Raw genomic sequence first — 57,671 nt, 5'->3', positions numbered from 1 at the left:
TACAAACGCAGTGATAATGACAACGGCTTAACGACTTCATCAATGATTCTAAAGGCGATATTTAATGGAAAAGCCCATATGCCAAATGGTGCACTTAAAATTTCTTTTAGCAAACCAAAGCCACCTTTAGCTTTAAGGTTGTAACCGATAATCAAAATAAAGACGCTCAATGATAATGCAAAGGTCAAGTTAGGATCTGCCGTTGGCACGATTTTAAAATACGCTTCAGACGAACCACCAAAAAGTACGATCAGGCGCCCTGCAAGATCTACTGGAATCAAATCCATAAAGTTCATCAACAATACCCATACGAAAATTGTAATCGCTAAAGGTGTGACAAAGTCACGCTTATGATGATAAGTATCAGCCACCGCACCATCGATCCATTCACATATGAGCTCGACCCCATTTTGGAACTTACCTGGTGTGTCTGAACTTGCTTTTCTTGCTGCTAAATACATTAAGCTTAAGAAAAACACGCCCAATACAATACTGACTAAAAGTGTGTCTAAGTTTAGCGTCCAGAATGAAGAATCACCCAAGCTCACCTGCCAATGGTGAAGATGGTGCCTTACATATTCTGAAGAAGTTAAGCTTTCTCCTGCCATATCACTCTTCTCTTATTTTTTTAGGGTTTATTTTAAATGGGTTAACTTCATAAAAAGCGGCATAAACCACATTGCCAGTTGTAGCACCAAAAGACCCGCAATATATGGTAGAAATTTTGGTTGCACATAAATTGCAATAAGCACGGTCCCCATAGCAACCATGACTAACTTTGCAAACTCACAGGCATATAAAATGCACACTTCTTTGAAAGGATGATATTGCGCTTTGCGCAAAAAAAGACGTAATAGAAAAATAATATTGGCTACAAACATCAAACACGAGCCTAACAGGAAACCAACGGCATAGCTTTTACCCCATAAAAGACATACCAAGCTCCCCAAGATTACAAGAATCATTTGGAAAGCAAAAAAGTGCCTTTTATATAGTTTACGGTTTGCTAGCATCGTTAGACTTTATCCCTTAATTTTACGCCAAGCAGTATATAGAGCGTAAGCTATCGGTGCAAGCGAAAAGTGTTCTTTATTATGTAAAGGCTATTAACACAAGCATCAGTCTGTTTTTCAAGCAGACAACCTTGATTTTATAACAAATGTCTCCCAAGTTTGGCACTTGGTTATTAAAAACTCTTCATGCAATAAATATTATACAGATACTTTGTATCTAATGATTTGAACTTTGAAAGAGTGATAACAGCAAACAAGCGATAAACACAAGCCATGGAATTACTAGAGTTACCTCACCAACCAAAATCGCAAGATGTGATTGCTTCACGACGGGGACATAATAGGTCAATATCATTGCAAAAACGATAGAAACAATGCCAACAAAAAGTGTATAAAGAGTGATTTTATTTAACCTCTCAGCTAGCATGTCATTTATTTTCTCCAACCACGTTTGAGCACTTAGTATGCCGAGCCGTATTGGATGTGTCCAGTGTGTCATATACACTATCTTTTATGACCTTTGCTGATTAATAAAATCAATAGCTTTTTGTAACCGTAAAATCACGCGCTCTTTACCAAGCCACTTCAGAGTTAACCCAATATCAGGCGACTGCCCAGAGCCGGTAACAGCGACACGCACTGGCATGCCAACTTTACCCATACCAAGATTTAACTCCCTTGCAGTTTCCTTCAGTAAATGATGCAATTCAACTTCATCTTGCCAACTTTCATCATCTAATTCCTTTGCCTTGTTTTTGACATACTGAAGCACAGTTGACGCATCGTTAACTAAGTGCTTAGCAGCAGACTTCTCATCAAATCTATCAAACTCACGGTAAAAATAAGCAGACTGTTCTGCAAATTCTTTCAAAGTTTTTACTTTTTCTGCCATCACCGGAATCAGCACATCAAACGCAGGACCTTTACTAGCATCTAAACCTTGAGCTTGGAAATGATAAGTTAGCTCTTTTGCCACTTCTTCTGTTGGCAAATGACGCATATAGTGCTGATTAAGCCAGTTTAATTTTTCTGTATTAAACGCTGAGGCAGAGGCATTGATATCATCTAGTTCAAAGTATTCTAAAATCTCATCCATGCTAAAGACCTCTTGATCACCATGCGACCAACCCAAGCGAATAAGGTAATTAATCAATGCCTGAGGTAAATAACCCTCTTCTTTATATTGCATGACACTAACCGCACCATGGCGTTTAGAGAGTTTCTTGCCATCATCTCCTAAAATCATCGGGACATGTGCAAATATGGGCACGTTGGCATTCAAAGCATGATATAAATTAATCTGTCTTGGCGTGTTATTAACATGGTCATCACCACGCACCACATGGGTAATTTGCATATCCATATCATCAACAACTACACAAAAATTATATGTTGGCGCACCATCTGAGCGCTTAATAATCAAATCATCCAACTCACTATTGGCAATCGTGATTTCGCCTTTAACCGCATCGATCCAGCTCACCACACCGTCCTCTGGATTCTTAAAACGAATAACATAAGGTTTCGAAATATCTTCTTTATTGGCATCAAGATGACGACAATGTCCATCATAGCGCGGCTTTTGTTTATTTGCCATTTGTGTTTCTCTTAATTGATCCAGACGCTCGCGCGAGCAATAGCAGCGATATGCTTTTCCTTCTGCTAAAAGCTGATCAATAACCGCGTGGTAGCGCTCAAAATGCTCAGTTTGATAGTATGGCGCACTATCTGCATATAGCCCCAACCAATCCATTCCATCTAAAATTGCCTGTACAGCCTCTGGTGTTGAACGCTCAAGATCAGTATCTTCAATACGTAATACAAACTCGCCATTATTTTTACGTGCATAAACCCACGAAAAAAGTGCTGTTCTTGCACCACCAACATGCAAATACCCCGTAGGACTTGGAGCAAAACGCGTTTTTACTTTTTTAGTCACGTTATTTACCTTAATTATTTATTTTGTCTTTAATCAAAAAATAGTACTTATTGAGAAACGCTAACAGTGTACTGGAAAACACTGTATGAATAAACCATGATGTTATCGTCAAGACTTGCATTCTATCTTTCATCTTTTAGCAAAGAGCTGCTACAATAAACCACTTTTAAGCAATTTTCGGCATAACACTACGCCACTTTTATATGTCTTTCATCTACAGTTGCCATATCAACAATAGTTATTCATCCTCACATATTATTTATTTACTCAAAAATCCTTAGCGTTTTTTTGCTGTAACTCGCAGCTTTGACGTCTATACCCATCGTAAATATAAAACCAATACCATCACGCTTAAGGTAGAATCATGAGCACTCAAACTTCACAAATAATTGAGGCTAAAACCCTCAAAGTTAATTTTATTCTTTCTATTGTTTACGTGCTATTTAGCCTAGTCATTGTCTATTTCGCACAGTCCTTAACTGTACTACTAGACGTCGGCTATTCAGTCATTACGCTATTGATCTATGCCGCTCCACTCTATGTCATCAAAAAAATTAATCAACCTGCTAACAAACGTTACCCTTATGGTTATCATCGCTTAGAGCCTGTGTTTGTTCTTTTACAAGCTGGATTTATTTTAATCGTTGCCGCAAGCGTTATCATTATGGCGATTGTTAATCTTATGACTCATGCCGTCACACCTAATTATTTATTTGCCTTTATCGCTTCTATCACTGGCACGCTTACTTGCAGCATAATGTATTTTTATGTGCGTAATGCTGCTCGTAAAACGGGCTCAAAAATATTGCATGCTGATGCTGAGTTATGGAAAGCTGACGCCTTACTCAGTGCCTCTGTTGATATCTCTCTTGCTATTGCTTTGATATTGGTGTTTTTTGGCTTGCCAAATATTGCCATCTATATCGACCCGATTGTTGCTATTATCATGGGGCTAGTGATCACAATCAAACCATTAAAACTGATAAAGGAAGCGGGGCTTAACTTATTAGATGCATCCGTCTCTTCTGAGTTACGTGAGAAAATCACCAACGCTGCTAATTTGATTTGCTCTAACCAAGGGCTAAGCATTCAAAACAGTATCGTTACCCAATCTGGGCGGTTTTTATTTGTCGATCTGCATCTAAAACTTCCTCAAACTTTGCCAACTCAAGAACTACGTCATTTAAAAGCAACCCTACTAAAGCATTATAAGGATCAGCATAAAGAAAATGTCGTTTATGTTTACCTAAGTATCTAATCTCATACCTTCCGTGCAACAAAGCTGGTTGACTGAACCTCTAAAATCTCAACTGAATCACCAACCTTGGCATCCTCGACCAAGACGCGCCATTCAGTATCACCAATTTTTGCCTTGGCAACACCTGAGTGACTCTCTTGTGTGATCTTAACAACCTTACCAATATAGCGCCCCAAACGATCATTGATATCAAGGTGAGCATTGTTTTGTTGCTTACGCTTTTTCAAAACATAGTACCCCAATAGCATCGAGCCTAATGCAAAGATACCCGCAAATAGCAATTGCCAATTGATCGGCAAGCCTGGATAGAACCACATGATCACCCCCATAAAAAGGGCTGATATGGCAAAAAACAAGAAAAACATCGTCAAGGTGAAAATCTCAATAATCAACAAAACACCCATCAAAATCCACCAATGCCAATACAACATATTCTACCCATCCTATTTTGTTATGCTTTAACCTGCATCGACTTTAATAACTCACTGATTCCTCCGACAGAGCCAATGATATTTGACGCCTCTAATGGCATCATAATCGTTTTACTATTATCCGATGAGGCAATCGCACCAACCGCTTCAATGTATTTTAATGCCACAAAATACTGAATTGCTTGAATATCTCCCTTGGCAATGGCATTTGAAACAGTCTCAGTAGCCACTGCTTCGGCTTGAGCTGTTCGTTCACGCGCTTCAGCCTCACGAAATTGTGCTTCTTTATAACCTTCAGCTTCTAAGGCCTGTTTTGCTTTTTGTGCTTCTGCGGCAAGAATTTCGGATTGTTTTTCACCTTCAGCTTTTAAAATAGCAGCTTGGCGCACCCCTTCAGCACGCAAGATCTCAGCGCGTTTTTCACGTTCTGCTTTCATCTGCTGCGCCATTGCATCTAATAGGTCGCGTGGAGGTGTAATATCTTTTATCTCAACACGGACGATTTTAACCCCCCACGGATCAGTTGCCTCATCTAAAACCGACAATAGTTTGGCATTCATAAAATCGCGATTTGACAACATTTCATCTAGATCAATTCCGCCTAAAACCGTACGGATATTGGTCATAATCAAGTTTTCTAATGCCAAAGGCAAATCATTAATCACATACGTAACTTTTTTAGCATCAAGCACTTGGAAAAACGCAACACCATCGACTTGTACACTGGCGTTATCTCGACTAATGACCTCCTGCTGTCTGACATTTAACACGGTTTCCTTTAAACTCACGCGACTACGTACACGATCAATCAATGGGAAAATGATATTTAAACCTGGGTGCAATGTTTTATAATATCGTCCAAAACGTTCAACCACAAATTCAGAAGCCTGTGGCACCACTTTAACTGAAGTAAAAACAAAGACGATAGCTAAAACAATAATCACAATAGGAATCAATGAATGAAGTGCCATTTTAAATTACTCCTGTATATCAATCTTTCATCGATAAAGTGTAAGTTAATTTCACCTTATTTTCCAAGCATTTGTAGTAAATCCCCCTGATTTGTTTTACAACTTAAAAAAAACATCTACACTGAAACGCACAGTCATCTACGATATATATGTTTGCTATGGATACTATTGCTATTATTGATGATGAATTAGATATTCGTGAAGGACTTGCTAGTTACCTTCAGCAAAACCATTTTGATACCGCTGTATTTGAGGATGGTTTAAGTTTTTTAGAGGATTTTCATAAACGCGATTTCTCATTAGTAATTCTTGATGTGATGATGCCAAAAATCGATGGTCTTGAAGTCTGTCGTGAACTGAGGAAAAAATCCAGCGTACCTGTGATCTTCTTATCAGCAGCTGGAGAAGCATTTGATCGCATTTTAGGACTTGAGGTTGGTGCTGATGATTATATCAGTAAACCCTTTAACCCGAGAGAGGTACTTGTTCGCGTCAAAACAGTCTTACGTCGCCGAGGTAGCACAATCAACAATACTCATGGTGCAATTGAGACAGACGACTGGGTCATTTCTCCTAATAAACGCACCCTGACTTACCCTAATGGAGAAGAAGTCAAATTCACTCCTGCTGTTTATGAACTTTTTGAGTATTTATATCAACACAAAGGCGAAACCGTCTCACGCGAGCAAACCTTTGAAGCACTTTTGAAACGTCCATTTGAAGAGTTTGATCGTACGATTGACATCCGTATTAGTCGCTTGCGCAAAATGCTTGATAATAACCATAAAGATGGATCAAGCTACATCCAGACAATAAAAGGCTCTGGCTACTTATTTGATCTAAAAAACTAAACTACTAGCAGATTAAAGCACCATGAATATTAATCTTCGTAAAGTCATTCGCAGTCAGAAAAAAGCCTTTCATATTGGGATAAGTTGTGCGTTTCTCCTGATTCTGTTGCAATTTATCACCTCTTGTTACTATGTTTATTCTGGAACTCATTTTCAACGATCGGCTGAGATCAAAAATTATGACGCAACAAAACAAAATGATATTTCAACCCTAAGTTTATTTGATTTTGCCAATATTGAAATGAATGAGGATAACTATATTCATGATCGCTTTGCTTTTTATTCCACTTTTCCATCCTGTACCGAGCTAGGCATCTCACAACTCTTAAACAAAGTTGAAAAACCCATTCATAAATGTGAGAGTTTTTTAAATAGCAATGGTACCTGGCTTAATGTGATTTATTACTCAAAATTTCAGCTTAATACACCTGTAAGTATTGTTTTTGGCCTCGCTGTTGGTGTGTTGCTAATATTTATTGTGTTATTTTTAATCCAAATCAAATGGAGTATTCCTTTTTTTGAATTTCAACGCTTTGCACAAGATATGGGGCTGCGCCTTGAAGCAACGCCTTTACAAATGCGTCATGGTATTTTTGCCAAGGAAACCGCTGATACGTTCAACTTTATGCAAAATCGAATCAATCATGTATTAACTTATCAGAACAAACTTCTTGCAATGACCTGCCATGATATCAGAACTCCTTTAGCACGCATTCAAGGACGCCGCCTACAAGATCAAAGTGCCCTGTCACTCAAAGATCAACGTGATATTCAAGAGATCAATCATATGCTAGACGATTTAGTCCTTTTCTCCAAAGAGAGCTGGTTAAACGGCATTCAATTTGAGCAAACCAATGTCTGTGATTTCTTTGATGAAATCATTGCCGAGTACATCGAACATAATAAAAATGTACGCCTTATTAACCAAATGGATGATGATTTAGAGCTAGACCTTAAAAGACCTGCATTCAAACGTGCTATTAATAATATTATCAATAACGGACTTAAGCATGCCACGGAGGTTTTAGTTACTTTACAAACAAGACCACAAGAGGCAACCAAACCATCGCTTATTATCGATATTCTTGATAATGGTCCAGGTATTCCAAATAGTGAAATCAACAATATATTTACACCTTTTTATACAGGATCGTCAGAAAAAAAAGGTAATGGCTTAGGTCTTGCAATTACCAAAGAAATTATTGATATTCACCAAGGAAAACTGAAAGTTAACAACGCTAAAAATGGGGGGCTTAATGTTCAGATTATCATCTAGGGCATGGCAGCTCAATGTACTATTACTACTTTGCTGTTTAATATCTTCAGGTATTGCCTTTACCTTGTATTCTGCTTTTATCATTCAAAAGGTCGCCTTACATGATGTTTACTACAACAGTCGGTTATACACATCTACCTATCATTTCTTACTGGTAAGCTTGTTTTCACTGGGCTTTTTTTTGTTACCTTTTTTAAATATTTTCTCGCGAAGCTTTAACCACAAGCGCCTATTATCTATTTGTCTTGCGTTACAATTCATATCAACACTTATACTTTATTATCACTTTAACTTTATTAGTCTTTTATTTTCTGTGGTGTCAATGTCATTAACAAATATTATCTTTGTGCTGATTATCTTGAATTTATGGGCGGCAGCGCCTGCTAAGTACCGTTTTTTTGTGATCTCTATCACTTATGCAATTAAAACCGCCATTTTGACTGCTTTTTTTAATGCCACTTATGGCTATCGCCACTTGATTGATAATCCCTATTTTCTATTGTTTTGTGCTGTTTTTATTATTATCAGTGCTGCTACTTTGCTTTTTTGCAGAGTAAATATGGAACGAAAAGCAGCATATCATAGCTATACTGATCATTTGTTTATTAATATCTTTTATCTTATGCGTCACTCTCGCGTATTTTTCAAAACCGCTGCAATTGCCACTCTTATCACGGTAGTATCTATTTATTTAGATAAAATCAAGTTCCAAGCACTTGCAAGTTACAGCGATTACTTAACACCCAGTCTATTTTTAAAAACCGCTCCCATTAATCTCTTGCTGGCGGCGATTATTTGCTACGTTGCTAGCATCAAAAAGCTCAAAACGCAACTGGCTATTTTGCTTATCGTAATCTTTTGTGTTAGCTCCTCCATATTGTTGAGCCTACTGTATTTAAGCAGCGAGATGAACATTAACTTATTCTTTAGCTCACTGTTTATAATCGATCAAACCATTGCCTTTCTCACTTACGCTTTTATTATTGGCATTTGTATCGATAAATTATTGAATGAGTTTAAACGCAGTCAAGTGTTTGCTTTTAGCGTATTCTATGTATTAACAGGAGTTATGGTATGGACAATTTTACAGATTTTAAACGTGATATTTTGATTATTATTTCAACTTATGAAGCTGCCCCTTCGCTTTTTCAGCCACATCTGCATGCGGATATTTCTCAACAACACGTTCTAAATAGATTTTGGCTGTCTTTGTATTACCTTTGCTTAATTCCAATAATGCTAAAGCATAAGTAGCATCAGCAATTTTAATGCTTTTAGGGTAACGTGTCACAATCGTTTTAAACTGTTTATAAGCATCATCAATATTGCCATCAATGAGATATACTTGTCCTAATAGGTACAATGACTCTGAATAATGCTCACCGTTGTAATACGCTTTAAGATATTGTTTGAAAAGAACCTTTGCATCTTTATAGTTTTTGGCAAGTAGTGCCCTATTTGCTTTATCAAAGGCCGCATTATCTTGCTGTAGTTTAAGCTCTTTTGGTGATGGTTTATTGACTTCAGCCTTAAGACTTTCAATCTCTTTTTCAAAAGCAGTTAACTTTGTTGAAACAACATCATTTAGCTGACTTATTTTATAACTATTGACTTCAATCTTACCACGCAAATCATCTAGTTTTTGATTAAAGTTCTGATTAGTTGCATTTGCTTGTTGATTAATAAGATATTGTACTTGGTTATTAAGTTTGCTTATTTGCAATTGTAATGCTTGAACGTCTGCTGACGCAACACTAGCAAAGCTCATACACGGCAGTATAGCCATTGCCATCATGCCAATGCTAATAATTTTTGTTTTCTTGAACATCATACACATATGCACTAACCACAAGTTTGTCCAAAGTCAAGCTCGGCACGTCGATCTAAATAATAGGCATGCTGTTGTGCCTGAGCTTTTGTCATCTCACCATAAAACTGTGAAGGGGCGGCCACGGGTTGTGATTTGCCATAGCTTACGGTACACAACTGGCTACCATTAACTCCTTGTTGTAATAAATATTGCCGCACACTATCGGCACGACGCTGCCCAAGGTTTAAGTTATATTTCTCACTGCCACGTGGATCAGTATGTCCTGCCAAACGCAATGGCTGGTTGTATTTCAATAAGTAACTGGCTACTTGATTTAGGCATGTTTTTGCATCATTGGTCAATGCTGTGCTATCAAAGGCAAAGTAAACTGTTTTGCATGAACTCATACTATTTAATGCCGTTATCATTGCCTGCTGCTCGGCTGGTGTATATTGACCAATATTAGCAATCTGACTTTGCAGATCAGCAATACTCTGACTATCCAAACTGCCTGCTTGACCTAGTGCATTGGTTTCGACACCACTGCCATGAGCTGATACCCCAGCCCCACCTTCAGGACCAATGCCCTCAATAGGCGCTTGACGCTGTGAAGCACAGCCTGCAATCAATAATACAGACAAAATGCCTGCCACCGCAAGTGAAGAGGTTTTTTTAATTCTTAATTTCATCGTGTTCCTTAAGTCTCTAGTTCTTCTTTATTTGGTTGATCTTTTTTTTACGAGTCACACCTTTAAACAGCTGGTGACCATGCCGGCGATTGAATTGTGCCTTGTGTGTTAGATGGTAAGCTAATTTGAACCTTGCCGTCAATCGACACCATCGCTAAATTTGCCCCTCCTGAAGGCTGACCTTGCGCGTAGATAATCATATTGCCATCTGGTGAGACACTGGGAGATGAATCCATTGAACCATGCGTTAGCACAGTAACATTCTTATCCCTTAAATCCACTTTAGCAATTTGCGTACCTGAACTACTATCTTTCTGATACATAAAAACAATACTTTGGCCATTTGGTGTGTATTGCGGGTCAAATGCTTGTTTTGCGCCATAAGTTAAGCGTTCTGAGGCCGGATATTTGCTATCAATGTCGGTTGTGTAAACTTGTGGATTACCGCCTCGATTTGAAACAAATGCAATCTCCCTCCCTGATGGTGAAAACGTTGGCGCCGTGTTAATACCATTTAAAGTAAGCTTCTTATATAACTTATCATTATTTAAGTTCATTAAGTAAATATTAGTATTCTCAGAATAGCCTTGAGATAGGGCCATTGCCAAGGTTTGACCATTTGGTGAGAATGCCGGTGAGCTATTAATCCCTTCATAATTAGCAATTCTTTTACGCACACCGGTATACACTCCAATCGTATAAATTGCCATACTGCCTTTGTGATAACTGACATAGGCAAGATATTTGCCATCTTTCGACCAAGTGGGAGACATAATCGGCTCTTTAGTTTGACGCAACAGCACATGCGGGTTAAATCCATCATAATCAGATACAACCAACTGATAAACAGCCTTTTTCACATTATAAGGATTCTCCACATCAACATAGGCCAGTTTTGACGTAAAATAGCCTTTACTACCAGTAATCGCCTCATAAATATAATTACTAATCGTATGCGCTAATAGTCGCAGCTGACTCTCCTGAAGATCAGTAAATTTACGTGCGCTTAGTACGCTACCACTAAGCTTACTAGCCAATTCATAAGTGATATTATAGCGACCATTGTTTTTATCAATTTTCCCAACTAATACATAATCTGCTGACCACTTTGACCAGTTAATTTGTTTTACATTATCAATATCAATGTATTGCGGAAAATTTGTTGTTTGCGATTCAATCCGCCCAGAATTGCGTAGATCATCGGCAATAACTGCCGCAATCCCATTGGGCAACTGGCTATTTTTAATCATCTGACCATTAAATGGTGTCACCGCTACCGGGATTTGTTGTGATACTCCTTGGGTAATGTTAATGCTTAAACGCGCCTGTGCTAAGCAGACCGCGATGAATGTTAAAAAAATCATCCAATATATTTGTATCATTTTGCGCATATTTATCACCCTTGTTGTCCAAATTTAAAATCAATACCCTGTGCAATAAGCTCTCTGGCACGTGCATCTTGCGGTAAGTTTGGTGCTTGTGCATTCCTAAATGCCAGTAGTAACGAACGATCGCACTGTGCATTGCCACTAGAGATTGAGATCACGGGATTACTCCCTGGAACCACCATCACGGTTGGCAAATGCTCCGCACTTATTTTGCGACAATCATCCATTATCCATACCGCTTCAATCCGCGCTTTATAGGAACTAGCATAAACTTGTAGGGCTTTTTCCGTTGCATTTTGCGCAGTAGCTTCAGCACTTTGCGCATTTAAATCATTTAGCGCAGACTGCCTTAAAGCATCTAATGCCGCTTTACGTGCTGCCATGGCTTTCGCCTCTCTTTCTTTCTCTGCTTGCGCTTTACGCACTGCTTCTTTTTCTTGTGCTAAGGCTTTTTGTTTTTGCTCTTCTTTAGCACGAGCTTCAGCCTCTGCTTTTAACTTAGCTTCTGCTAATGCCTTTTGCTTGGCAACTTCCGCTGCTTTCAATTCTTCTTGACGCTTTATCTCAGCAGCGCGTGCTCTTGCAATCTTTTGCTCAATAGCTTTAATTTTCTGTTGACGCTGTTGCTCTTTGGCAAGTCGCTCTTTATGTAATTGCTGCTGTTTTTGGTTAAATGCTGCCACCTGTTGATCCACACTGTTGCTTGAAATCGCTGTTGCTTGTACAATCTCATGCGCATTTAACGTAACAACCTTGCGTGCCCCAGAGAGATTAAGCGTATTCTTTTTTGTTTGCAAAATACCCGCAATAACAATTAAGCCAACCAACAATGCCAAATGCAATAATACCGAATAGCAAAAGCTTAAACGCTCAGGGGTTGCCGTTGCTGCCAGATAAAACCGTTTAATAAGTGCTTGCAACTTCTTTAATTTATGTGATTGCTTTGACTTATCTATCATCAATAAACTACTTACTCTTTGGTATCATCAGTCACCAACCCAACACTGGCAACACCTGCTTTTTGCAACAACACCATGGCCTTAACCACCTGACCATAGCTTGCATTCTTATCACCACGGACATAGACCTGTTTATTTTTGTCTTGTGCTAAAGTTGTGGCAACAAACTGGCTTAATTGACTTGCCGTTAATGCATTTTGTTCATCGTTGCGATTAATAAAATAGTGACCTTGTTGATTCACCGTTACGATCAAAGGCTTTTGATCAGAAGGTGGAATTTTTTTTGCTTGCGCCTGTGGTAAATCAACTTTCACCCCTTGTGTTAACATCGGTGCAGTAATCATAAAGATAATCAACAAAACCAACATCACGTCAATATAAGGTACGACATTGATCTCAACCATGGCTTTACGTTTGGTGCGACGCGAAGTTCTTCGACGCATTATACTTCCTCGCTTATCTCAGATTTATAAGCTTCACGATAAAGCAAAGTACATAACTCATCTTGAAAGTTTTCATACTCCAGTAATACCCCATCTACCAAACGCGAATAACGGTTATAACCGACCACCGCAGGAATTGCTACAAACAACCCCAAAGCAGTAGCAATAAGCGCTTCGGCAATATGTGGTGCAACCATCGACAAAGTAGCCTGCTCAACACCACCTAGTGCAGTAAAGGATGCCATAATACCCCATACTGTTCCTAATAAACCAACATAAGGAGCAATAGAACCAATCGTTCCTAATAGCGAAATTTGGTGCTCAAGCTTCTCACTCTCTTGCATCATTGCTACACGCATCGAGCGCTCAACACCCTCCAAAACAACATCACCATGCAGTGTCCCTTGCTTACGTAGGCGCATAAACTCACGAAAGCCACAGCTAAAAAGATAAGATAACCCGTGATTTTTATGTTTATTATGTTGCAGCTCTTGGTAAACTTTATTGATATTGCCACTCGACCAAAAGCGTTTCGCAAAGGATCTTGCTTCAACTTTGGCAGATTTCAGCACCTGATAACGCTGAATCATAATTGCCCACGACCAGATAGATCCGACAATTAAAATCAACATAATTAACTGCACGACAACGTCAGCATTTAATATCAAATGCCAGAAAGACATATTATTGGACACACATGATCCTTTTAAACTTAAGTAAAACAGGTGCTTTATTGTATTATGATTACATAAATTACCAAAGGAAATTACGGCGGATTTCTTTCGATGAATGGCGTCAAATTTAAATTTACTAAAACACAAGTTAAATTAGGTTATTGTTCACTCAAATTGTTTCTGCAACGTCCACAACCTATTCAACTCATCAGCGTCCACATCAAGCATACTGCGATTTTGTTCCTTTAGTGCGGACTCTACACCGCGGAACCGTCTGGCAAACTTTTGATTCGCTTGACGCATTAATGCTTCAGGATCTGCTTTTAAATGTCTTGCGAGATTGACACAACTAAAAAATAGATCACCTAACTCCTCTTGCGCTTTTTCTTGATCAAATAACACCTCCTTGAGCTCTTGCACCTCACTTTCAAGCTGAGCAAAGACATCTTCTGTTTTATGCCAGTCAAAGCCTACACCTGAAGCTCTTGTCTGTATTTTCTTGGCAATGGTTAATGCTGGTAAGTTTAAGGCAATATCATCAAGCTCGCTTTTTAGTTTACCGCGCTCATATCGCTTCATATCTAGCCACTGCCGTTCTAAAGCTTCAACATCTTTGATATTACCTTTAGCAAAAACATCTGGATGACGTTCAATCAACTTTTTGGTTAATGAATCAACAATATCTCCAAAATCAAATAGCGCTTGCTCCTTAGCAATTTGCGCATAAAAAACAATCTGATTTAACAGGTCGGCCAACTCATATTTCACTGCATCTACTGAATGATTCTCTATTGCATCAACCAATTCGTAGGCTTCTTCAATTGTGTATTGTGTTAAGCTTTGCCAGCTTTGTTCAAGGCTCCACGCACAACCTGTGTCTTTATCACGCAATGCAGACATCACATCAAGCAAATCTGTTATCTGGTATTTATCTAAGACCTTAAAAGACATCTTTACGCGCTCTTAATTCACAAAATGCAGTTTTAGCATCGACAACATTTACATTTGCTTGACGTAACATCTCTTGAAGTTTAACTTCATTGACTCTAAAGAAAATATTCATTTGGTTTTCATCGGCGAGCGTTGTAATCGGCTTATCTTCAGGCGCTACATTCATCACTTTGTTAAACCACTGACGGTAATATGTGTCCTGTGGATTGATCGATTGTGCAAAAGATAAATTATTTTCAAAATAATCATGTGCTGGATATAGCTTTGTGACATCAGGAAGTGATCGCAACTTTTCAATACTGTGATATAAGCACACCACATCTGCCGTACTATCTTTGACATTGCCAACCCCTGCAGTAAATATGGTGTCACCACAAAAAAGGAGTCCTTGTTGTGGAAAATAGAAGCTAACATGCGAGGCAATATGGCCAGGACAAGTAATCACCTGACAATTTGCCGTATTAAAGTTAAGTACATCATTATCTTCAACATAGTAATCAACTGGATGTCCGCGATAGTGCTTAAAATGCGCATAAACCGGTATATTATATTTCGCCTTTAACGCGGCTACTGCCGCAATATGATCACTATGATCATGGGTTAGCAGAACCGCTTCTGCTTCAAGACGATGCTCTGCTAAAAACTGCTCGTAATGATCCGACATCGTCGGGTCAACAATCAACGCCGTATGATTGACATCGTTGACAATAAGATAGTTGTAATTTCTAAGTGGGTTATTTAAATACCATCGTTTAACATAAATCATAAACTCTCCAGTAATAATTGCTCACGCAGCACACGGTATTTTTGTGCTTGGTTTGGCATTGATTGCTTATATGCCAATCGCTCTTTTGCCAATAAATATTTCAGTTGCTCAGATATTGTTAACGCGCTTTGATGTACTTTATGTAAATTTTCTGCTACAAACGCATCATCTTGATAAATCAATGCCAAACTTATTATTAATATATTCAAACTTTGGTCATCCTGTTTATTTTGTTTGAGCCAACACGATCGCACAAATTCATACGCGGCATTATCTTTTGCAAGATCAAGATATAAACTAATCAACTCTTTATCAAGTGATACAAGTAATCTCTTTTGCATACGCTCTTTAAATTCATCCTGCTGCAACAAACTATATAAACGATTGAAATACGCATATTCTGCACTGAGAGACAAATTATGTATACGTGGAACACTCTGCCAAATTTCATTTAAATCACGTAAGGAAATAGCATGAGTAAATAGTTGCTTAAAAACATTATCAATCGTTGATGATGATAAAATGCGCTGATGCTTTAATAGATTATCCTTCGCATCAATAATCCTTTTTTCAGCCAATTGGCAATTAATCAACGCCTCAACAATTTCAATACTATTAGGAAAGTCCTTGATTAATACAGACAATAAAGGCATTGCTTCCTCAAATGCTTCAACTTTATAAAAAACCATCGCCTGATAATAGCGCCAGACAAATGTTTTTTTATTGGCTTTGCTTGAAGTTTGCAAAATGCTTTGTAACTCCTGATACTTGCCTTGTGCCAACAAACCTTGCCAATACAGCATCACCAAACCATCACCGATCACAGGCATATTAAGCTTGGCTAGCGTATATTTTTTCTCTAACAAATGATGATCTCTCAGTAAATACGCTTTCTGCATTTCAACCAACTTATAAGTCAACCTATCATGCCTACGTACACGCAAACCTTGCCACCACTGTCTGGGGCTTAGTAACACGAATCTTAATAGATGGTATAGCAATCCAAGCACACAAAAAAGTGCAACTACCAATATGACAAAAAGCCATAATGGTAATTTGATTAAAGTATCTCTAATAAAAAACGCCACAACACCGGGATTAGCAATCACCCATAAGCTAATCAATACAGCTAATGCACAAACCAATACCAACCAGATGATTTTTTTCATGCCTGATTACCTTTGGTTTGTTGTGTTGCTGTGAGATCATCAGATAAATTGTTGTTCCCTTTTAATATTGCATTAGTTAATGCATCAATATTGGTAGTAATAGCATTGATATTAACGACATTAATTGCTGCAACAACATCCATAATTTTCCTGCTAGAATCATCAACTTTAAAGTACTGATCAATCGTTTGCTTAAACTGCGTTTTCACTTCAGTTAGCATCTGTGCATTGTTATTAATTACTGCAAGCTTTAATTGCCAGAGCAACTGATAAAGTTCTGCTAAAACTTTCATTTGTGCATGTTGACTTAATAATAACTGATCTTGTGGTTTGACTTTCTCAACCTGAATAAGTGATTTCACCTGCTGCCATGCATGCAATAAAGCGTCTTGCCAATTGTTTTTCTGATTAATTTCACGCACATCGTTCTTATTTGACTGATTATTTTTAGCTAATGTTAATGGTGGTTGAATATGTAAGCTTAATAATAATTGCTGCAATTTATTGATTTTAACTAGGCTTTCATTAATGCTCGGCTCATTAGCAGTCTGGGTGATCAATTCTTCTAAGGCTGGCATCCATTTAGCTGCACCATCCACATTCATCAATAACGCTTTTGCTTGATTTAAGAAGAACAAACTCTGTGCTTTACTGCCTAAAACCTGCCAAGCTTGTTTGGCAAATTGCAGATTAATAACAACGGCTTGTTTATGCATTTGTTGAATCTGCTGGCTTAGCTCTGAGCTAGGAAGCAAATAACTTTGCTTTAATTGTGCCATATTTTGTAACAGCTGCACTTGATTAAGCTGATTGGCTTTCAGTGCTTCACTTACTTCATTTTGCTGACTTGCTTGCTTTGCTTTAAGGTCAGTAATCATCTTGGCTTGATCATCAAGTTTTGCAGCTTGAGCATCCAGCTTACTTTGTAACATTTTTGTCGATGTATTGTCTGTCTCAATCGGTTTTGCTGCCACTGACTCAAGCTTTTGCAACGTTTTGTTATAGCTTTGCTGTTTATATAGCGCAAATATGCTTGCTGCCAAACCTAAAATTGCAAAAATAAATACCACAATAACAATGGCAATATAGCCTCGCCAGCAACTGATCCTATTTGCCTTATCGGGGTTTTTTAGCGTTTCTTTATGCTTTTTAAGCGCCAAACTTTCTTCCTTCATGCTCACATCAGCTATCGACTTAGCTAAACCAGTGTCGCTATCCTCTTGGCTTCTTTTTTCTGACATGCTGTCACATCCTCTTATCGTAGCTTAGTGATCTGTGTTACAAGCTGATCATGATTTAAATTCTCTAACAGACATAATTTAGCAAAACCTTGGCGTTTAGCCCAGTCTAACATTCGCCTATTTGTCACGGTAACCGTACAATTTTGTTGCCAATCACTAAAAACATCAAAAATGGGCATCGTTGCTTTGAGCGCATCAAAGCTTGTATAGAGTAAAATCTTAGGATGCATCATACCCCAATCAAGCTGCTGTAATTTCCAAAGTAAGTCCTTTTTATTAAAAGGCTTACGTTCATAGCAATTAATAACCGAAAGGCTTGCTGCTTGTTGTTGTAACACATTGGCTAATAACTCACGTCCACCAACACCTTTAACCAACAAAAAATGGCGATTACTTATAGATTGATTTATATCTGAAAACATTTCTAATAAATGCTCTGAATCAGCCTTTTCAGGATAACGTGCCTGAATACCATGCATATCTAAAGCCTTAGCCGTAGAGCTACCCACTGCCCAAATATTCGCATGAGTTATTATTACATGATCAGGGTAGACACTAAAAAATGATTCCACCGCATAGGTGCTTGTGAAAATAATATCTGTATACGCAGCATTCTGTATCTCAAACGAAGTAAATGCAATCGTAAATGGTTCAATTGCTAATGCTGAAATACCATGAGACTGCAGTGCACTAACCAATAATGCGGCTTTAGGCTCAGGCCTAAAAACAATAACTTCAGGCGCTAACATCGACATATTTCTGTGCCGTACCATAAATGTAGTTAATCATAGCATGCAATCCATTGTTGCGTGTGGGACTTAGATGTTGTGCCAATCCAATCTCGCTCATAAAGTCAGTGTTTGACGCTAAAATTTCTTGTGGTGTTACCCCACTATAGACTTTTAGTAACAATCCAATTAAGCCTGAAACGATTGCCGCATCACTAATAGCATAAAACTTAAGTTTTCCATCATTCAACACCACATCAAACCATACTTGTGACTGACAGCCTTTGACCATATGTGCTTCATCTTTTTTATCCTCTGGAAATGGCTCAAGACTTTTTCCTAGACCGATAAGATATGCATACTTGTCACTCCAATCATCAAAAAAATCAAAGTCTTCAACTATTGCCTGTTGGCGTTTTTCTATTGTCATCATTTATCCAGTAAAATTATTTAAGCGCCGTAATGCCACGCTTATAGGTATACATAATATAATACCCCTTTTTCTATTCTTTAATTTTTTTCTCTAGCAACCCAACAAATACTAATATGAGCGCTGATATCAAAAACGTCAAATGCAACACAACATACCATAGCAATTCACGATTCGATAACTGTGGGATATCTAAGAATTGTTTTAACAATGAAATCGACGAAATCGCTACAATAGAACCCGCAATTTTAAGCTTAACGCCTGTATGAGATAAACGCTTAATCCAAATCGGCTCACCAGATTTATGCTCGACATCAATCTTCGAGACAAAATTCTCATAACCACTGATAATTACAATAACGATCAAATTTGCAACCAAAACAGTATCACAAAGTGTTAACCCCAAAACGATTAACTCATGTGGCTTAAGTATATTGATACTCTCAAAAAGATGTAGCACCTCATTAGCCATTTGATAGACAAATGCCAAAAGCACCAATATCAAAATGAGGTAGATCGGTGCCTGAATCCAACGACTGGCAAAAACAATACGCTCAAGAAAAATTTCTATATAGCTTAATCTACCGTTTTTTTTGTTATTTGACATTTAGGAGATGCCTTAACTAAAACTAAATTTTACTGCTACTTTTGGTAGAAACTTTATCTGCAGTTAGCCATTTATTGATCGCATCAACATCTTTATAACTGATCACACCTGCTGTATTCTTAAGCGTTAATAAATCATTAATATAATCATATTTGGCTTGTGCGTACTGTTGCTGTGCCTGGAAAAGTTGTTGTTGCTGTTGCAAAAGATCGACAATCGTATGTGTTCCCACCTCATAACCGGCTTTCATTGCTTTCACAGAAGCCTCTGCTGCAATCACGGCCTGTTTATACGCTTCAACTTGCGCAATATCAGACAATACTGTCAAATAAGCCGTTTTCAACTGACTTTCAGTCGCTCGCTCAGCTTCTAACAACGTATACTTCGAAGCTTCTTTGGTATATTGCTGCTGTTTTAATGACGCATAATCACTACCACCATTTAACACATTCCAAGACACACCAACACCCACTGACGCAGTGTTGCTTCCTGAGGTGTAATTGGTGTTTTGATAATTTAACCCTCTTGAGGCTTTGGCTGTTAATGTTACCGCAGGCAAAAAGTTGCCCCACAAGCCACTAACACCTGCCTTAGCAGCTTCTAAAAGAAATTGATTCTGGACAATGTTATAATTCTGCTTTAATGCGATTCCCATCCATTTATCCATATTATCTGGATCCGGTTTATCAAACGGAAATTTATCACTTAAATTCTCAACTGCAGTAACTGGCTGACCAATAATTTGACTCAGTGCTGCATAGTATGTCGCCAATGCATTTTTTGACTGAATAGTTGAGGCAACTGCTTGCTCATATTGTGCTTTAATTGCTTGAACATCGGTAATTGCAGATAGCCCAACTTTATATTTCTCTTGCGTTTGACTTAAAAGCTCTTTGTTCCATGACTGGTTGGCTTCAGCATAGGCCAGATTATCCTGCGCTTGTAATACTGCAAAATAAGCACTAGATACATTAGTAATTAAACTTGCTTGCGCCATTACAAAGGTAATTGCATCGGCTTTTGCCTGATAGCTTGCATAATTATAACCACCCCAAGCACCCCAGTTAAAAAGCGCTTGCGTTGCCGTTATACTTGGTGATTGCGAAAAATACTTTGATCTAGCACCTGTTGATGCATCGGCAGTAGAACTATAATTACCTTGTGCGTTATAGCTTACTGTAATATTTGGCAAAAGCTTACCTAATGCGGCAGGAACTGCTTCTTGGCTTGAGTTAAACGTCGCTTCTGCTGCCAGATATTGCGCATTTTGCTTTTGTGCTAACTGATAAATACCTAATAGGTTTTTCACTTGCTTTTGCGACACATCAGCTGATGTTACCGACTTCGTTGAAGCAGTCATTGTTTGCATTTGTGCTGCGGAAGTTGCAGACTCTGCCGATGCATATCCCAAGAAAAGCAATCCACTAATTACTAAGGTGATTTTTTTCATCTATTTACCTAACCTTTTTATCATTACAATCTAAAACTGAAATATCTCATCCTGCAGCTTTTGACCTACCGGCTTATAAACATCAAAAGTTGACTTTTGCTCGTAAGATCCATCCTCAGCCTTTTGTACCAAAACGGCCTTAGCATAACTATGTTTTTCAAGAAAGTACAACATTCTGCCTTTGGTAGCCAGATATTTTAGATAATCCATAGGCTCTGATTTTTGCATCTCTTTGACGATCACTAGATCAAATATATTATACTGTTGGAATAATTGATTTAAACCATTAATATTATTTTCTTTATTTATATGATATTTAGCATTGTAAATACCAATCGTTTTTAACGCATTTTTTACGTGATTTAGCATATCTTCATACTGATCTACCACATCAACCAACTTTGTAAGCTTTGCCAAAAGCGCGGTTAAATATCCACTACCACAACCAATCTCAAGCGCCCTCTCTTGCTTTTTAGGTTGTAGCAATTGCAACATTTTGGTCACTGTTTGTGGTGTCAGTTCATATTGATGATGATTCAGAGGAATTTCAACCTCTGAATATGCCACTTCTTTATAATTACTAGGAACAAAAATCTCACGAGGAGTATCAATAATCACACTCAGCAAATCGCCATAAGGCACGCCCAATGTGCGTATCTGCTGTTTGATCATATTCTCTTTTGCAAGCTCTACATTCATGCACAAAACCTTTTTATCTTTAGGTATTAATTTATTTAGCTAGTGATTGCTTAGTCACTTCCACCTCAATTAAGGCACACTATACCATAATTTAGTGCTGGTTATTCTAAATGCATTGCTTAATATATTCAAATACTGTTAGCGCTTATTATTTATTGCCCAGTTTAATTTACCAGGCAGCGTTAATATGTAGATTTTACCAATTTTATCTGGACATATCATAATCATACATGTATCGTTACACTAGTACAAAATTTTGGTCACACAATCATGGAATCCAACTGGAAAAGCTTAATTAAACTTTTACAACAGACAAATGATGAAACTGAAATGACAAAATTATTGGATTTTTTGTTTACACTTGAAGAAAAACACCAGATATCCAATCGCTATGCCTTGGCTGAGCTCATGATATTAGGTGAAAAACCGCAACGTGAAATTGCCAAAAACCTAGGGGTCAGCATTAGCACTGTAACGCGTTGTTCTAACGCATTAAAGGTACTACCTGACGAAATAAAACAAAAGTTCTTACAACCCAAAACTAAAAAAGCTAATACTTAAGGAGCGCTTTATGACCATCCAAGCATTAACAAAAGCACATCAATCTCAAGTTCAACAACTTTTTGCTGATGTAAACTTTTTTAATGCTAAATGGTTTTTTAGTCCAGGACAGCTTTTTTTTGGCTTTTTTACCCAAACCGATCAACTTGCCGGTGTTGCGCATGTTGAAATCTATCATAATGCAATGATTGTTAAGGCATTAACAACACACAAAGCACACCGCAATCAAAAAATTGCCGTAAAATTACTAAATCATATTGAATCTCTTGCTAAAACACTTGATTGCGCTGCGCTATATGCATTTACACAGTTTGGGGCAAACTACCTTGAATGCGTAGGTTTTGAACAAACAATTCAGGCTAAGTTACCATTACAAATCAGTGATTACATGTCCAATCAAAAATTGGGAAACAGGATTATTATGAAGAAGGTATTAACTGATGCAAAAAAGCATCTAATGCGACAAGAATCGTTAATAACTCAAATTCAAATGAGCCATCTTGTCGCATAAACTAATTTTCTTGACTTAAACTTTATACGTCTATTTTCACTTAAGCAGAAAGATATTTTTTAATTTCTGTCACTACTTTTGCTACTGCATCTAACTTTGCAACACCCTTAGCATGATTTGACATTTTCTCAAGCTGAGCACGATTCATATCCATCGCACGTACAAAAGCCATTAATTTCTGCGCATTAAAATTCTGCTCACGCATGCAAATTGCTGCCTCCGCCTGAACTAAAAACTGTGCATTATGATACTGGTGATCATCTACCGCTTGCGCAAAAGGTACAAAAAAAGCAGGCACACCAGCACAAGCCAGTTCTGAAACAGTTAAAGCCCCTGCTCGACAAACGACAATATCAGCCCATTGGTAAGCTTCTGCCATATCGCTAATAAAAGGTTCGATCTTAAGCGCATACTTATAATTGGAACATACTGTAGCATACGCACTTTTTGTCTTCTCATAAGTCTTCTCACCTGTTTGATGCCATAAATTAACACATGCATCCTTTGGCAAATCACGCACAAGCTCTGGAATGGCATCATTCAATATTTTGGCGCCTTGACTGCCACCTAACACCAAAACATTTAACACATGTTTATAAAAATCATGTTTTTGCTCATGCAAAACTTTAATCTCATCACGAATAGGATTACCAATGACTTCAATAGGTGATTTTGTTTTAAACGCACTCGTTGGGAAAGCACACAATACCTTACGTGCGAACTTAGCCAATGTTTTATTCGTCATACCAGGGCGCGCGTTTTGCTCATGAATAATTAAAGGCACACGCATAAGACGTGCTGCCAACCCGCCAGGGCCTGCCGCATAACCACCAAACCCAACAACCACTTTAACCTTTTGCTTACGAATAACCATCATCGCTTGCAACACCGCATAACCTAGACTAAATGCTAAGCTAAGCTTTTTCATCATCTTTTTTTTACGCACACCACGGACCGATAAATAAAAAAGTGGATAACGCTCACCAACCAATTTTGTCTCAAGGCCATATTCAGTACCAAGCCAAGATACCTGCATATCTTGACGCTTAAGCTCATCTGCCACTGCTAATGCCGGAAATATATGCCCACCCGTGCCGCCTGCCATAATGAGCACACTTTGTTTTAAATTATGATTATGCTTCACACCATCCCTTATCTATCTCATCTCATAAATTTTGCTAAATTGTACCGCACATCTTAGTTACGGCAAACGATTATGCGCTATTTTATACACCAATAAACAACAAATACCCCCAATAAAACACAAGATAAGAAATATTGTAAAATGGTTTGTGAGAGGTATACCGCTCGTGAATCATTTTGTGGTGTTTAATGTCAAAGAAGTTTTTGATGCTTTTGAATGATTGGATTGCAGGTAATAGCTAAGACTATTGGCAAAATTCAATCATTCAAAAGTACGAGAAATTCAATGATAGAAATTCTGTAAAATGGTTTGCGGGCGGTATATACTAACAAACACCTAAAGTCTGTGAAACAAATGCCAAAGGAATCCTGCATGAAAATATTAGTTATTGGTAACGGAGGTCGAGAACACGCGCTGGCGTGGAAGCTTGCTCAATCAAAGCATGCTACACATATCTATGTTGCCCCTGGCAATGCCGGCACTGAGCGCGAGGACAAAGTTAGCAATATTGATATTGCCGTGACTGATATTCCACATTTAGTGAACTTTGCCAAAGATAATGACATTGAGCTAACTATCGTCGGCCCTGAATTACCCCTTAGCCTTGGCATTGTTGATGAATTTGAGGCTAATGGTTTAAATTGTTTGGGACCAAAGAAACAGTGCGCACAACTTGAGTCTTCCAAGGCATTTAGCAAAGACTTTATGACTAAATACAATATTCCAACAGCACGCTATCAAAACTTTACCGAAGTTGACAAAGCCAAGGCATATGTCAAACAAATGAGCCTACCTGTTGTTATCAAAGCCAGTGGTTTAGCTGCAGGGAAGGGCGTTGTTATTGCTCAAAACATACAGGAAGCCGAAAGCACGATTGAAGACATGCTCGAAGGGAATCGCTTTGGTGCTGCCGGTTGTGAGATTGTTATAGAAGAGTTTCTTAGCGGTGAGGAAGCAAGCTTTATTGTACTATGTGATGGCACACATGCATTAGCCATGGCGAGCTCACAAGACCATAAGGCGCGCGACGATGGTGATAAAGGTCCAAATACCGGTGGTATGGGTGCTTACTCACCAGCCCCAATCATCACCGATGAAGTTCACCAAAAAGTAATGCAACACATTATTCAGCCTGTTCTTGACGGTATGAAAAGTCAAGGCGAAGCCTATAAGGGCTTTTTGTACGCAGGGCTCATGATTATGCCAAATGGTGAGATTAAAACATTGGAGTTTAACTGTCGCCTTGGTGACCCTGAGACACAACCTATTATGATGCGTTTAGAATCTGATTTAGTTGAGCTTGCATTTGCTGCATTAAATGAAGAGCTTGATGAATATGATACCAACTGGCATCCAGGCACAGCCTTAGGCGTAGTGATGGCAGCTGGCGGCTATCCTAACAGCTATACCACTGGTGACCTTATTATTGGACTTGATCAAACACATGACTCCAATAGTAAAGTCTTTCATGCTGGTACTAAGCGCAATGGCGTAAGCATTGTCACCAATGGTGGGCGCATACTCTGTGCTACCGCACTAGGTGTTGATATTGAAGAAGCTCATGCTTACGCTTATAAATTAGTTGATAGCGTTACTTGGCAAAATGAATATCATCGCAAAGATATTGGCAAAAAAGCATTCAATAAAGTCAAACTATAAAAACAATTAACCACATATAGCTATTCCATAAATGATTTTGCACAGTGTTTAATACTCCCATTTTTAATGCTTTTAGGTGACTGAATGCAAATCAAGAAAATCTGTAGAATGGTTTGTGATGGATATAGAGCATAAAGAACCAGCGTGCCATGGGGTCTTATCTATAGGATTCACCCACCTTAGCACATTCCTGCCATTGTATAAATTCAGGCACCTCCTTGTCACCCTCTTTTGGCGCCCATCTGGCAAAGTCACCTTCAACAGTTGGCATAAAGGGACCAGGCTTTACTTCAAAAAACATGGCATCTTCACTTATTGCATATAGAGAGTGCCATGTATTGGGTGTCATTTCAAACCCTAAAGCATCACCGCCTACACCAAGTATAAACTTGTCAACGATAACACTTGTATCATCATAAATAACTACACCGATTTGACCTTTAAGCACTATTATCAACTCCCATTTATGCGATTCTGAATGTCTATGTGGGCGAATGTAGGTACCTTTTTTAAGATATATAGCTAATCTATTGACGGAGTCTGATAGCTCAGGGTGGAAATTATGATGCGCACGCAAACGCGGCGACTCCTTGGCATTTTGCGCCATCACAGTCATTAGCGCATGATCAATTTTTTTCATATAAAACAAATCCTATTTCAAAAGCGACTTACTTTAAACTTTTGATAAATGCTAACACCTCTTCAACATGCCCTGGTACTTTAACTTTACGCCATTCTTTGATTAGTTTGCCTTGTTTATCAATTACAAAAGTGCTGCGCTCAATACCCATATACTTTTTACCAAACATGCTTTTTTCCTTAAGCACTGCAAAAGCATCACACAGCAGCTTTTCGGTATCAGCAACAAGCTCAAATGGCATATTATACTTTGCCTTGAACTTTTCATGTGAGCTCAAGCTATCCTTTGATACCCCTAAAATTTTGGTATTGACTTTAGCAAAGTCATTATAGTGTTCGGTAAACCCAATACTTTCAGTCGTACATCCTGGCGTGCTATCTTTTGGATAGAAATAAATCACCAAATAACTCCCATGGTAATTATCAAGCGTAAAGGTTTTGTTTGAGGTCATTGCCACTTGTGGCAAGCTTATTTTTTCACCGACGTGCAAAGTCATATTGCATACTCCTAAACTTTCATTATCATAAACACCCGTGTACTTTAACAAAGATAATCTTGAGATAAAGCATGTTACAACAAAAACCTTTCATTTTAGATCCTATTAAAGCTGCTAAAGAAGGGATGGTACTTAATCAAACCTTTAGTTTTTCACATTTAGCATCACTACATGCGTGTATTGTTGATGGCAGCTATGACTTCCAACTCAACTTTAAATTCCACTTTGAAAATAACAAACCACTACTTGATGGGCAGCTTGCCGGCAAGGTTATGCTCATTTGTCAAAGAACACTTGAACCTTTTGCATTTAGCTTTGACGACCCGATTAAACTTGGCTTTGTAACAGATGATCGTTTTTTTAAAAACTTCCCAGACACCTATGACCCATATATTTATAAAAACAATCAAATCAATCTTATTGAACTGCTTGAAGAAGAAATTTTACTTTCCATTCCAATGATCCCAAAAAAACCACTAAATGATTGTCAAGCTGAACAAAATACGTCATACTATGGCGTTTTTGAAACTAGCGACAGCGATAAGCAGGACAAAACGAACCCGTTTTCTGCTTTAAAAAAGCTAAAATTTACAAAGAAAAATTAATATTCAAAGTAGTGAAATAGGAGAATTAATAATGGCTGTACAGCAAAACAAAAAAAGTCGTTCAAGAAGAGATATGCGCCGTTCACATGATGCATTAACTGCTTCAGCACTTTCAACTGATAAAACATCAGGCGAGATGCACTTACGTCATCATGTGTCTGCCAACGGTTACTACAAAGGTAAGAAAGTAGTTGCTGTTGCTTCTGATGATGAATAGAATAACTGCACGATAAGGCAATTATTCTCTATTACTGTGACCAGTTCAATATCTTATAAAATATCTATTGATGCCATGGGTGGTGACCATGGATTAAAAACCACCATCCCAGCTTGCTTATCTGCGCTGAAAAAATTCTCTGATTTACATATCTGCCTTGTCGGTGTTGCTAAAGATATCGAACAATTTTTAGCATCTTATAAAGTACAATATGATACTATGCGTTTATCCATTGTACATGCTAATGAAATTGTGGAGATGGATGAATCACCTGCATTAGCACTACGCAATAAAAAAGACTCATCAATGCGCGTTGCCATTAACCTAGTTAAAAATGGTGATGCTGATGCCTGTGTTAGTGCAGGTAATACAGGCGCTCTAATGGCAACCTCAAAATTTGTATTAAAAACATTAAATGAGATTGATCGCCCAGCAATTGTTTATGCCATCCCCTCTTTAGATCACAAAGTCAAAAAAATGGATCCAGTATACATGCTTGACTTAGGCGCTAATGTTAACTGTTCATCTGAGCAACTTTTTCAATTTGGTATTATGGGGTCAGTATTAGCAGCAAATCTTAAAGGTAAAGAACGACCACGTGTTGCCTTACTTAATATTGGTGAAGAAGAAATGAAAGGCTTGGATAGCATCAAGCAAGCTGCCAAAATGCTACAAAACTGTGATCATATTAACTACATTGGTTATGTTGAAGGCAATGATATCTTTTCAGCTAAAGCCGATGTCATTGTTTGTGATGGTTTTGCCGGAAATATTGCTCTTAAGACAATGGAAGGCACTGCTAAACTTATTGCAGACATGCTGAAAGATAGCTTTAATAGTAGTATTTTTTCTAAACTTGCGATGTTGATCAGCGCACCCGTACTCACAGGACTTAAACGCAAACTTGATACCAACCAATATAATGGCGCTTCACTTCTTGGCTTAAGAGGAATTGTTATCAAAAGCCACGGCAGTGCTTCAGCTGAAGCTTTTGAAACTGCTATTTACGAGGCAATTAAAGAAATTAAATACAATATCCCACAAAAAACACAAACGCAAATTGAGCGTATTATGCAATCTTAAGGCTAAGAACAATGTTTGCAAAAATCACTGGCACTGGCAGCTACTTACCCGCCAAAGTACTACATAACACCGACATTGCCAAAATGGTTGATACTTCTGATGAGTGGATTACTCAGCGTGTTGGCATCAAGCAACGTCATATTGCCAATGAAGCAGAGACTACTGCATATATGGCAATAAAAGCCGCCAACAACGCAATGAACATGGCAAACCTTCAAGGTCAAGACATTGATCTTATTATTGTTGCCACAGGAACAGCAGATTACATCATGCCATCAACTGCTAGTATTGTGCAAACACAGATTAAAGCACCCTGCTGTCCTGCCTTTGATATCAGTGCCGCTTGCAGTGGCTTTGTTTACGCAGTTGATATTGCAAAACAATACGTTGAAAATGGCAACGCCAAACATGCCTTGGTCATTGCTTCTGAGCGCATGTCACGCACACTTGATTGGCAAGATCGGGCAACCTGTGTGCTATTTGGTGATGGTGCTGGCGCTGTTATCCTAAGCCAAAATGATAAACCAGGGATTATTGCCTCAACATTATATTGTGATGGTGAAGGCAAAGATATTTTAAACATTCCAGGACTTTTAAGTAAAATACCGTTCACACAAACCCAATACCATACAATGCTACATATGGAGGGTAACAAGGTCTTTAAAAAGGCAGTTTCCAAGCTTAGCGAGCTTGTATCAAATCTTTTAAGCAAAGCAAACATGCATGATACAGATATTGATTGGCTTGTACCTCATCAAGCAAACTACCGTATTCTTGAAGCAACCGCTAAGAAGCTCAATATGCCAATGTCGCAGGTGATCGTCACCCTTGAACAACATGGTAACACCTCTGCTGCCTCTATTCCTTTAGCACTTGATCACGCCATACGCCATAACCAAATAAAACCAGGACAAACAATCCTTACCGAAGCCTTTGGTGCTGGCCTTGTCTGGGGTGGCTTTATTGCTAAATTTTAACATGCTACAAAAGATTAACTGCAGTTGCCTTAAGCGCAATTGATAACAAGGATGCTATATTCAAAATTAAAGCTCACGTATGTACTCACAGTAAAGCAGGTTATTTTCAAATCCATGACTCAATTAAGCAATATCCTGATTTCTTTGGCATAAACAACAAATAACAATAGGTCGTACTTGAAAAGGTCTAACGCATCATGCAGAATGCATCTAGTTTAAATTTATACTTTGATCAACATGGGTTTATTTAACCGCTTTAAGCGTAGTAACGAACAAAAAATCAAACATCCTGACTCTCCTGCCTCCAAGAATGGACAAATACAAGAAGCTATTACCCCTGCAGCTCCTCAACAAGAATCTATAAGCAAAGTAGAAAGTACAACTGTTTCAATACCCATTGAAGCTGAATCTAAAACAAATATTGACACCCAGGCACCTGAGTCATCAGTGTCCTCTAGCATAAACACATCAACAATAGATCAGACTCAAGCCACTACAGTTCAACCAAATAGCAATGATAAACCTGGACTATTTGCACGCTTAAAAGATGGGCTAAAAAAGACACGTACAAAACTAGGTGGTGGTATTGGTGATTTACTTTTAGGTAAAAAAGTCATTGATGATGATTTGATTGATGATATTGAGATGCAGTTACTTACCGCTGATATTGGTGTTGAAGCAACACAAGAAATTATGGAAACTGTGCGCAATAAAGTTAGTCGCAATGAACTACAAACAATTGAGGCACTTACCGATCTTATCAAAGAAAAGCTTAAAGAAATCATTACTCCTTCCGAAGCACCATTAGTGATTAATGACATACATAAACCATACGTTATTTTGATGGTTGGTATTAATGGCGCTGGTAAAACCACAACGATTGGCAAACTTGCTAAGAAATTCCAAACTGAAGGTAAATCAGTCATCTTAGCGGCAGGTGACACCTTTCGCGCTGCAGCAGTTGAGCAGCTGCAGGTCTGGGGCGAGCGTAATACAATTCCTGTGATTGCACAGCATACTGGAGCTGATAGCGCTTCGGTTATTTATGATGCAGTACAAGCCGCTAAATCAAGACATATTGATATTGTTATTGCTGATACTGCTGGACGCCTGCACAACAAAGATAATTTAATGGAAGAGCTTAAAAAAGTTGCACGCGTCATGAAGAAACTTGATGCTACAGCACCGCATGAGGTCATGCTCGTACTGGATTCCGGTACTGGACAAAATGCGATTATGCAAGCAGAGGTATTTAACAAAATCCTATCAGTGACCGGCATTACCCTCACAAAAATGGATGGCACCGCCAAGGGTGGCGTTATTTTTGCCATTGCCAAAAAATTACAACTTCCGATTCGCTTTATTGGCATTGGTGAGAAGATTGATGATTTACGACCTTTTCATGCAAGGGATTTTATCGACGCACTATTTACGCAAGATTAAAACAATCCTTAGCCGCAATTAATGCATCTATATTTTTTATCTGGCATACTACCGCAAAAAAATAAATACTGAATTTGCTATGAAACAACATACTGGGCTTTTTGAGCGCACAGCCATTCTTATTAATGACAAGGGTATTGAACAACTTAAAAAGGCACACATATTACTTGCGGGCGTTGGTGGCGTTGGCTCATTTGCCGCTGAAGCGCTAGCACGTGCTGGTATCGGTGAAATCACCTTAATTGATCATGATATAGTCTCCAGCTCTAACCTTAATCGCCAATTAGTTGCACTAAACTCAAATATTGGGGTTAAAAAAGCACAGATCATGCGTGAGCGTATTTTAGATATCAATCCCAACTGCAGAGTCAACATTATCGATGACTTTATTCGTAAAGACGATATGACACCTCTATTTGATAAACCTTATGATTTTGTGATTGATGCGATTGATAGCCTTGTTTGTAAAGTTGCCTTTATTGCATATGCGCATAAACAAGGTTATAGGGTTATTTCAAGCATGGGTGCTGGTGGCAAACTTGATCCCACACAAATTAAAGTAGCTGATATCTATCAAACAAGCATATGTAAACTTGCTAAATTTGTGCGTATTCGCTTACGTCGACTTAAAGTTAAAAAAGGGATTCTTGCCGTTTACTCGACCGAGAGTTCATTGCCACCACTACCTCCTGAACCCGTTGGAGGTAATAGTCGAGACCGCGCGGTTAATGGTACGATTAGTTATATGCCTGCACTATTTGGACTGACGATTGCTGGAATGGTAATTAAACAACTTGTGGGTGAGAATTTACACGCAAATCAATAACATATTCATTTGGCTTGCTCTGTTGTTTTCTTGCCTTTGAAAATTCTAATAACACTTCCTGATAGGGCATAAATCATAAATATCACAAATAAGGTAACCGATGGATCAATAAAGATAATTGCAATGATAAAGACGACAAATACCGTTTGCGTAAAAACAACCTTACCTTTTAGATCATAATCTTTAAAGCTTCTAAACTTAATATTACTCACCATCATTGCCGATAAGTAAAGTGTAATAATCGTCGCAAAGAACGTCACCCATCCTTCGGCTGATGTATGTCCTAAGGTATTACAAAACCAAACAAATCCAGCAATGGTTGCTGCAGATGCCGGACATGGCAACCCTGTAAAGTAGCGTTTACTCTCTGGGTTATTATCATCTAATTGCGTGTTAAAGCGTGCCAAACGCAGTCCAACACATGCCAGATAAATAAAGGCTACCGCCCAACCAAATTGCCCCAAGTGTTTTACCGCCCAAAAATAGATAATTAAAGCAGGAGCCACACCAAATGAGACCATGTCAGCCAATGAGTCATATTCCGCACCAAACGTACTTTGCGTGTTGGTTAAGCGTGCAACACGCCCATCTAATGAATCCATAATTGCTGCAATATAAATACACACTGATGCCAATATAAAGTGACTGTTAAAAGCAGCAATAATTGAATAAAAACCCGCAAACAAACTCGCTGAAGTGAATAAATTTGGCAAAACATAAATACTTTTACTGCGCTGCATTGACTGCTTATTTAACGACTGATCATCTTTCATCGCATCTTCCTTACACGTTATTTATTGGCATCTTTAGTCTCTTGATGAGCATTAGTATTTTTTACACCACCAAGCTTAGTTTGTTTTAGGAGTTTTGGTAGTGGAAAAATGACCTCCTCCTTGACACCCTCAAAATCCACAACATAAGCATCAGCAAAGTGTTCTTGTAAAAAACCGACCACTTGCTGCACCAAATACTCTGGTGCCGAGGCTCCTGCTGTAATACCTGCATTATGCTTACCAGCAAACCACGCAAGGTTAATATCATCTTTATTGTCAATAAGATAAGCACTCACCCCTTCTTTTTCAGCTAACTCGCGTAAGCGATTTGAGTTGGAACTATTTTTAGAGCCGACCACTAAGAGAATATCAACCTCTTTAGCCAACTCTCTAACCGCATTCTGACGATTCTGCGTTGCATAACAAATATCTTCTTTTTTTGGCGAGCTCACAGTAGGATATTTTAGCTTTAATGCAGCAATGATATCTTTGGTTTCATCGACCGATAAGGTTGTTTGTGTTGCAAAAATAAGTCTTGTTGGATCTTGCACATCTAGATTTGCCACATCATCGACATTTTCAACCAAGTATATTTGACTATAGTTATTTTTATATTGCCCAAGTGTGCCTTCAACCTCGGGATGCCCTTTATGACCAATAAGCACACACTCGACACCGATATTGCTAGCTTTTTGTACCTCTCTGTGCACTTTAGTAACTAATGGGCAAGTTGCATCGTAAATTTTAAGCTCTTTGCTTTTAGCTTCCTCTTCTACCGCTTGAGAGACGCCATGCGCACTAAAAATACACACTGCATGATCTGGAACTTCATTTAATTCTTTAACAAAAACAGCTCCTTTTTCTTTAAGACTTTCAACCACCGCACGATTGTGCACCACCTCGTGGCGCACATAAACAGGGTGCGGCTCTAAAGCTAATACGCGCTCCACAACATCAACAGCACGTGACACACCCGCACAAAATCCTCGTGGGTTGGCTAAAATAATCTTCATTAGGCAAATTCCTTATCTGAAACTTCTAAGATATCAACATCAAACAAAATAACCTGACCAGATAATGGGTGATTAAAATCAACCGTCACATCATACTCATGGATACCAACAATCACGCCGGGCAATTCAGTACCATCTTTTTGCGAGAAAGCAATAATAAGACCTTCTTCTAGCGCCATATCCTCTGGGAATCTCTTTTTTGGCACTTCATAAATCATTGCTGGATGTTTTTGGCCAAATGCATCCTCAGGCATCAGCATCATCTTGCGATTAACACCAACATCTAAGCCAAGCAGCTCACTTTCTACTTTTTCTGAAAATGTACCCTTACCCATTTGAAAAACATATGGGCGATCATAATTTTTTGTATCTTCAGCAATTGAACCATCTTTTAAACGGATTTTAAAATGCATCTTTACAAAGCTATCTCTTTGTATTTTCATGTAATTCCTTTGTTTCATTCATTTTTTATGCTTCTTTTGCTTTTCTCCAACATCTAGGCTAGAGTTTTAGCATATTACTAACGCGCACATTTTACGAGATTTATAAAAAATGCACAAATACTCCTTGGCGCGAAATGCGCAGCCGATCGTTTTTCCACACAAATTGCTGTTGGTTATTGCCTTTTTATTATTTGCTATACTCCTAATCAAACCTCTACATGCCAAATCTTTATATGAAAAATATCATATATTTTTTAGTAACCATTACTTATCTGACACCCCCTTAAACAAGGTCGGCAAAATTATTATGTCAAAAAAAGAACGAGAACTGGTAAGCTTAGGCGATACAGTTTATGTTTCTAAAACCGATGAAACACCATTTTATTACATTTTTTCACATGTAAACAGTATTCCTTATGCTAAGGATAAATACGACTACATTTTCAAACGTCTTGGCAAAGCACAGTTTGCGGGCAATTATAAAGGAACATTAGTTATGCATATTATCAGCATAACCCAAGAGATTAAAATTGGTGATTATGTGCTACCCTCTGACTTGGTACAAACAAAGTTGCCTGATCATGAAATTATGGCTAATACTAATATTGTCGGTAAAGTAACACAATTAGAAGGAGAAGCTGACTTTGCAGGAACTTATCAATCCGTTTTGATCAATACCGGGCAAAACGCAGGACTTAAAATGGGCATGCGTATTTATTTTGAGTCACCTACCAGAGAAGTAAATGGTTATGCAATCCCTGGACAGTTTTTAGGCCAAGGTTTCATTTATCGTATTGCCAGCCATCACGCCATTGCTCTTGTGACTGATGCCAAACAGGAGGTAATGATTGGTAGCACGGTATTAACTCAACTACCAAAGCACCATGTCAAACATGAGCTTTAGTGTTTTACACACTATTCCTGGTTTTTCTTTTAAGCATTACCAAAAGCTTGCCAGCCTACAAGTTGGTATGGATGACTTTCTTGCTAAGCCACATCTTTATCAACATATTCTAAACTTAAGCCAACAGGCAATTGACTTTATCCAACAACAGAAATTCCTCTCTTATCTTAAGAAAATCAATACATGGCTTGCATTGTCTTCTAAACATCATTTAATTCACCTAACTGATTCAGCATTTCCTAAACAATTAAAACAAATCAGCAACCCACCACTAAGCTTATATGCCATTGGTGATATTTCTTTATTTAGTTCATTACAACTTGCTATCGTTGGCACACGTCAAGCAAGTCTTTATGGTAGTGAGTGCATCAAAGCACTTATACCTGACCTTGTACAGGCAAAGCTAACCATCAATAGCGGCATGGCACTTGGCATTGATACTTTAGCACACCAGGAAACACTTAATCAAAATGGCCACACAATTGCAGTGCTAGGCACTGGAGTTGATCTGTGTTATCCCGCACAAAATCGTAACCTCTATGCACAAATTCAATCTCGAGGATTAATCATTTCTGAATTTTTATTAGGGCAAACACCCAAACGCTTCCATTTCCCCAAAAGAAATCGTCTCATTAGCGGCTTAAGTCTTGGTGTTGTTGTGATTGAAGCAGCACACAAAAGTGGATCACTAATCACTGCTATGCATGCCCTTGAACAAAATCGCGATGTCTTTGCCATTCCTGGTAATATATTTCATCAGCAAAGTCATGGCTGTCATAAACTCATTCAAATGGGTGCAAAGCTTGTTAGTTCGGCAGATGACATTATTGATGAGCTTAATCTTAGATCAACACTCACTGAGTTACAGGCACCTTTTCAACAATCCTTATTACTCACTTCTGAGCAACAGCTTGTTTTTGATAGCATAGGCTCTAACTGCACCACAATTGATAAAATTATTGACACGACCAACTTAACATATGCAAAAATAACTGGCATACTATTTGAGCTTGAGATGGAAGCACTTATTGGTGCTGTTCCTGGTGGATATAAACGACTCTAATAAGGTAACATGAACAATAAAGCCCCTATACTACAAGTTCTCATGTCGCTGTTTAGTGATTTGCCCTATTTCGATGGTGATATGGTCAAATTAACAGACTCACAAGAGATATTACATGAGCTGCAAAAAGCTGGACTCACACCACAAACAATTGATCGGGCATTGTCTTGGATTGAACGCTTTAGTAAATTCAACGATGAACCAAGAGTGGATTATCATCCTGAAACTGTGCGTGTTTTTACTCGCCAAGAAAAGGCGATTATCCCCGTGGAAAGTTTACGTTTCCTACTGGAATCATATTTAACAGGTGACATTAAGTCACATGAGCTTGAGTTTATTATTGAACAAATTATGTCGCTTGGTACACATACGATTACCGAAGAGCAATTTTTGTGGGTGTTTGAGATGACAATTGCCAATCAAGAAGATGAGGTCTTTGATAGCTTTATCCCTGTTGATGAAATGTTGATAAGATCTTTTCGTACTCATTAATCACATTATTCTACTTTTCCTTAACACCACTTTCTTTTCTTATTTTAACTGTCCAACAAACATTGCACTTATCATTTATAAATCTATACTCATATCGTAATGTCAAAATAGCAAGGAGCTGATATGTTTAAAGTTATCACCAATAAAGATGGGCAAACGCAAGAAATTCAAACTTCACTTTCCGCGCGTGCACTAATGGACAATCCACTGTTAAATAAAGGGACTGCGTTTACCAAAGAAGAGCGCGAGGCATTTGATTTACTCGGTAAATTGCCTATACAAATCGAAAGTCTCTCATCACAGCTTATGCGAGTCTACCGCCAATTTCAGGAGAAAAATGATAATATTCAGAAAAACATTTTTCTTCACACATTGCATGATAGCAATATAACACTCTTTTATAAATTTTGTTCACAACACATTGATGAAGTTTTACCCATTGTTTATACACCAACAGTTGGTGACGCAGTTGAGCAATACTCTAGCGAATTTCGACGTCCAGCTGGCGTGTATCTTGCCTATGATGAACAAAAACAAATGGATAAAATTCTAGGTAATATCGCTAAAAATCAACAGATTGACTTTATTATTGTTACTGATGGTGAAGCCGTACTTGGCATTGGTGATTGGGGCATTGGTGGTATGGACATCAGTATTGGCAAACTGATGGTTTATATTATTTGTGCTGGGATTAATCCCACTAATGTGCTACCTGTACAACTTGATGTTGGCACTAATAATCAAAAGCTACTAGATAACCCAATGTATCTTGGGGCTCGTCATCCGCGAATCACAGGCAAAAAATATGATCAATTCATAGAAAAGTTTGTCACTAGTGTTAAGAAGCACTTTCCTAATGTCTATTTGCATTGGGAAGATTTTGGCCGAGATCACGCGCGCACCATTTTAGAAACCTATCGCAATCAACTTTGTACTTTCAATGATGATATGCAAGGCACAGGAATTGTCGCTACGGCTAATGTGATTTCAGCTATCAAAGCCACACAAACAAAATTCAGTGATCATCGAGTCGTGATGTTTGGTGCCGGGACCGCAGGATGTGGAATTATGGATCAGATTCTTGATGCTTTTATTACCAGTGGCATGACCAGAAAGCAAGCTTTAGATCGCTTTTATATCATTGATAGACTCGGTTTGGTTATCGAAGACATGCCCAACTTACCAGACTTTCAAAAGCCTTATGCTAAATCAAGAAAGCAACTCAAAGATTGGAATATTAGCAATCCTCAGAATATTTCCTTGCTTGAGGTCGTTCAAAACGCCAAAGCAACGATCTTAATCGGTTGTTCAACGGTTAAAGGCGCTTTTAATAAACCTATTGTCACAACAATGGCACAAAATATTGAGCGCCCGCTTATCATGCCGTTATCAAACCCAAATTCACACTGTGAGGCCACACCTGAGAATCTTATCCATTGGACAAATGCCAAAGCCATTATTGCCGCTGGCAGCCCATTTACACCTGTTGTATATCAGGGGAAAACCTATCAAATATCACAAGGCAATAATGCATTCATTTTCCCAGGACTTGGTTTGGGGGCTATCGCTGTTAAAGCCACAAAAATGTCTGATGGTATGATCCGCGTTGCCAGTCAGACATTGTCTAACTTCTCACCACTACATCAGTCCGTCAATAACCCTGTGTTACCACCAATTCATGATGCTACTATTGTTAGTAAAGCTGTAGCTATTGCCGTTGCCAAACAAGCAGTTAGAGAAGGGTTATCAAGCATCAAGGCTAAAGAGTCTGAAGTCGAAAAACTCGTTAGCAACGCACAATGGATCCCTCATTATTACCCATTGAAGCGCCTATAATCACAATATTTCTACCATTACCAATACTTAATAAATTTGTTAAATGATCTCACTTTCAAAGACTCTCTCTTTCCCTTTATAATATAGCTTTACTGTTAAAGGCTTCTGTGACTTCACAATAACTGCAGGAAAACCGTTCTCAATATTTTTTGTATTACAGCTTAGCTTAACTGTATTATCTAGAGCAAAAGGGTAGTTATCTATAGAGAAATAGTTTTCTACTAATTGCACATGCCAATGAATCGTATTTCGTGGAGCATCTGGCTGGACTCCAAACACATTCTCTAATAAAACAGCAATAGGAATAATACCACTCCAACCAACAAAATCTGGCTTTGCGGGTTTTGCAGCCACAATATGTTCAGGAGCATAATTCTCCCATAATGTACCTGTCTGTTTATATATAGAAACAACATTATCCAAATGGTTTTTAGCAATCTCAAAAGCAAGTTTTTGATAATTATACTTCTCTAACCCTTTTAAGGTCATATAATTTGTAGGAGCCCATACCCCACCTTGCCAATAACGTCCATATTCCTGATATTTTGGATGATCATAAGACAGTGACGGGATGCGGTGCGGTCGATTAAATATCGCCGGGTCTTCAAGATAATCGCAAAGCTTTTTTACTCTATCTGCTGGAAAAGTCTCACTAACAAGTCCCCAGTATGCCCCAATTGATTTTACATCATTCAAAGAGCCATTTTTTAATCTATCATAGTAAAAGGCGGTTTTTGAATCATACATATATTGATTAACATATCGCTCTAAGATCTCTGTTTCATCCATAATATCTTCGATCTCTTGCCAACGCTCAATCACTTCACCTATTTTCATTAATATTTTACCCGACAAAATTTGCTGCAAGTTAGTATCCAACCAGCTCATATGCCCATGACTAAAATTCCAATGATACCCTCTTTCCAATCTAGGCTGATTATCCATACCTGTTGCCCAGCCACTGGCATAATAACTACCATCTTTCCAAGTTCTATTATGTTTTAACCACTGATGATAAGCCACTAGTACTGGAAAGATGCTCTCTAAACGTTTAAGGTCATTTGTTTGCTCAAAGTATACCCATTCAGCCCATGGAAATAAGTTAGGCCCTGTACTTACTAAGTCATAACGATGAAATTGATCTGCACCATTTTGTGCTTTGATTTCTCGGCAAATAAATCCATCTGGGTGCTGTTTAGCATAGAAGTTATCAAGAGTTCCCTGAAAGTTAAAGACTCTTCTACCATAAAGTCCAAACATCATCATAAAGGCTGAATCCCACATAAATAGATTGCCGTTGTAAGCCGTATCAATAAAGTTACTAATAAAACCACTTTCCTTAGTCGGCTGACATAAATTAGAGAACGCAATTTCCCACGCTTTATTATAGCACTCTACATACGTTTGATGTCCCTCCCAAAAGATAACTGGCAGCTTTGCTTTAGCTGTTTTAAAATCAGGTAGATCCTGTATATAATATTGATGATTTCGAAATAGGTTTTCACTGACTAAAGGATTGTGAATGTAGGTCGATTTAAACATGGAGTTACATACCTTTCTCTATATATACATATTTGTTCTTATGCGCAGATTTATAATATAAATGAATAAAGCTAAAGAACAGCACAAAGCATGGAATAACCACAAGAGCAAATGCAATTCGATCACTTGTTAAGTACATTAAAACGCCCAGTAATTTTGAAGATACACTATCAAATAATGCAGTAAATATCATGACTAAACTCATCGTAATTGCATGGTATGATTTCCTTTGTGTTATTAACAATGCTGAAATAATAGTCGGATAAATTGGTCCCAGAAAAAAACCAATTGCAACAAGTGCATAGCCATTCCATGGAACTGCTGACCAGGTTGTGATAGCATTTAGCTCGCTAGGCATAGTTTTAACTGCAGTACCAATAAACACAAAGCCTATAAAAAACATGACCATAAAAAAATAGTCCCAGCGAATAAAGCGCAATACAATACCACCAAAAACTCTCCCAATTAATTCCCCAAACATCAGAAGACTTGCTAACTTTGCAGCAAATGCTTGTGTCATGAGAAACTGTCCATGAAAGAAATAAGGCAGCCATGAGCCAACACCTTGTTCTAGTGTTTCACTGCAAAATAATAGTAAGAGAAATAATACACTAGCGCCACTACAAATGATCGGGACAAACATTTTTGCCTGCTGTTTTACTGACACATGCTCCGCATTATCCACTGAAATCTTGGGGAAATCAGTCAGTAACCAAAGTAATAACACCACTAAGCAAATCACCCCTATTAACCAAAAGGCATTCATCCAATGCGCTGGCATTTTGCGAATGAAAACTGAAAACATCCACATACCAGCAACTGACCCTAGGGTGTATATTGCTTCAGCAAAGTTTAAGAAACTTGCATGTTTTTTAGCATCTTTAATCAAAAGCGACACCGAAGAATAAACAGTTACTTTCATGACAACCATAGCAATACCGATTAAAATCAGATACAAGCGTATTGCCCATATTCCATTCCAAATCGGCATTAAAAAAGCAAATACAACCAACACCCCCATACACGCAATAATTGACCTTCTATAGCCATAACGCAACAAGAAACCAAAAATTACGAATGATGCGAGAATTCCTGTAATGTTTTGATAACTCTCTAATGACCCTGCTTCAATAGTTGATATATGAAAATAAGCCGTGGCTTGCATAACATAAATAGGCAACCCGCACGTCAATATACTAAGAGCAATAAAAGTGATAACCAACTTAAGCTTATTGATATTATTCCCCACACAACCCCCTTGCATACTAATGTAACTAAATTACTAAAAAGCAAGCTTCATGCTATCAAATAGCATTGGTCATTCCTATATAATTCTGTTAATTCTTTGTAGATTTGGATTGAGCTATTTTATTAAGCTAACTTGCTTGCAACGCCGTTTGTAAAATCCTAACAAATCAGTATATACTGAAATTACAATTCAATGCTTCTTTAATGTTATGACAATATGAATCATTTTTATGCCGTCCATATTGGGCTTGGCGCTTTTCATCGTGCGCACCAACTTTACTACTTCAATGAGTTGTTAAAAACTACAAATAAAAGTAAAGCATCTCCCACATGGCACTACATTAGCGCAACCATTCGTAGCAATAAAACATTAATTGATCATTTAAATCAACAAAACTGTCGATATACCTTGTTGGAAGAAGACGATAGTCATCTCATCTGCAATCAAATTCACGCACTAGAAAAAGCGCTATTTGCAGGAGAGGGTAAATCTCACGCGTTAATTGACTATATCGCTAATACTTCTACAAAAATTATTACTTACACTGTAACTGAAAAAGGTTATTATGCTAATCTGTCAGATAACACTTTTCAGATAGACCACATTGATATTATTCATGACATAAATAACAAAAAATCACCAAAAACAGCTATTGGGGTCACCGTTTGGGGACTTTATAAACGTTATACAAGTCATCAAAAAGGTATTACCCTCATCAGCTGCGATAACTTGCCTAATAATGGAAAAATACTCAGGCAAGCCATCCTTTCATTTGCGCAAAAAATTAATTCTGAATTTAGCGCCTGGATAAAAACACATTGCACATTTCCCTCATCAATGGTTGATAGGATTGTTCCTGCTGTCACTGATAAAGACCTCAAGAAAGTTCATGCGCACATTGACTATATTGATTTGGTACCAGTCATAACAGAGAAATTCAGTCAATGGGTAATCGAAAATAATTTTGCCAGTGACAAGCCGCCTCTTGAGAGCGTGGGTGTACAATTTGTCGATGATGTTTCTCCATTTGAATCAATGAAACTTACTATGTTAAATGGTGCTCATAGCCTTATTGCATATTTAGGATCACTTGCTGGTTTTAAAACTGTGTGTGATGCAATTAACAACCCTCTTATTTATAATCTCATCCATTATTATATGACAACAGTTGCTGCACCACTTGTGAAAAGGTTACCTAAGGAAGTTTCTCTTATGGAATACCGAAATCAATTGCTTAAGCGTTTTAAAAACCCCCATCTAGCACACCAGACTGAACAAATTGCTGCAGATGGCTCTCAGAAAATTCCTCAAAGATGGCTGCATAACTTGTGCCAACTAATTGATAAGCAACAAAACTATGATTTATATGCTTTAGGTATTGCAGCATGGATTATATTTACTCAAGGGTATGATGATCATGGCAATATACTTATGGTTAATGATCCACTGAAGCATCAATTTGGCTTTTTTGACAATCCATACACCAATGCATACCAGATCGTTGAACACTATTTCGCATTGGACAAAGTTTTCTCCAGCAGTCTTAGAGAAAATATTGCGCTTAAAGAAAAAGTCCTCAACTACATTAAATCTATTAAGCAGCAAGGTACACTAAGTTGTATTCAAGATTTATTGGAAAATATAAGTACAACAAGAGAATTAATTAAGGTGAAACAATGATAGAATCCTGGCGCTGGTATGGACCAGCAGACCCTGTTTCAATAGAGGATATTATGCAAACAGGTGTCAGTGACATTGTAACTGCCCTGCATCATATCCCTAACGGAGAAGTATGGCCAGTGAGTGAGATTAAGAAACGTCAATATGAAGTTTCTCATTCTCAATATCATGGCGCTACCAACCTGCAATGGTCAATAGTAGAATCAGTTCCGGTACATGAAGCAATTAAAAAGGGACTCCCAACACGTAATCAACTCATCGACAATTACTGTCAAAGTATCAAAAATCTAGCAAATTGTGGGATACACTTAATCATCTATAACTTTATGCCCATTTTAGATTGGACTCGCACAGACTTAGCGTTACAACTACCAAATGGTGTAAAGGCGCTCTCTTTTGATGAAAAAGCACTAGCTGCCTTTGATATCCATATTTTAAAGAGATCAAATGCAAAAAAAGATTATAGTCAATGCATTCAAAATAAGGCTCTGGAGTATTACACTTCCTTATCCAATGAGCAAAAAGAGACTTTAACTAAAACTATTATTGCAGGACTTCCAGGAGCAGAAGAAAGCTTTTCAATACAAGACTTTCAAAATGCACTTGATGAATATCACTCTATTTCAAGAGAAGCACTTAAAAAGAATTTATGTTATTTCCTGGAGCGTGTTTTGCCCGTAGCAGAATCAGTTGGGACAAAACTTGCCATCCATCCAGATGATCCTCCTTTTGAAATTTTTGGCCTACCGCGTGTTATTTCTGTTGCTGAAGATTATCGTTGGTTATTTAAAAAACTCCCTTCTAAAGCAAATGGTATTACACTATGTGCCGGCTCTCTTGGTGCCCGCGCAGATAATGACTTACCAGCACTTGCCAAAGAATTTGGAGATCGTATTTATTTTACGCACTTAAGAAATGTACGCTTAAGTAAAGACGATCGCAGCTTTTTCGAAGCAGATCACTTAGATGGTAATACCGATATGTATGCATTAGTCAAAGAAATCCTAAATATAGAAAAACGCTCACACAATATTTATATGCGGCCTGACCATGGACATCAGATGTTAGATGACCTACATAAACAAACCAATCCCGGTTATTCATGTATTGGTCGCTTAAAGGGTCTTGCAGAAGTGCGAGGTGTTGCATATGCTGTGGCAAGAGAACTTGAGAGTAATTGACATGCACAGAAGTTTATTAGTTGTTGGCGAATGCATGCTGGAGTTAAGCGGATCACTTTCATTTCAGCGAAATAGCCAATTAAATTATGGTGGTGACGTCCTTAATACAGCCATATATTATAGTCGGCTAACTTCAAATAAGACTGGCTTTCTTACTGCACTTGGCAATGATGTATTATCAAATAACTTAATTGATAGCTTTCAAAACGAGCATATTGATACGACTTCAATCATTCAAATTCCAAATATGCTACCTGGTTTATATGCGATCCAAACCGATGGTAAAGGCGAAAGGTCATTCTACTATTGGCGTGACAACGCACCTGTAAGATCACTTTTTTTATACACTAAGCCAAAAATGCTTGCGCAACTTTCACAGTCCTATCACGATATTTATTTATCTGGTATTTCTCTTTCACGCTGGGATGCTATACAGCTAAAAGTATTGTCTGACTGGTTATCAGCGCATAAGCAGCTTGGGAATAGGCGTATTATTTTTGATTTAAACTATCGCCCTAAATGCTGGCAAAACCCAAGCGAGACCCATGCTACTTTAGATAAATTTTTACCACTTTGCGATTTGGTCATTACGACTTTTGATGATGAAAAACTTCTTTTTAAAGATAATGATTCATTTGATACATTGAAGCGCTACAAGGCTTATGGCATCAAAGATATTGTTATTAAGCAAGGTCCAATGCCAACACTTTGTTATCATAATAATCAATTACTCTCTATTACTCCTGAGATAATAGTATCACAGCCAGTTGATACCACAGCTGCTGGAGATAGTTTTAATAGTGCGTACCTTGCTGCACTATCTTGCCAATTAGATATTGAGTCCGCATGCAGATTTGCCCAAAGCTTTGCAGCCGAAATTATTCAGCATAAAGGCGCCATTATTGATAAAAGCATTACAAAAAAATACTGCCAACAACTACAAAAATATACCCAAGAGGTCTAATACTATGAATCTTATTGAGACACTCAAAAAGCACTCTATTATCCCTGTTGCATCAATTGAGACATTAGACGCAGCTTATCAATATTTAGAAGAACTCAGAAATAAGCAAATACGTATTGTTGAGTTCACACTTAGATCACAAAACGCACTTCATATTCTAAGAGAGATTGTTAAAGACACATCCTTTTCAGAGTTCACGATTGGTGTTGGCACAATTACCTCTGTAGAGCAAATGAGCATCTGCCACAAAATTGGCGTAAAGTTTCAAGTTTCTCCTGGATTTATTCCTGATCTTTTAAACTATGCCAAGGAGAATAACATTTCCTATTTGCCTGGTGCGATTACTCCGCATGAAATTATGACATTACAGAGCTTTGGCATACACTGCGCTAAATTTTTCCCGGCAGTACCAATGAACGGTCTTGAAGTATTAAAAAGCTATGCAAGCGTATTCCCAAAAATGAAATTTTGCGCCACAGGGGGCATTAATAAACACAATAAGTCAGACTATTTATCACTTGATAATGTTATTGCAATAGGTAGCTCATCTATTTAAAGAATTAATTAAATCCATCTTAATATAAAGGCATTTTATGTTTACAGATATGACACTTTTTCCCTCACAGCAAAGATTGCGTGAGATCGCACTTGGAATTTATCATGACATTAAAGGCTTACCCATTGTAAGTCCTCACGGTCATACTGACCCTAAATGGTTTGCTGAAAATAAACCCTTTAGTAACCCAGTTGAACTCCTTATTAAACCTGATCATTATATTTATCGTATGTTTTATTCCCAAGGGTTAAAATTAGAAGACTTTGGTATTCAACCCAAAGATAATAGCAACTGTGAAACAGACCCTCATGTTATATGGGAAAGTGTTGCAAAGCACTGGTATTTATTTGCAGGCACACAAGTAGGACTTTGGTTTGATGCCCAACTAAAAACAATTTTTGGTATTGATGAAACTCTAACACCTAACAATGCTACTTCAATTTATCAACATATCTACCAATCCTTACAAAAAGATGAGTTCCTACCTCAAGGTATTTGTAAACGCTATAATATTGAAGTAATTGCTACCACTGATAATATCGATGACACACTCTATGACCATCAATTGATTCGTAATAATCCTTTTTCATGTAAAATTATTCCAACATTTCGCCCAGATACTGTTACCAATCCTGAGCTTCACCCAGTTCATCAGAATATTCATAAGCTTGGCGAATCACTTGACTTTGAAATAACTGACTTTAAAGCATTTCTAGATATTCTACGCCAAAGGCGGTTATATTTTAAAGAAAATGGAGCAACAGCAACAGATCATGGTGTAAGTATTCCCCAAAGTTTTGACTTATCAGAGCAACAGGCTGAGAGTTTGTTCCAACGCATTATTCATAATACTGCCGACTGGAATGATAAACGCACTTTCAGCGGACAAATGCTCACTGAAATGGCGAAAATGGCAGCTGATGATGGACTTGTCATGCAGATTCATGCTGGGTGTATGCGTAACCATAATAGATATATTCAGACTAAATTTGGCCATGATAAGGGTTGTGACATTCCTCAAAAATGTGACTATGTTAATGGGCTCTATCCCTTGCTAAACAAAGTGGGAAATGATAAAAATTTTAGGCTTATTCTATTTACAATGGATGAATCTGTTTACTCTAGAGAGCTTGCCCCACTAGCTGGACATTATCCTAGCGTATTTTTAGGCCCACCATGGTGGTTTAATGACTCTCCCGAAGGCATGATGCGTTTTAGGGAGGCAACAACAGAGATCGCTGGTTTTTATAATACAACCGGTTTTATTGACGACACTAGAGCACTTTTATCTATTCCAGTAAGGCATGATATTGCAAGACGAGTTGATAGTCATTACCTTGCAAAGCAAGTAGTCAATGAACGCATATCCTTTAACGATGCTCAGCGCATTGCTACAGATATCACTTATCATCAATCCAAGCGCTTATTTAAGCTTTAAAAGCGCATCCTTTAAACGCGCAACTTAATGCTACAAAGAAAATAAAATTCACTTAATTACATTGCTCGTCAGTAATTTGTAATTTAATTTCAAATTGGATAAAATCAAATAGCTTTGAAAATTTATGGGGAGTCTAAATGTCTTTAAAAGAAGTTAGTAAGCTTAACCGCTATGTTATTTTAATTGTTGCTGTTGCCGCTTTAGGGGGATTATTATTTGGGTTTGACACCTCTATTATTGCAGGTGCTACAACATTTATCCAACAGGATTTCTCTGCTACTAACTGGCAAATCGAATTGATTGTGAGCTTCTGTGTACTGGGCGCTTTCTTTGGCGCCTTATTAAGTGGTCGATTTACAGATAAGTTTGGTCGAAAGCGAGTCATGGTAACGACAGGCATCGTATTTATTCTAGGAACACTTATTGCCGCCTTTCCCATAAGCATTGAAATGATTATTGTAGGGCGTTTTATTCTTGGCTTTGCTATTGGTATTGCATCATACGCAGCACCACTATTTATTGCTGAAGTTGCACCACCTAAAAACAGAGGATCTCTCGTATTATGGAATGGCGCTTTTTTAACCGGAGGGCAAGTACTTGCCTTTATGATTGGGTATGCATTCACCACGACAGGCAATTGGCAAGCTATGATTTTATCCGGCATAATTCCTGCATTTTTACTCTTTGCTGGAATGATCCTTATGCCTTATTCTCCTAAGTGGCTTGTTTCTAAAGGCAAAAAAGAGCAGGCACATAAAACACTTAATAAGATTAGAAATACCGCAGAAGAAGCACTACATGAGCTAAAGCATTTAGAGAATACATTGAATGTTAATAAAGCTAACTTTAAAGCTATTTTTAGCAAAAGAGTAAGGCCTGTTTTATATCTAGGCCTTGGTCTTGGCGTATTCCAACAGTTTTTTGGCATTAATACTGTAATGTATTATGGACCTCACATTATGGCAAGTATTGGCTTTAAGGGCAATGAAACACAAATGTTTATGACTATGGTTCTTGGCATGGTTAATTTCGTCTTTACTGTCGTAACAATTATCTTTATCGATAAACTTGGTAGACGACTTTTTCTATTTATTGGATCTGCTCTAGCCGCAATTAGCTTACTTTTAATGAGCTACTTTTTACATAACGCTACCAGCTCAACCTTAGTGGCATATATGGCGCTTATTTGCTTAATCGTTTATGTTATTGGCTATTGTGTTAGTGTTGGTTCACTCTTTTGGTTAATTATTTCAGAGATTTTCCCACTTGATGTGCGTGGCGCATGCATGAGCTTTGTTACATCCATTCAATGGTTAGCAAACTTTGTTGTTGCAGCTACTTTTTTAACAATTTTAAATGAGCTTGGTGTTTCAACTACTTTTAGTCTATACGCTCTTGTTGCAATTATTTGCTGTGTTATTACATACTTTTTTGTCCCTGAGACAAAAAATATTGAATTAGAAACCATTGAAGACAATCTAAACTCCGGAATAAAACTAAAAAACCTAGGTAATGCCATACAATAAATATAGAACGAGGAAATCATTATGTCAGCCACGTTAACAAAGACTCCAAGTGATAATAGCTTTGGCGAATTTAGAAATTATGAAGATAGCCTATTTCAAGAACGTGTTGAGCGAACCTACCGCATGATGCACGAAAATCAAACACGAGAATATGTTCATAAAATGAAGCAAAAATACTATGCTTTACCTCACCCACAGATGGATGTTTATGAAGTGTTTAAACTCTTAGAGAATGTACATGATGAGAGCGACCCAGACAATGATTTGCCACAAATTGAACATGCTTACCAAACGGCAGAAGCTGTACAAAATAAATTTCTAAAGAGCAATTATCAACTAAAAGACAATATAAGTATCAAAGGTTTATTTCGCTCCCATGAATGGGATAGCCTACCTCAAAAGTATCAAGCATTATATCTTGAAAAGGCTACATTAAATAATCTCTATGCATATATTGAAGATTGGTCATGGCTTCCTCTAACTGGGTTTATCCATGACCTTGGAAAAATTATGACATTAGCAGATTATGGTGCGTTACCTCAATGGTCTGTTGTAGGCGACACATTTCCCGTTGCCTGTCCATTTGAGCCTCAAAATGTATTTTCGCATAAGAACTACTATAAGTCGTCTTCAGATTACCACATATATAATATGACCTCAGATACGCATTTTGGCGCCTATCCAAAATTTTGTGGATTTGATCAAGTCGACATGAGCTTTGGACATGATGAATATATCTATAAGGTAGCTGAAAAGGGAAGTAATCTTCCCGATGAATCCCTTTATATTCTACGTTATCATTCATTCTACCCTTGGCACACACCTCAAACTGGTGGTCATGGCTACCAGATGCTTGCATCCGAAAAAGATTGGCACTTATTACCACTTTTAAAAGCATTTCAAAAAGCAGACTTGTATTCAAAACTTCCTGAGCTTCCACCTAAGGAAGTTTTAGAAGCGAAATATAAAGCGCTCCTAAATAAATATATACCACGGTCTAAAATCTCATGGTAACCTTTTGTATAGAGTTACCAAGTATGTGTCTGACAATCACCTATTCTTAAACTCGAATTTTATCAAAGTGATCTGATATTCAGACCTTCTTTTGTCTTTTAAGTATGCAAAACGCACCATGAAAAATGACTCTGTTATCACTAACTTAATAAATATTCTCTTTTTTAAATAAAAGCTATTGACTCCCAAACGCATCGGCTATAGAATCCCCTCTCGTTAAAGCATTCCCCGATAGCTCAGTCGGTAGAGCAAGTGACTGTTAATCACTGGGTCGGCGGTTCAAGTCCGTCTCGGGGAGCCATCTAAAATAGCTTCTAACTTATATACCCATCATAAACCATTTTACAGAATTTCTTGCCCTGCATTTCCCGCGATTTTATCAAGTTGATCAAAAAGCACCTAGTAACGGCCAATAGAGCATTATTGCCATTGTAATAACAATAATACCTGCTAATTTAAGCCAAATACCCCATGCCATTGCTTGATGAATTTTCACATGATCAGAGTGCACAACCAACGCCATCGCAGGCGTACTAACCGGGAGCATAAATGTTAAACCTGCACTTGTGGCAATGGCAATTGTCACCACCCGAGGATCAATGCCATACTCTACAGATAAAGCTAACCCAATCGGCAAAAGAACGGCAACTGAAGCGGCATTGCTCATAATCTCTGTTAATATAGCCGCTAACACCACAAGCAGAATGAGAATAACCAAAGGAGACTCAATACCCAAGCGCATAATTATTTGTACCATCTCTGCTGCAGCCCCTGTGTTACGTAAGGCGACACTTAAAGCAATTGCGCTACCATACATTAAAACAATGCCCCACTGTACATCCTTTTCAACTTCTTTCCAATTGGTAATCCGTAAGCTAAAAGCAATAATAACACCTAAAAAAGCAATCCAATCTAGCCCCCATGCAGTGCCGTAACACACCCATAGCAAAATCGTAAATAGTACAACGATAAGCGTCAAAACCTCGCGCTTTGTGATCTTGCCAATTTGCTCTTTATGCGCCATTAATGTTTCGCGTGCTAATTGAATATTAGCACCGGTTTTGTGTGCTGCAATTAACACGCAGATGCTTGCTAACGTTAGCATAACAATCACAATAGGAATCACCCATATACTCCATTGAATGAAACCAATATGGCTTGCGTGAGCAAGTTTAGCATTATTAGCAAAGGTATCTTGTAATATTCCCAAGGCTAATGGTGCACGCGCGCCACCTAATAAAGTCGCAGTCCCACCAATCATTGCTCCCCACGCCATAGCCATATAAGCCGCAAAAGCAAAGCGACTTTTTTTACCAACCTTTGCTGCCGTTACAATTTCAAGCACAATTGGCAATAGCATTGCCGCTACTGCATGCTCACTAATAAAAAATGCCATAATACTTGCTAGTACAAAAATCGACATGCACAATCTTTTTGACCCTGTGCCAAACTTAGCGATAATCGTAATCGCAAAGCGCTTGCTTAGTCCTGAACGCATCACCGGACTTGCTAGAATAAAAGCACCTAAGACGAAAAAAATTGCTGAGTTACCAAAGTAACTATAAACATCTTGTGAGAAGATATCACCTGACATCGGTAATAAAAATAGTACAATAATACCCGTAACCGCCAATGGAAAAATATTACTAATCCATAAAAAAGCAGCCACGCAAAATACTGCAAACGCATGCTTTCCAGCTTCGCTAAAATGTCCAAACGGCAAATAAAGTGCAACAAAATAAATAACCACAGCAGCTAAGGTACACAAGAGAATGCTTGGGATAGTGGGTAATTCTATTTCTTTTTGATGCATAGATGATACTCATAAACCACTGTCTATAAACAATAGTTGAGCACAGGAGTTTTTTCCAGCGCTTTTAATGATTTTACATATCTACCCATTTGCAGGGAATTATTACATACGCCTTTTAACAAAGCTTCTGGCTATATAATCAAAAGATAAACTTAATCATCAAGCCAATATCTACAGTATTGTTTTCTGGCTCAATCCATTTATTGGTATTTCCTGAAGCAACTTCTGATGTTTGCACCTTCCAGTATTTAATATACGGACCAATAAGCCATGCCCAGCCACCTTGCTCACGTCCCAAAAGTATATAACCATTGGCGCCCCAGCCTTCACGCTGTTGATTGCTAATCCCTCCATCAATGCCAGAGTATTGAGTACCATGAATCAGCCCATCCAACTCAAGACGTGATTGAATAATAAATTTATTCATGTGCCATGAGATGTCAGCACCTACGGGGATATAAAAATAATTTGAAATACGCAAATATCCTGCTGAGTTATTACTGGAATCATTATGAAGATACCTATAGCCCAAACCAATATAAGGTGTCAGTTTTAACCCTGCTCTTTGCCATGAAAAAACATACCCTAACTTTGGTGTAATACCTAAGATGTAGCTATTATCATTCTCCATCTGAAAGGGCTGACCATTTAAAAGGCGTCCATCATATTTTCCATTGACAAAACCCAGCTGTCCATCGACAATCAAGGTCACTTTATTGCGATCAATATACTGATAATTACCATCCAAACCAAAACTTGGTCCTTTGATACTCATGAGTCCCGGCTCACGATAACTATAATATCCTGCCATAGGTGAGATAGAAAACAATGAACAGCCCACCTTATCAATACCACAAGTTGCATTAACATTTATTGCCATTAATAAAATCGCTGAAAAAGCGATTATCCTTTTTATCATCAGTATTCTCCCTAATTGATAAGCTTACAAACAGTAGTCTAGATGAGATTTTAACTTTTGCACACGAAAACATGCTCGCAAATCAGCTAATGCCTCATTAAAATTGTCATTAATGATAATATAATCATATTCATTGGCATGCGATGCTTCATTTTGTGCATCTTGCATACGCCTTTCAATCACATCTTGTGTGTCTTGCCCACGTTTAACCAAACGCTCATGCAAAGCCTCTAAGCTTGGTGGTAATATAAAAATACTGACACAGTTATTTTTAAAAACCTCTCTGGCTTGTCTTGCACCCTGCCAATCAATCTCTAAGATTACATCTAAGCCTTTTTGTGTTAATGCATTAACAGATGCTTTGGACGTTCCATAGTAATGGTCAAACACCTTGGCATATTCGATAAAATTATCCTCTATAATCATCTGTTCAAATACTTCATTGCTGACAAAATGATAGTGCTGACCATCAATTTCTTGTGGTCGCGCTTGACGCGTCGTATGTGATACACTAACCGCAACATCGTTATTCGTTTCGATAAGTGCTTTTAATAATGATGTCTTTCCGGCACCCGAAGGAGCAGAAACAATGTAAACCGTACCTAACTTGCTCATTGCATCAATGATCCGATAGTTCATTCACTGTATTTGCACCAAGCATTGTCTGCACGTGTGCCATAAACTTTTTGCCCAATAACTTATCACGGGTTGCTAACTCAAAGTTGGCGATAAGAAAACCAAGTTTATCACCACAATCATAACGTGTCCCTTCAAAATTGTGTGCTACAAGTCGTTGTGTTTCAATCAATTTTGCAATTGCATCAGTTAATTGAATTTCACCACCTGCACCCTTAGGAATCGTTTCAAGATAGTCAAAAATTTCTCCTGGCAATATATATCGACCAACCACAGCATTAGTGGACGGTGCTTTCTCAGGTGCTGGCTTTTCAACAATCGCTTCGATACTCTGGTCAGCACGTGTTTTGACAATCCCATAAGACCCCGTGTCTTTCTTTGGCACATTTTGTACCGCAATCACACCACATTTTTGATAATAATATTGATTCATCATTTGTGATAAAGCACCCTGGCCATTAGCATTATCAATCAAATCATCAGCTAATAAGACAGCAAAAGGCTCATTACCAATTAATGGCTTGGCACATAAAACAGCGTGACCTAAACCTAGCGCTTCCTTTTGCCGCACATATGCACAATTAACACCAGAAGGTAAAATATTACGTACCGTTTCCAAAAGCTCAAACTTACCTTTTTGCTCAAGGTTATATTCCAACTCAAAATTCTTATCAAAATGATCTTCTATCGCACGCTTATGTGTACTAGTTACAAATATAAGTTCATTGATGCCCGCTTCAATGGCTTCTTCAACCGCATATTGAATTAAGGGCTTATCAACCACTGTTAGCATTTCTTTTGGCGATGCTTTCGTTGCCGGTAAAAAACGCGTGCCTAACCCTGCAACAGGAAATACCGCTTTTGTAATCTTCATTTATTTCCTCCTTCCTCTAACCGCCAATGGCTTTAACTTTGTCATTAATCCATTGATAGCAGTATTCATTTAATTCATCAACAGCTAAGTCATTTGGTGAAACTGCCTGTCCAAAAGATAGTGTAACAGTGCCTGGCCTAATTAAACCCGCCTTATTTGGCCAGAACTTACCTGAGTTATGCGCCACAGGCACGACCATCGCACCACTTGATTTTGCTAGTGTAATTGCCGTTTTATGAAACTTAGGGTATTTACCAACAGGAACGCGTGTCCCTTCTGGGAATATCACGATACTTAAGCCTGATTTTAGACGCTCTTTACCCATTTGTAGCACTTTCTTAAAGGATTTTAAGCTTTGCTTTCTATTGATTGGAATACTATCAACAGCCTTTAAACCCTGGCCAAAAAGAGGGATCTTTAAAAGTTCTTCTTTTAGCACAAAACACACATTATGCAATAAGCCATGAAACACTATAGTCTCCCATGATGACTGATGTTTGCAAACATAAACACATGGTTCTTTTAAAAGGTTTTCACGACCTTCTGTTCTAACACGTAACCAAAGAAATACCAACAAACCCCAGCGTGTTAATATTGACCATACTTTCGCAGGGATTAAACGCACACTAATTGGCAGTCTTAACACCCCAAGCACAACCGTCAATGTCGCTAGAATAATGGTTAATATTGCAATATAAACAACAAAGACAATTTGCCTTATCCATAATACTCCATACCACAAGCCTTTTATCAGACTCATATCACAGCCTCCACAAACTGCTGTAAATTATCAAACACCATTACGTCCTTTAGTTCATTTTGATGCTTTGCTAAGGTCCTTAAACCTTTACCTGTTTTAACTAAAATAGGCGTACAATTTGCTTTTTTTGCTGCTTGGATATCTTTGAAACTATCACCGACAAAAAACACCTCAGGACTTAATGCAATATTAAGTTTATGACTAATCTCATCAAGCATCCCAGTTTGTGGCTTGCGGCAAGTACAATGCGCATCAGGGATATGCGGACAAAAGGCAATATGCTTGATCGCATCTTTATCTTTAGCTAATAGGTTATATAACTTATCATGCATTCTTGTGAGTGTCTCAAGATCAAAAAGTCCGCGTGCAATACCTGATTGGTTAGTTGCCACCGCCACAGGAATATTTTTTGCTTTAAGTTTCGCAATTGCTTCAATACTACCTAAGATCGGTTGCCACTCATCCACTGATTTTATATAACCATCCGAATCTTCATTAATAACGCCATCACGATCAAGAATAACAAGTTTTGGTGCTATTTGTTTTATTTGCTTTATCATATAAAATATCAGTTACTTAATAAGATATTGACGCTTGTCTTTAACATCACGCCACTGATCTGCATCTTCAGGTGGATCACATTTTTCTGTGATATTATCCCACTCTTGTGATAATTCACGATTAAGCTCAACAAACTCTAACTGATCCTCTGGCAATTCATCCTCTGAATAGATGGCGTTGACAGGGCATTCCGGCTCACACAGTGCGCAATCAATGCACTCATCAGGGTTAATTACCAACATATTTTCACCTTCGTAAAAACAATCAACCGGGCACACCTCAACACAGTCACCAAATTTACATTTAATACAACTTTCCGTTACTACAAATGCCATCTACTTACACCTTTTTAGCTTCTTAAAACGTCAACATTTTATACCCACCACAAACCATTTTACAGCGTTTTTTTGCTTTGGATTTTGCATGCTTTTGATAAACTACTTTGCAACTAGACACCGCAAAATGATTTATATTGGGTATAGCATTTAAGCAAAGTTTTAAAAGTTTTATTCATACTCAACCTTGCAACTTCTGTAAGACATAAGCAAGTTCTTTTGAAATCACAAAATTATTACGCACCAATAAATTAATTGTCTTTGCCTCAAATTGATCTAAAAACCAAAATTTAGTGGCAAAGTCATAAACGGTATTTGCCCGCAAATAAATACTATGTATGCCTTTTTGGAACTCGCGCTCTAGTTTATGCTTTGGTGGCATTTTCACAACAATACTTTGTTTTTGCACATCATATACCGCACAACAGTCTGCATTTAATAAAGTCATTTGCGTTTGATAGTCTCTTACTTGTGCTGGCCTTTGTTGTTTACTTTCTTCGGTAACACGATGATTTTTTGATACTTGCGCCTTTTGCAGTTGCTGCTGCAACAGATAGCTTTGTTCTTTTAATAATTTCTGCTCTTGAATAAGCTGATCAAACTTTGCTTTAGAGCCATAGTAATTAACCTCCAGATGATCATTCTTCTGGCGTAACTTTTTTATCTCATGTTCATATTTATGTACTTTTGCTTTAATTTCTTGATCGATATAAGCTTGCAACTTTTCCTTAAGATTAATTACAATGTCTTTGTGCTCACACAAGGCATAGGATAATAATACCTTATCAATCACAGAGCCTAGACCTTGCACTGTTTTTTCAGGAGATTGCACTAGTTCTTCCTTGGCAACCTTTTCCGCCTTTTTAGCATCTTCTTTATATAAAAGTACTTTATCTGCCACATCAAAAAAAGAATAATGCTTATTAAGTAATTTACGCACCTTGGCAATCGTGATTTCCTGCCCATCGCGTTTTAGCATCCGGCATACTTCATTGACCTGAGATTGACTTAACATAGATTACCTTAAATGCTCTCATCTCTGCGTTTTGTCAATATTTCAACGCCATTTTCAGTAACTGCCAAAGTATGCTCCCATTGTGCTGATAAACTCTTATCTTTGGTTACAGCCGTCCAGCCATCACGCAATACAGTTACTTGCTTCTTACCAGCATTGATCATCGGTTCAATGGTAAATGTCATGCCCGGTTGTAAGATAGTTTGCAAACATTTATGCTCGTGTGTTTGTTTTGACACATAATGCAAAACTTGCGGGTCCTCATGGAAACCTTGGCCAATACCATGACCACAAAACATCTCCACTACAGAGAAATTATGTGATTTGGCATGTTTCTCAATCGCTTGTGCAATATCATGTAAGCGATTGCCAGGTTTGACCTGCTCAATCCCTTTAACAAGACATTCATAAGTTACATCTGTTAGACGCTGCGCCAGTATTGATACTTTTTCGCGTCCACCAACAAAAAACATTTTACTAGTATCACCATGAAAGCCATCTTTAATAACTGTCACATCAATATTTATAATATCACCTGCTTTAAGCTTTTTTTCTGCAGGTATGCCATGGCATACCACGTGATTAATCGAAGTACACACTGATTTCGGAAATCCTCGGTAATTCAAGCACGCAGGAATCGCCTGCTGTTTATTAACAATATAGTCATGACAAATTTGATCGAGTTTTTCCGTTGTTACACCAGGCACAACATACGGCTCAATCATATCTAATACTTCAGCCGCTAAACGACCTGCCACACGCATTTTTTCAATTTGTTCAGGTGTTTTTAAAATTATATTACTCATGAGTTGGATTATATTATCTTTAGCGTAGTAAGCGTCATATTGTACATGTATTGATTGTTACATTTCAATCTAAAGCAAAAAACTAGCATTAATTTTATTATCGTTATGTGAATATATTTTAAGAAAGTCGTATGCCACAAAGCAAAAAGGCTCCCTAAGGAGCCTTTTGAATTGGTATTGTTTTGCGATGTGCCATCGTCTTTCAATGTTGAATAATTTGGCGGTGTCCTACTTTCACATGGCGAATGCCACACTATCATCGGCGTTATTCAGTTTCACTTCTGAGTTCGAAATGGAGTCAGGTGGTACCTAAACACTATTACCGCCAAAATCTTAAGCTTCTTAGAAAGCTCTAACAATCTATCATAGAGTA

General features: G+C 38.0%; 62 protein-coding genes, 1 tRNA gene and 1 rRNA gene (1 of these 64 running past the window's edge). 25 read left to right on the top strand and 39 right to left on the bottom strand.

The window, feature by feature from the left end:
• The 4 genes from atpB to gltX all read right to left on the bottom strand — a co-directional run.
• A protein-coding gene (atpB, locus tag DNK85_RS10320) for a F0F1 ATP synthase subunit A (RefSeq protein ID WP_119329482.1) crosses the window boundary here: on the bottom strand, positions 1-608 show its 5' portion. 178 nt of this gene lie to the left of the window's left edge; 608 of the gene's 786 nt are visible here — the first part of the coding sequence; the start codon lies at positions 606-608; its stop codon lies beyond the left edge, outside the window.
• A 27-nt stretch (positions 609-635) separates the two neighbouring features.
• On the bottom strand, positions 636-1,013 hold the full coding sequence (locus tag DNK85_RS10315) for an ATP synthase subunit I (protein WP_119329481.1): 378 nt from the start codon (positions 1,011-1,013) through the stop codon (positions 636-638).
• Positions 1,014-1,230: 217 nt separating this feature from the next.
• Positions 1,231-1,512 carry a hypothetical protein gene (locus DNK85_RS10310; RefSeq protein WP_119329480.1) on the bottom strand — a complete coding sequence of 94 codons (282 nt, stop codon included), beginning with the start codon at positions 1,510-1,512 and terminating at the stop codon, positions 1,231-1,233.
• A 12-nt stretch (positions 1,513-1,524) separates the two neighbouring features.
• Entirely contained in the window at positions 1,525-2,952 is a 1,428-nt protein-coding gene (gene gltX / locus DNK85_RS10305; protein WP_119329479.1) for a glutamate--tRNA ligase, read from the bottom strand.
• Between the two features lie 364 nt (positions 2,953-3,316).
• Between gltX and DNK85_RS10300 the strand changes: the two genes are divergently transcribed.
• Positions 3,317-4,210, top strand: a complete 894-nt coding sequence (locus tag DNK85_RS10300) for a cation diffusion facilitator family transporter (protein ID WP_119329478.1) — start codon at positions 3,317-3,319, stop codon at positions 4,208-4,210.
• Positions 4,211-4,212: 2 nt separating this feature from the next.
• Here the strand turns inward: DNK85_RS10300 and DNK85_RS10295 are convergent, their stop codons facing one another.
• Together DNK85_RS10295 and DNK85_RS10290 are read right to left on the bottom strand one after the other, a co-directional pair.
• Positions 4,213-4,641 (bottom strand): NfeD family protein, encoded by a 429-nt coding sequence (locus DNK85_RS10295; RefSeq protein ID WP_119329477.1) that lies wholly within the window; start codon positions 4,639-4,641, stop codon positions 4,213-4,215.
• 20 nt (positions 4,642-4,661) lie between these two features.
• On the bottom strand, positions 4,662-5,612 hold the full coding sequence (locus tag DNK85_RS10290; protein ID WP_119329476.1) for an SPFH domain-containing protein: 951 nt from the start codon (positions 5,610-5,612) through the stop codon (positions 4,662-4,664).
• A gap of 158 nt (positions 5,613-5,770) precedes the next feature.
• Between DNK85_RS10290 and DNK85_RS10285 the strand changes: the two genes are divergently transcribed.
• From DNK85_RS10285 to DNK85_RS10275, 3 genes are read left to right on the top strand one after another with little or no spacing between them, the layout of a single operon-like run.
• A complete protein-coding gene (locus DNK85_RS10285) occupies positions 5,771-6,463 on the top strand; it encodes a response regulator transcription factor (protein ID WP_162896676.1) in 693 nt (230 codons plus the stop codon).
• 22 nt (positions 6,464-6,485) lie between these two features.
• Positions 6,486-7,739 carry a sensor histidine kinase gene (locus DNK85_RS10280; protein ID WP_119329474.1) on the top strand — a complete coding sequence of 418 codons (1,254 nt, stop codon included), beginning with the start codon at positions 6,486-6,488 and terminating at the stop codon, positions 7,737-7,739.
• Positions 7,720-8,850: a hypothetical protein gene (locus tag DNK85_RS10275; RefSeq protein ID WP_119329473.1), complete on the top strand. Its 1,131-nt coding sequence runs from the start codon at positions 7,720-7,722 to the stop codon at positions 8,848-8,850. The genes DNK85_RS10280 and DNK85_RS10275 overlap by 20 nt, the downstream gene beginning before the upstream one ends.
• Before the next feature lie 3 nt (positions 8,851-8,853).
• Here DNK85_RS10275 and ybgF read toward each other — a convergent pair whose 3' ends face one another.
• The 15 genes from ybgF to DNK85_RS10200 form a co-directional block, all read right to left on the bottom strand.
• Positions 8,854-9,570, bottom strand: coding sequence for a tol-pal system protein YbgF (gene ybgF / locus DNK85_RS10270; RefSeq protein ID WP_162896675.1), 717 nt, complete (start codon positions 9,568-9,570; stop codon positions 8,854-8,856).
• An 11-nt stretch (positions 9,571-9,581) separates the two neighbouring features.
• On the bottom strand, positions 9,582-10,238 hold the full coding sequence (locus DNK85_RS10265; protein ID WP_119329471.1) for an OmpA family protein: 657 nt from the start codon (positions 10,236-10,238) through the stop codon (positions 9,582-9,584).
• Positions 10,239-10,300: 62 nt separating this feature from the next.
• Positions 10,301-11,629 carry a Tol-Pal system beta propeller repeat protein TolB gene (tolB, locus tag DNK85_RS10260; protein WP_119329470.1) on the bottom strand — a complete coding sequence of 443 codons (1,329 nt, stop codon included), beginning with the start codon at positions 11,627-11,629 and terminating at the stop codon, positions 10,301-10,303.
• Between the two features lie 5 nt (positions 11,630-11,634).
• On the bottom strand, positions 11,635-12,585 hold the full coding sequence (gene tolA / locus DNK85_RS10255) for a cell envelope integrity protein TolA (protein ID WP_119329469.1): 951 nt from the start codon (positions 12,583-12,585) through the stop codon (positions 11,635-11,637).
• A gap of 11 nt (positions 12,586-12,596) precedes the next feature.
• On the bottom strand, positions 12,597-13,028 hold the full coding sequence (gene tolR, locus DNK85_RS10250) for a protein TolR (RefSeq protein WP_162896674.1): 432 nt from the start codon (positions 13,026-13,028) through the stop codon (positions 12,597-12,599).
• On the bottom strand, positions 13,028-13,723 hold the full coding sequence (gene tolQ / locus DNK85_RS10245; protein ID WP_119329468.1) for a protein TolQ: 696 nt from the start codon (positions 13,721-13,723) through the stop codon (positions 13,028-13,030). The genes tolR and tolQ overlap by 1 nt, the downstream gene beginning before the upstream one ends.
• Positions 13,724-13,867: 144 nt before the next feature.
• Positions 13,868-14,653, bottom strand: a complete 786-nt coding sequence (gene mazG, locus DNK85_RS10240) for a nucleoside triphosphate pyrophosphohydrolase (protein ID WP_119329467.1) — start codon at positions 14,651-14,653, stop codon at positions 13,868-13,870.
• Positions 14,643-15,419, bottom strand: coding sequence for a hydroxyacylglutathione hydrolase (gloB, locus tag DNK85_RS10235; RefSeq protein WP_119329466.1), 777 nt, complete (start codon positions 15,417-15,419; stop codon positions 14,643-14,645). Before gloB ends, mazG begins: the two co-directional genes overlap by 11 nt.
• A complete protein-coding gene (locus tag DNK85_RS10230) occupies positions 15,416-16,588 on the bottom strand; it encodes a heme biosynthesis HemY N-terminal domain-containing protein (RefSeq protein ID WP_119329465.1) in 1,173 nt (390 codons plus the stop codon). The genes gloB and DNK85_RS10230 overlap by 4 nt, the downstream gene beginning before the upstream one ends.
• On the bottom strand, positions 16,585-17,829 hold the full coding sequence (locus DNK85_RS10225) for a hypothetical protein (protein WP_119329464.1): 1,245 nt from the start codon (positions 17,827-17,829) through the stop codon (positions 16,585-16,587). The genes DNK85_RS10230 and DNK85_RS10225 overlap by 4 nt, the downstream gene beginning before the upstream one ends.
• A gap of 14 nt (positions 17,830-17,843) precedes the next feature.
• The gene (locus DNK85_RS10220) at positions 17,844-18,584 is read right to left on the bottom strand and encodes a uroporphyrinogen-III synthase (protein ID WP_162896673.1); all 741 of its coding nucleotides are present in this window, start codon (positions 18,582-18,584) and stop codon (positions 17,844-17,846) included.
• Complete coding sequence (locus tag DNK85_RS10215) at positions 18,565-18,987, bottom strand: SufE family protein (RefSeq protein WP_119329462.1); 423 nt, start codon at positions 18,985-18,987, stop codon at positions 18,565-18,567. The genes DNK85_RS10220 and DNK85_RS10215 overlap by 20 nt, the downstream gene beginning before the upstream one ends.
• 73 nt (positions 18,988-19,060) lie before the next feature.
• A complete protein-coding gene (locus DNK85_RS10210; RefSeq protein WP_119329461.1) occupies positions 19,061-19,594 on the bottom strand; it encodes a TIGR00645 family protein in 534 nt (177 codons plus the stop codon).
• A 22-nt stretch (positions 19,595-19,616) separates the two neighbouring features.
• Positions 19,617-21,044, bottom strand: a complete 1,428-nt coding sequence (locus DNK85_RS10205; RefSeq protein ID WP_119329460.1) for a TolC family outer membrane protein — start codon at positions 21,042-21,044, stop codon at positions 19,617-19,619.
• A 30-nt stretch (positions 21,045-21,074) separates the two neighbouring features.
• A complete protein-coding gene (locus DNK85_RS10200; protein WP_119329459.1) occupies positions 21,075-21,743 on the bottom strand; it encodes a protein-L-isoaspartate O-methyltransferase family protein in 669 nt (222 codons plus the stop codon).
• A gap of 270 nt (positions 21,744-22,013) precedes the next feature.
• Between DNK85_RS10200 and trpR the strand changes: the two genes are divergently transcribed.
• A complete protein-coding gene (gene trpR, locus DNK85_RS10195; protein ID WP_119329458.1) occupies positions 22,014-22,304 on the top strand; it encodes a trp operon repressor in 291 nt (96 codons plus the stop codon).
• Between the two features lie 10 nt (positions 22,305-22,314).
• Positions 22,315-22,815: a GNAT family N-acetyltransferase gene (locus DNK85_RS10190; protein WP_119329457.1), complete on the top strand. Its 501-nt coding sequence runs from the start codon at positions 22,315-22,317 to the stop codon at positions 22,813-22,815.
• 40 nt (positions 22,816-22,855) lie between these two features.
• Here the strand turns inward: DNK85_RS10190 and murG are convergent, their stop codons facing one another.
• A complete protein-coding gene (gene murG / locus DNK85_RS10185; RefSeq protein WP_119329456.1) occupies positions 22,856-23,959 on the bottom strand; it encodes an undecaprenyldiphospho-muramoylpentapeptide beta-N-acetylglucosaminyltransferase in 1,104 nt (367 codons plus the stop codon).
• A 372-nt stretch (positions 23,960-24,331) separates the two neighbouring features.
• Here murG and purD point away from each other — a divergent pair, with 372 nt between their 5' ends.
• Entirely contained in the window at positions 24,332-25,618 is a 1,287-nt protein-coding gene (gene purD, locus DNK85_RS10180) for a phosphoribosylamine--glycine ligase (protein WP_119329455.1), read from the top strand.
• A gap of 157 nt (positions 25,619-25,775) precedes the next feature.
• On the opposite strand, the gene DNK85_RS10175 is transcribed toward purD, so the two are convergent.
• Together DNK85_RS10175 and DNK85_RS10170 are read right to left on the bottom strand one after the other, a co-directional pair.
• Positions 25,776-26,258, bottom strand: a complete 483-nt coding sequence (locus DNK85_RS10175) for a WbuC family cupin fold metalloprotein (RefSeq protein WP_119329454.1) — start codon at positions 26,256-26,258, stop codon at positions 25,776-25,778.
• 28 nt (positions 26,259-26,286) lie between these two features.
• Positions 26,287-26,754 carry a peroxiredoxin gene (locus DNK85_RS10170; RefSeq protein WP_208123168.1) on the bottom strand — a complete coding sequence of 156 codons (468 nt, stop codon included), beginning with the start codon at positions 26,752-26,754 and terminating at the stop codon, positions 26,287-26,289.
• 71 nt (positions 26,755-26,825) lie between these two features.
• Between DNK85_RS10170 and DNK85_RS10165 the strand changes: the two genes are divergently transcribed.
• The 6 genes from DNK85_RS10165 to DNK85_RS10140 all read left to right on the top strand — a co-directional run bounded on the left by DNK85_RS10165 (position 26,826) and on the right by DNK85_RS10140 (position 31,905).
• Complete coding sequence (locus DNK85_RS10165; protein ID WP_119329453.1) at positions 26,826-27,359, top strand: YceD family protein; 534 nt, start codon at positions 26,826-26,828, stop codon at positions 27,357-27,359.
• A 31-nt stretch (positions 27,360-27,390) separates the two neighbouring features.
• Complete coding sequence (gene rpmF / locus DNK85_RS10160) at positions 27,391-27,576, top strand: 50S ribosomal protein L32 (RefSeq protein WP_119329452.1); 186 nt, start codon at positions 27,391-27,393, stop codon at positions 27,574-27,576.
• A gap of 48 nt (positions 27,577-27,624) precedes the next feature.
• Complete coding sequence (plsX, locus tag DNK85_RS10155) at positions 27,625-28,659, top strand: phosphate acyltransferase PlsX (RefSeq protein WP_119329497.1); 1,035 nt, start codon at positions 27,625-27,627, stop codon at positions 28,657-28,659.
• Positions 28,660-28,670: 11 nt separating this feature from the next.
• Positions 28,671-29,636 (top strand): beta-ketoacyl-ACP synthase III, encoded by a 966-nt coding sequence (locus tag DNK85_RS10150; RefSeq protein WP_119329451.1) that lies wholly within the window; start codon positions 28,671-28,673, stop codon positions 29,634-29,636.
• A gap of 237 nt (positions 29,637-29,873) precedes the next feature.
• The gene (gene ftsY, locus DNK85_RS10145; RefSeq protein WP_119329450.1) at positions 29,874-31,079 is read left to right on the top strand and encodes a signal recognition particle-docking protein FtsY; all 1,206 of its coding nucleotides are present in this window, start codon (positions 29,874-29,876) and stop codon (positions 31,077-31,079) included.
• Positions 31,080-31,158: 79 nt separating this feature from the next.
• Positions 31,159-31,905, top strand: coding sequence for a tRNA threonylcarbamoyladenosine dehydratase (locus DNK85_RS10140; protein ID WP_119329449.1), 747 nt, complete (start codon positions 31,159-31,161; stop codon positions 31,903-31,905).
• Between the two features lie 5 nt (positions 31,906-31,910).
• Here the strand turns inward: DNK85_RS10140 and pssA are convergent, their stop codons facing one another.
• Genes pssA through fkpB form a run of 3 tightly spaced genes read right to left on the bottom strand, consistent with a single transcriptional unit; the run spans position 31,911 to position 34,134 of the window.
• Positions 31,911-32,678, bottom strand: coding sequence for a CDP-diacylglycerol--serine O-phosphatidyltransferase (gene pssA / locus DNK85_RS10135; protein WP_235842426.1), 768 nt, complete (start codon positions 32,676-32,678; stop codon positions 31,911-31,913).
• Between the two features lie 17 nt (positions 32,679-32,695).
• Positions 32,696-33,691, bottom strand: coding sequence for a 4-hydroxy-3-methylbut-2-enyl diphosphate reductase (ispH, locus tag DNK85_RS10130; protein WP_119329448.1), 996 nt, complete (start codon positions 33,689-33,691; stop codon positions 32,696-32,698).
• A complete protein-coding gene (fkpB, locus tag DNK85_RS10125; RefSeq protein ID WP_119329447.1) occupies positions 33,691-34,134 on the bottom strand; it encodes an FKBP-type peptidyl-prolyl cis-trans isomerase in 444 nt (147 codons plus the stop codon). The genes ispH and fkpB overlap by 1 nt, the downstream gene beginning before the upstream one ends.
• Before the next feature lie 307 nt (positions 34,135-34,441).
• Between fkpB and DNK85_RS10120 the strand changes: the two genes are divergently transcribed.
• The 4 genes from DNK85_RS10120 (at position 34,442) to DNK85_RS10105 (ending at position 38,429) form a co-directional block, all read left to right on the top strand.
• Complete coding sequence (locus DNK85_RS10120; RefSeq protein ID WP_162896671.1) at positions 34,442-35,038, top strand: hypothetical protein; 597 nt, start codon at positions 34,442-34,444, stop codon at positions 35,036-35,038.
• The gene (gene dprA / locus DNK85_RS10115) at positions 35,028-36,101 is read left to right on the top strand and encodes a DNA-processing protein DprA (RefSeq protein ID WP_235842425.1); all 1,074 of its coding nucleotides are present in this window, start codon (positions 35,028-35,030) and stop codon (positions 36,099-36,101) included. Before DNK85_RS10120 ends, dprA begins: the two co-directional genes overlap by 11 nt.
• A 9-nt stretch (positions 36,102-36,110) precedes the next feature.
• On the top strand, positions 36,111-36,593 hold the full coding sequence (locus tag DNK85_RS10110) for a DUF494 family protein (protein ID WP_119329444.1): 483 nt from the start codon (positions 36,111-36,113) through the stop codon (positions 36,591-36,593).
• A gap of 123 nt (positions 36,594-36,716) precedes the next feature.
• On the top strand, positions 36,717-38,429 hold the full coding sequence (locus DNK85_RS10105; protein WP_119329443.1) for an NAD-dependent malic enzyme: 1,713 nt from the start codon (positions 36,717-36,719) through the stop codon (positions 38,427-38,429).
• Between the two features lie 39 nt (positions 38,430-38,468).
• On the opposite strand, the gene DNK85_RS10100 is transcribed toward DNK85_RS10105, so the two are convergent.
• Both DNK85_RS10100 and DNK85_RS10095 read right to left on the bottom strand, forming a co-directional pair.
• Positions 38,469-39,971 carry an MGH1-like glycoside hydrolase domain-containing protein gene (locus DNK85_RS10100; RefSeq protein WP_119329442.1) on the bottom strand — a complete coding sequence of 501 codons (1,503 nt, stop codon included), beginning with the start codon at positions 39,969-39,971 and terminating at the stop codon, positions 38,469-38,471.
• Positions 39,972-39,975: 4 nt separating this feature from the next.
• Positions 39,976-41,220 carry an MFS transporter gene (locus tag DNK85_RS10095; RefSeq protein ID WP_162896670.1) on the bottom strand — a complete coding sequence of 415 codons (1,245 nt, stop codon included), beginning with the start codon at positions 41,218-41,220 and terminating at the stop codon, positions 39,976-39,978.
• 216 nt (positions 41,221-41,436) lie between these two features.
• Between DNK85_RS10095 and DNK85_RS10090 the strand changes: the two genes are divergently transcribed.
• The 8 genes from DNK85_RS10090 to DNK85_RS10055 all read left to right on the top strand — a co-directional run bounded on the left by DNK85_RS10090 (position 41,437) and on the right by DNK85_RS10055 (position 49,880).
• A complete protein-coding gene (locus DNK85_RS10090; protein WP_119329440.1) occupies positions 41,437-42,900 on the top strand; it encodes a mannitol dehydrogenase family protein in 1,464 nt (487 codons plus the stop codon).
• Complete coding sequence (uxuA, locus tag DNK85_RS10085; RefSeq protein ID WP_119329439.1) at positions 42,897-44,081, top strand: mannonate dehydratase; 1,185 nt, start codon at positions 42,897-42,899, stop codon at positions 44,079-44,081. The genes DNK85_RS10090 and uxuA overlap by 4 nt, the downstream gene beginning before the upstream one ends.
• Before the next feature lies 1 nt (position 44,082).
• Positions 44,083-45,045, top strand: coding sequence for a sugar kinase (locus tag DNK85_RS10080; RefSeq protein ID WP_119329495.1), 963 nt, complete (start codon positions 44,083-44,085; stop codon positions 45,043-45,045).
• Positions 45,046-45,049: 4 nt separating this feature from the next.
• Positions 45,050-45,601 carry a bifunctional 4-hydroxy-2-oxoglutarate aldolase/2-dehydro-3-deoxy-phosphogluconate aldolase gene (locus DNK85_RS10075; protein ID WP_119329438.1) on the top strand — a complete coding sequence of 184 codons (552 nt, stop codon included), beginning with the start codon at positions 45,050-45,052 and terminating at the stop codon, positions 45,599-45,601.
• Between the two features lie 37 nt (positions 45,602-45,638).
• Positions 45,639-47,039, top strand: coding sequence for a glucuronate isomerase (gene uxaC / locus DNK85_RS10070; protein ID WP_119329437.1), 1,401 nt, complete (start codon positions 45,639-45,641; stop codon positions 47,037-47,039).
• Positions 47,040-47,176: 137 nt separating this feature from the next.
• On the top strand, positions 47,177-48,565 hold the full coding sequence (locus tag DNK85_RS10065; protein ID WP_119329436.1) for a sugar porter family MFS transporter: 1,389 nt from the start codon (positions 47,177-47,179) through the stop codon (positions 48,563-48,565).
• 21 nt (positions 48,566-48,586) lie between these two features.
• Complete coding sequence (locus DNK85_RS10060; RefSeq protein WP_119329435.1) at positions 48,587-49,579, top strand: inositol oxygenase family protein; 993 nt, start codon at positions 48,587-48,589, stop codon at positions 49,577-49,579.
• A gap of 225 nt (positions 49,580-49,804) precedes the next feature.
• Positions 49,805-49,880, top strand: a tRNA-Asn gene (locus DNK85_RS10055).
• An 87-nt stretch (positions 49,881-49,967) separates the two neighbouring features.
• Here DNK85_RS10055 and DNK85_RS10050 read toward each other — a convergent pair.
• The 10 genes from DNK85_RS10050 to rrf form a co-directional block, all read right to left on the bottom strand.
• Positions 49,968-51,392 carry an SLC13 family permease gene (locus DNK85_RS10050; protein ID WP_119329434.1) on the bottom strand — a complete coding sequence of 475 codons (1,425 nt, stop codon included), beginning with the start codon at positions 51,390-51,392 and terminating at the stop codon, positions 49,968-49,970.
• 139 nt (positions 51,393-51,531) lie between these two features.
• The gene (locus tag DNK85_RS10045) at positions 51,532-52,311 is read right to left on the bottom strand and encodes an autotransporter outer membrane beta-barrel domain-containing protein (protein WP_162896669.1); all 780 of its coding nucleotides are present in this window, start codon (positions 52,309-52,311) and stop codon (positions 51,532-51,534) included.
• A 24-nt stretch (positions 52,312-52,335) separates the two neighbouring features.
• On the bottom strand, positions 52,336-52,926 hold the full coding sequence (gene gmk / locus DNK85_RS10040) for a guanylate kinase (RefSeq protein WP_119329494.1): 591 nt from the start codon (positions 52,924-52,926) through the stop codon (positions 52,336-52,338).
• Positions 52,927-52,930: 4 nt separating this feature from the next.
• A complete protein-coding gene (gene galU / locus DNK85_RS10035; RefSeq protein ID WP_119329432.1) occupies positions 52,931-53,821 on the bottom strand; it encodes a UTP--glucose-1-phosphate uridylyltransferase GalU in 891 nt (296 codons plus the stop codon).
• 16 nt (positions 53,822-53,837) lie between these two features.
• Positions 53,838-54,581 carry a lysophospholipid acyltransferase family protein gene (locus DNK85_RS10030; RefSeq protein ID WP_119329431.1) on the bottom strand — a complete coding sequence of 248 codons (744 nt, stop codon included), beginning with the start codon at positions 54,579-54,581 and terminating at the stop codon, positions 53,838-53,840.
• Positions 54,578-55,141, bottom strand: coding sequence for a D-glycero-beta-D-manno-heptose 1,7-bisphosphate 7-phosphatase (gene gmhB, locus DNK85_RS10025; RefSeq protein WP_119329430.1), 564 nt, complete (start codon positions 55,139-55,141; stop codon positions 54,578-54,580). The genes DNK85_RS10030 and gmhB overlap by 4 nt, the downstream gene beginning before the upstream one ends.
• A 12-nt stretch (positions 55,142-55,153) precedes the next feature.
• Complete coding sequence (fdxA, locus tag DNK85_RS10020) at positions 55,154-55,477, bottom strand: ferredoxin FdxA (RefSeq protein WP_119329429.1); 324 nt, start codon at positions 55,475-55,477, stop codon at positions 55,154-55,156.
• A gap of 181 nt (positions 55,478-55,658) precedes the next feature.
• Positions 55,659-56,492, bottom strand: a complete 834-nt coding sequence (locus DNK85_RS10015) for a hypothetical protein (RefSeq protein WP_162896668.1) — start codon at positions 56,490-56,492, stop codon at positions 55,659-55,661.
• Positions 56,493-56,500: 8 nt separating this feature from the next.
• On the bottom strand, positions 56,501-57,298 hold the full coding sequence (gene map, locus DNK85_RS10010; RefSeq protein WP_119329427.1) for a type I methionyl aminopeptidase: 798 nt from the start codon (positions 57,296-57,298) through the stop codon (positions 56,501-56,503).
• A 215-nt stretch (positions 57,299-57,513) separates the two neighbouring features.
• A 5S ribosomal RNA gene (gene rrf / locus DNK85_RS10005) occupies positions 57,514-57,628 on the bottom strand.
• Between the last annotated feature and the right edge of the window lie 43 nt (positions 57,629-57,671).

The sequence above is a fragment of the Cysteiniphilum halobium genome (genome assembly GCF_003574425.1).
Taxonomy (GTDB): domain Bacteria; phylum Pseudomonadota; class Gammaproteobacteria; order Francisellales; family Francisellaceae; genus Caedibacter; species Caedibacter halobius.
This window is presented reverse-complemented; position numbering and strand designations above follow the sequence as displayed.

Coding starts and splice junctions, on each gene's coding strand:
- DNK85_RS10315 (WP_119329481.1), bottom strand. CDS start 1,013: ATGCTAGCAAACCGTAAACTATATAAAAGGCACTTTTTTGCTTTCCAA.
- DNK85_RS10310 (WP_119329480.1), bottom strand. CDS start 1,512: ATGACACACTGGACACATCCAATACGGCTCGGCATACTAAGTGCTCAA.
- DNK85_RS10300 (WP_119329478.1), top strand. CDS start 3,317: ATGAGCACTCAAACTTCACAAATAATTGAGGCTAAAACCCTCAAAGTT.
- DNK85_RS10295 (WP_119329477.1), bottom strand. CDS start 4,641: ATGTTGTATTGGCATTGGTGGATTTTGATGGGTGTTTTGTTGATTATT.
- DNK85_RS10290 (WP_119329476.1), bottom strand. CDS start 5,612: ATGGCACTTCATTCATTGATTCCTATTGTGATTATTGTTTTAGCTATC.
- DNK85_RS10285 (WP_162896676.1), top strand. CDS start 5,771: ATGGATACTATTGCTATTATTGATGATGAATTAGATATTCGTGAAGGA.
- DNK85_RS10280 (WP_119329474.1), top strand. CDS start 6,486: ATGAATATTAATCTTCGTAAAGTCATTCGCAGTCAGAAAAAAGCCTTT.
- DNK85_RS10275 (WP_119329473.1), top strand. CDS start 7,720: ATGTTCAGATTATCATCTAGGGCATGGCAGCTCAATGTACTATTACTA.
- ybgF (WP_162896675.1), bottom strand. CDS start 9,570: ATGATGTTCAAGAAAACAAAAATTATTAGCATTGGCATGATGGCAATG.
- DNK85_RS10265 (WP_119329471.1), bottom strand. CDS start 10,238: ATGAAATTAAGAATTAAAAAAACCTCTTCACTTGCGGTGGCAGGCATT.
- tolB (WP_119329470.1), bottom strand. CDS start 11,629: ATGCGCAAAATGATACAAATATATTGGATGATTTTTTTAACATTCATC.
- tolA (WP_119329469.1), bottom strand. CDS start 12,585: ATGATAGATAAGTCAAAGCAATCACATAAATTAAAGAAGTTGCAAGCA.
- tolR (WP_162896674.1), bottom strand. CDS start 13,028: ATGCGTCGAAGAACTTCGCGTCGCACCAAACGTAAAGCCATGGTTGAG.
- mazG (WP_119329467.1), bottom strand. CDS start 14,653: ATGTCTTTTAAGGTCTTAGATAAATACCAGATAACAGATTTGCTTGAT.
- gloB (WP_119329466.1), bottom strand. CDS start 15,419: ATGATTTATGTTAAACGATGGTATTTAAATAACCCACTTAGAAATTAC.
- DNK85_RS10230 (WP_119329465.1), bottom strand. CDS start 16,588: ATGAAAAAAATCATCTGGTTGGTATTGGTTTGTGCATTAGCTGTATTG.
- DNK85_RS10225 (WP_119329464.1), bottom strand. CDS start 17,829: ATGTCAGAAAAAAGAAGCCAAGAGGATAGCGACACTGGTTTAGCTAAG.
- DNK85_RS10220 (WP_162896673.1), bottom strand. CDS start 18,584: ATGTCGATGTTAGCGCCTGAAGTTATTGTTTTTAGGCCTGAGCCTAAA.
- DNK85_RS10215 (WP_119329462.1), bottom strand. CDS start 18,987: ATGACAATAGAAAAACGCCAACAGGCAATAGTTGAAGACTTTGATTTT.
- DNK85_RS10210 (WP_119329461.1), bottom strand. CDS start 19,594: ATGTCAAATAACAAAAAAAACGGTAGATTAAGCTATATAGAAATTTTT.
- DNK85_RS10205 (WP_119329460.1), bottom strand. CDS start 21,044: ATGAAAAAAATCACCTTAGTAATTAGTGGATTGCTTTTCTTGGGATAT.
- DNK85_RS10200 (WP_119329459.1), bottom strand. CDS start 21,743: ATGAATGTAGAGCTTGCAAAAGAGAATATGATCAAACAGCAGATACGC.
- trpR (WP_119329458.1), top strand. CDS start 22,014: ATGGAATCCAACTGGAAAAGCTTAATTAAACTTTTACAACAGACAAAT.
- DNK85_RS10190 (WP_119329457.1), top strand. CDS start 22,315: ATGACCATCCAAGCATTAACAAAAGCACATCAATCTCAAGTTCAACAA.
- purD (WP_119329455.1), top strand. CDS start 24,332: ATGAAAATATTAGTTATTGGTAACGGAGGTCGAGAACACGCGCTGGCG.
- DNK85_RS10175 (WP_119329454.1), bottom strand. CDS start 26,258: ATGAAAAAAATTGATCATGCGCTAATGACTGTGATGGCGCAAAATGCC.
- DNK85_RS10170 (WP_208123168.1), bottom strand. CDS start 26,754: ATGACTTTGCACGTCGGTGAAAAAATAAGCTTGCCACAAGTGGCAATG.
- DNK85_RS10165 (WP_119329453.1), top strand. CDS start 26,826: ATGTTACAACAAAAACCTTTCATTTTAGATCCTATTAAAGCTGCTAAA.
- rpmF (WP_119329452.1), top strand. CDS start 27,391: ATGGCTGTACAGCAAAACAAAAAAAGTCGTTCAAGAAGAGATATGCGC.
- DNK85_RS10150 (WP_119329451.1), top strand. CDS start 28,671: ATGTTTGCAAAAATCACTGGCACTGGCAGCTACTTACCCGCCAAAGTA.
- ftsY (WP_119329450.1), top strand. CDS start 29,874: ATGGGTTTATTTAACCGCTTTAAGCGTAGTAACGAACAAAAAATCAAA.
- DNK85_RS10140 (WP_119329449.1), top strand. CDS start 31,159: ATGAAACAACATACTGGGCTTTTTGAGCGCACAGCCATTCTTATTAAT.
- pssA (WP_235842426.1), bottom strand. CDS start 32,678: ATGAAAGATGATCAGTCGTTAAATAAGCAGTCAATGCAGCGCAGTAAA.
- ispH (WP_119329448.1), bottom strand. CDS start 33,691: ATGAAGATTATTTTAGCCAACCCACGAGGATTTTGTGCGGGTGTGTCA.
- fkpB (WP_119329447.1), bottom strand. CDS start 34,134: ATGAAAATACAAAGAGATAGCTTTGTAAAGATGCATTTTAAAATCCGT.
- DNK85_RS10120 (WP_162896671.1), top strand. CDS start 34,442: ATGTCAAAAAAAGAACGAGAACTGGTAAGCTTAGGCGATACAGTTTAT.
- dprA (WP_235842425.1), top strand. CDS start 35,028: ATGAGCTTTAGTGTTTTACACACTATTCCTGGTTTTTCTTTTAAGCAT.
- DNK85_RS10110 (WP_119329444.1), top strand. CDS start 36,111: ATGAACAATAAAGCCCCTATACTACAAGTTCTCATGTCGCTGTTTAGT.
- DNK85_RS10105 (WP_119329443.1), top strand. CDS start 36,717: ATGTTTAAAGTTATCACCAATAAAGATGGGCAAACGCAAGAAATTCAA.
- DNK85_RS10100 (WP_119329442.1), bottom strand. CDS start 39,971: ATGTTTAAATCGACCTACATTCACAATCCTTTAGTCAGTGAAAACCTA.
- DNK85_RS10090 (WP_119329440.1), top strand. CDS start 41,437: ATGAATCATTTTTATGCCGTCCATATTGGGCTTGGCGCTTTTCATCGT.
- uxuA (WP_119329439.1), top strand. CDS start 42,897: ATGATAGAATCCTGGCGCTGGTATGGACCAGCAGACCCTGTTTCAATA.
- DNK85_RS10080 (WP_119329495.1), top strand. CDS start 44,083: ATGCACAGAAGTTTATTAGTTGTTGGCGAATGCATGCTGGAGTTAAGC.
- DNK85_RS10075 (WP_119329438.1), top strand. CDS start 45,050: ATGAATCTTATTGAGACACTCAAAAAGCACTCTATTATCCCTGTTGCA.
- uxaC (WP_119329437.1), top strand. CDS start 45,639: ATGTTTACAGATATGACACTTTTTCCCTCACAGCAAAGATTGCGTGAG.
- DNK85_RS10065 (WP_119329436.1), top strand. CDS start 47,177: ATGTCTTTAAAAGAAGTTAGTAAGCTTAACCGCTATGTTATTTTAATT.
- DNK85_RS10060 (WP_119329435.1), top strand. CDS start 48,587: ATGTCAGCCACGTTAACAAAGACTCCAAGTGATAATAGCTTTGGCGAA.
- DNK85_RS10050 (WP_119329434.1), bottom strand. CDS start 51,392: ATGCATCAAAAAGAAATAGAATTACCCACTATCCCAAGCATTCTCTTG.
- DNK85_RS10045 (WP_162896669.1), bottom strand. CDS start 52,311: ATGATAAAAAGGATAATCGCTTTTTCAGCGATTTTATTAATGGCAATA.
- gmk (WP_119329494.1), bottom strand. CDS start 52,926: ATGAGCAAGTTAGGTACGGTTTACATTGTTTCTGCTCCTTCGGGTGCC.
- galU (WP_119329432.1), bottom strand. CDS start 53,821: ATGAAGATTACAAAAGCGGTATTTCCTGTTGCAGGGTTAGGCACGCGT.
- DNK85_RS10030 (WP_119329431.1), bottom strand. CDS start 54,581: ATGAGTCTGATAAAAGGCTTGTGGTATGGAGTATTATGGATAAGGCAA.
- gmhB (WP_119329430.1), bottom strand. CDS start 55,141: ATGATAAAGCAAATAAAACAAATAGCACCAAAACTTGTTATTCTTGAT.
- fdxA (WP_119329429.1), bottom strand. CDS start 55,477: ATGGCATTTGTAGTAACGGAAAGTTGTATTAAATGTAAATTTGGTGAC.
- DNK85_RS10015 (WP_162896668.1), bottom strand. CDS start 56,492: ATGTTAAGTCAATCTCAGGTCAATGAAGTATGCCGGATGCTAAAACGC.
- map (WP_119329427.1), bottom strand. CDS start 57,298: ATGAGTAATATAATTTTAAAAACACCTGAACAAATTGAAAAAATGCGT.